43 protein-coding genes (2 of these 43 only partly in view) are annotated in these 57,671 nt (G+C 39.2%); 18 read left to right on the forward strand and 25 right to left on the reverse strand.

Features of this window, described 5'->3' with window-relative positions; translation table 11 throughout:
* A protein-coding gene (locus R3E32_22680; GenBank protein MEZ4887556.1) for a T9SS type A sorting domain-containing protein crosses the window boundary here: on the forward strand, positions 1–1,555 show its 3' portion. It extends 116 nt beyond the left edge of the window; 1,555 of the gene's 1,671 nt are visible here — the last part of the coding sequence; its start codon lies off the left edge, out of view; it ends in the stop codon at positions 1,553–1,555.
* Between the two features lie 167 nt (positions 1,556–1,722).
* Here R3E32_22680 and R3E32_22685 read toward each other — a convergent pair whose 3' ends face one another.
* The 7 genes from R3E32_22685 to R3E32_22715 form a co-directional block, all read right to left on the reverse strand.
* Positions 1,723–2,202 (reverse strand): hypothetical protein, encoded by a 480-nt coding sequence (locus R3E32_22685; GenBank protein ID MEZ4887557.1) that lies wholly within the window; start codon positions 2,200–2,202, stop codon positions 1,723–1,725.
* 71 nt (positions 2,203–2,273) lie between these two features.
* A complete protein-coding gene (locus R3E32_22690) occupies positions 2,274–3,830 on the reverse strand; it encodes a hypothetical protein (GenBank protein ID MEZ4887558.1) in 1,557 nt (518 codons plus the stop codon).
* 300 nt (positions 3,831–4,130) lie between these two features.
* On the reverse strand, positions 4,131–7,487 hold the full coding sequence (locus R3E32_22695) for a tubulin-like doman-containing protein (protein MEZ4887559.1): 3,357 nt from the start codon (positions 7,485–7,487) through the stop codon (positions 4,131–4,133).
* Positions 7,488–7,553: 66 nt separating this feature from the next.
* Positions 7,554–7,697 carry a hypothetical protein gene (locus R3E32_22700; protein ID MEZ4887560.1) on the reverse strand — a complete coding sequence of 48 codons (144 nt, stop codon included), beginning with the start codon at positions 7,695–7,697 and terminating at the stop codon, positions 7,554–7,556.
* An 87-nt stretch (positions 7,698–7,784) separates the two neighbouring features.
* Positions 7,785–9,041 carry a transposase gene (locus R3E32_22705; GenBank protein ID MEZ4887561.1) on the reverse strand — a complete coding sequence of 419 codons (1,257 nt, stop codon included), beginning with the start codon at positions 9,039–9,041 and terminating at the stop codon, positions 7,785–7,787.
* 50 nt (positions 9,042–9,091) lie between these two features.
* Positions 9,092–9,418, reverse strand: coding sequence for a hypothetical protein (locus R3E32_22710; GenBank protein MEZ4887562.1), 327 nt, complete (start codon positions 9,416–9,418; stop codon positions 9,092–9,094).
* A 14-nt stretch (positions 9,419–9,432) separates the two neighbouring features.
* On the reverse strand, positions 9,433–9,729 hold the full coding sequence (locus R3E32_22715; GenBank protein MEZ4887563.1) for a hypothetical protein: 297 nt from the start codon (positions 9,727–9,729) through the stop codon (positions 9,433–9,435).
* A gap of 707 nt (positions 9,730–10,436) precedes the next feature.
* Here R3E32_22715 and R3E32_22720 point away from each other — a divergent pair.
* The 3 genes from R3E32_22720 to R3E32_22730 are packed head-to-tail and all read left to right on the forward strand — an operon-like array spanning position 10,437 to position 12,775.
* Positions 10,437–10,589 carry a hypothetical protein gene (locus R3E32_22720; protein ID MEZ4887564.1) on the forward strand — a complete coding sequence of 51 codons (153 nt, stop codon included), beginning with the start codon at positions 10,437–10,439 and terminating at the stop codon, positions 10,587–10,589.
* Positions 10,556–11,377 carry a transposase gene (locus tag R3E32_22725; protein MEZ4887565.1) on the forward strand — a complete coding sequence of 274 codons (822 nt, stop codon included), beginning with the start codon at positions 10,556–10,558 and terminating at the stop codon, positions 11,375–11,377. The genes R3E32_22720 and R3E32_22725 overlap by 34 nt, the downstream gene beginning before the upstream one ends.
* A 21-nt stretch (positions 11,378–11,398) precedes the next feature.
* The gene (locus R3E32_22730) at positions 11,399–12,775 is read left to right on the forward strand and encodes a hypothetical protein (protein MEZ4887566.1); all 1,377 of its coding nucleotides are present in this window, start codon (positions 11,399–11,401) and stop codon (positions 12,773–12,775) included.
* Positions 12,776–13,151: 376 nt separating this feature from the next.
* Here the strand turns inward: R3E32_22730 and R3E32_22735 are convergent, their stop codons facing one another.
* The 5 genes from R3E32_22735 to R3E32_22755 all read right to left on the reverse strand — a co-directional run bounded on the left by R3E32_22735 (position 13,152) and on the right by R3E32_22755 (position 19,040).
* Entirely contained in the window at positions 13,152–14,630 is a 1,479-nt protein-coding gene (locus R3E32_22735) for an RICIN domain-containing protein (GenBank protein MEZ4887567.1), read from the reverse strand.
* 472 nt (positions 14,631–15,102) lie between these two features.
* Positions 15,103–15,540, reverse strand: coding sequence for a cyclic pyranopterin monophosphate synthase MoaC (gene moaC, locus R3E32_22740; protein ID MEZ4887568.1), 438 nt, complete (start codon positions 15,538–15,540; stop codon positions 15,103–15,105).
* A 51-nt stretch (positions 15,541–15,591) separates the two neighbouring features.
* Positions 15,592–16,035, reverse strand: a complete 444-nt coding sequence (locus R3E32_22745) for a molybdenum cofactor biosynthesis protein MoaE (protein ID MEZ4887569.1) — start codon at positions 16,033–16,035, stop codon at positions 15,592–15,594.
* Positions 16,036–16,359: 324 nt separating this feature from the next.
* Positions 16,360–16,872 (reverse strand): biotin transporter BioY, encoded by a 513-nt coding sequence (locus tag R3E32_22750; GenBank protein MEZ4887570.1) that lies wholly within the window; start codon positions 16,870–16,872, stop codon positions 16,360–16,362.
* A 110-nt stretch (positions 16,873–16,982) separates the two neighbouring features.
* Positions 16,983–19,040 carry a sodium:solute symporter family protein gene (locus R3E32_22755; protein ID MEZ4887571.1) on the reverse strand — a complete coding sequence of 686 codons (2,058 nt, stop codon included), beginning with the start codon at positions 19,038–19,040 and terminating at the stop codon, positions 16,983–16,985.
* 114 nt (positions 19,041–19,154) lie between these two features.
* On the opposite strand from R3E32_22755, the gene R3E32_22760 reads away from it, so the two are divergent.
* On the forward strand, positions 19,155–20,054 hold the full coding sequence (locus R3E32_22760) for a sugar phosphate nucleotidyltransferase (GenBank protein MEZ4887572.1): 900 nt from the start codon (positions 19,155–19,157) through the stop codon (positions 20,052–20,054).
* Positions 20,055–20,132: 78 nt separating this feature from the next.
* On the opposite strand, the gene R3E32_22765 is transcribed toward R3E32_22760, so the two are convergent.
* A complete protein-coding gene (locus R3E32_22765) occupies positions 20,133–20,858 on the reverse strand; it encodes an MbnP family protein (GenBank protein MEZ4887573.1) in 726 nt (241 codons plus the stop codon).
* 217 nt (positions 20,859–21,075) lie between these two features.
* Here R3E32_22765 and R3E32_22770 point away from each other — a divergent pair, with 217 nt between their 5' ends.
* Positions 21,076–21,711: a ThiF family adenylyltransferase gene (locus tag R3E32_22770; protein ID MEZ4887574.1), complete on the forward strand. Its 636-nt coding sequence runs from the start codon at positions 21,076–21,078 to the stop codon at positions 21,709–21,711.
* An 84-nt stretch (positions 21,712–21,795) separates the two neighbouring features.
* Here R3E32_22770 and R3E32_22775 read toward each other — a convergent pair whose 3' ends face one another.
* The 8 genes from R3E32_22775 to alaS form a co-directional block, all read right to left on the reverse strand.
* A complete protein-coding gene (locus R3E32_22775; GenBank protein MEZ4887575.1) occupies positions 21,796–22,647 on the reverse strand; it encodes a PD-(D/E)XK nuclease domain-containing protein in 852 nt (283 codons plus the stop codon).
* Positions 22,578–23,399, reverse strand: a complete 822-nt coding sequence (locus R3E32_22780) for an AAA family ATPase (protein ID MEZ4887576.1) — start codon at positions 23,397–23,399, stop codon at positions 22,578–22,580. The genes R3E32_22775 and R3E32_22780 overlap by 70 nt, the downstream gene beginning before the upstream one ends.
* 104 nt (positions 23,400–23,503) lie before the next feature.
* Positions 23,504–24,562, reverse strand: a complete 1,059-nt coding sequence (locus R3E32_22785) for a VWA domain-containing protein (protein ID MEZ4887577.1) — start codon at positions 24,560–24,562, stop codon at positions 23,504–23,506.
* Positions 24,563–24,723: 161 nt separating this feature from the next.
* Positions 24,724–26,736: a serine hydrolase gene (locus R3E32_22790; GenBank protein ID MEZ4887578.1), complete on the reverse strand. Its 2,013-nt coding sequence runs from the start codon at positions 26,734–26,736 to the stop codon at positions 24,724–24,726.
* Positions 26,737–26,953: 217 nt separating this feature from the next.
* Entirely contained in the window at positions 26,954–27,775 is an 822-nt protein-coding gene (locus R3E32_22795) for a DUF4249 domain-containing protein (protein MEZ4887579.1), read from the reverse strand.
* Positions 27,776–27,969: 194 nt separating this feature from the next.
* A complete protein-coding gene (locus tag R3E32_22800) occupies positions 27,970–30,330 on the reverse strand; it encodes a TonB-dependent receptor (protein ID MEZ4887580.1) in 2,361 nt (786 codons plus the stop codon).
* Positions 30,331–30,960: 630 nt separating this feature from the next.
* Positions 30,961–34,359, reverse strand: a complete 3,399-nt coding sequence (gene mfd / locus R3E32_22805; protein MEZ4887581.1) for a transcription-repair coupling factor — start codon at positions 34,357–34,359, stop codon at positions 30,961–30,963.
* A 270-nt stretch (positions 34,360–34,629) separates the two neighbouring features.
* Entirely contained in the window at positions 34,630–37,263 is a 2,634-nt protein-coding gene (gene alaS, locus R3E32_22810) for an alanine--tRNA ligase (GenBank protein ID MEZ4887582.1), read from the reverse strand.
* 184 nt (positions 37,264–37,447) lie between these two features.
* Here alaS and R3E32_22815 point away from each other — a divergent pair, with 184 nt between their 5' ends.
* On the forward strand, positions 37,448–38,419 hold the full coding sequence (locus R3E32_22815; protein MEZ4887583.1) for a M23 family metallopeptidase: 972 nt from the start codon (positions 37,448–37,450) through the stop codon (positions 38,417–38,419).
* A gap of 567 nt (positions 38,420–38,986) precedes the next feature.
* Positions 38,987–39,175 carry a hypothetical protein gene (locus R3E32_22820; GenBank protein ID MEZ4887584.1) on the forward strand — a complete coding sequence of 63 codons (189 nt, stop codon included), beginning with the start codon at positions 38,987–38,989 and terminating at the stop codon, positions 39,173–39,175.
* A 613-nt stretch (positions 39,176–39,788) separates the two neighbouring features.
* Here R3E32_22820 and R3E32_22825 read toward each other — a convergent pair.
* From R3E32_22825 to crtI, 3 genes are all read right to left on the reverse strand, one after another.
* Positions 39,789–40,109 carry a metalloregulator ArsR/SmtB family transcription factor gene (locus R3E32_22825; protein MEZ4887585.1) on the reverse strand — a complete coding sequence of 107 codons (321 nt, stop codon included), beginning with the start codon at positions 40,107–40,109 and terminating at the stop codon, positions 39,789–39,791.
* 79 nt (positions 40,110–40,188) lie between these two features.
* Positions 40,189–41,025, reverse strand: coding sequence for a phytoene/squalene synthase family protein (locus R3E32_22830; GenBank protein MEZ4887586.1), 837 nt, complete (start codon positions 41,023–41,025; stop codon positions 40,189–40,191).
* 7 nt (positions 41,026–41,032) lie between these two features.
* Complete coding sequence (gene crtI, locus R3E32_22835) at positions 41,033–42,511, reverse strand: phytoene desaturase family protein (GenBank protein ID MEZ4887587.1); 1,479 nt, start codon at positions 42,509–42,511, stop codon at positions 41,033–41,035.
* 193 nt (positions 42,512–42,704) lie between these two features.
* Here crtI and R3E32_22840 point away from each other — a divergent pair, with 193 nt between their 5' ends.
* From R3E32_22840 to R3E32_22875, 8 genes are all read left to right on the forward strand, one after another.
* Positions 42,705–43,130 carry a Fur family transcriptional regulator gene (locus R3E32_22840; protein MEZ4887588.1) on the forward strand — a complete coding sequence of 142 codons (426 nt, stop codon included), beginning with the start codon at positions 42,705–42,707 and terminating at the stop codon, positions 43,128–43,130.
* An 87-nt stretch (positions 43,131–43,217) separates the two neighbouring features.
* The gene (locus R3E32_22845; protein ID MEZ4887589.1) at positions 43,218–43,685 is read left to right on the forward strand and encodes a hypothetical protein; all 468 of its coding nucleotides are present in this window, start codon (positions 43,218–43,220) and stop codon (positions 43,683–43,685) included.
* 277 nt (positions 43,686–43,962) lie between these two features.
* Positions 43,963–46,164, forward strand: coding sequence for a heavy metal translocating P-type ATPase (locus R3E32_22850; protein MEZ4887590.1), 2,202 nt, complete (start codon positions 43,963–43,965; stop codon positions 46,162–46,164).
* A gap of 175 nt (positions 46,165–46,339) precedes the next feature.
* Positions 46,340–47,221, forward strand: coding sequence for a DUF4271 domain-containing protein (locus R3E32_22855; GenBank protein MEZ4887591.1), 882 nt, complete (start codon positions 46,340–46,342; stop codon positions 47,219–47,221).
* A 34-nt stretch (positions 47,222–47,255) separates the two neighbouring features.
* Positions 47,256–48,038 (forward strand): uroporphyrinogen-III synthase, encoded by a 783-nt coding sequence (locus R3E32_22860; protein MEZ4887592.1) that lies wholly within the window; start codon positions 47,256–47,258, stop codon positions 48,036–48,038.
* A 148-nt stretch (positions 48,039–48,186) separates the two neighbouring features.
* Positions 48,187–48,804, forward strand: coding sequence for a class I SAM-dependent methyltransferase (locus tag R3E32_22865; protein ID MEZ4887593.1), 618 nt, complete (start codon positions 48,187–48,189; stop codon positions 48,802–48,804).
* A gap of 106 nt (positions 48,805–48,910) precedes the next feature.
* The gene (locus R3E32_22870) at positions 48,911–51,718 is read left to right on the forward strand and encodes an NACHT domain-containing protein (protein MEZ4887594.1); all 2,808 of its coding nucleotides are present in this window, start codon (positions 48,911–48,913) and stop codon (positions 51,716–51,718) included.
* A gap of 22 nt (positions 51,719–51,740) precedes the next feature.
* Positions 51,741–52,703, forward strand: coding sequence for a hypothetical protein (locus R3E32_22875; protein MEZ4887595.1), 963 nt, complete (start codon positions 51,741–51,743; stop codon positions 52,701–52,703).
* Positions 52,704–52,838: 135 nt separating this feature from the next.
* Here R3E32_22875 and R3E32_22880 read toward each other — a convergent pair whose 3' ends face one another.
* Positions 52,839–54,131 (reverse strand): MATE family efflux transporter, encoded by a 1,293-nt coding sequence (locus tag R3E32_22880; protein MEZ4887596.1) that lies wholly within the window; start codon positions 54,129–54,131, stop codon positions 52,839–52,841.
* 23 nt (positions 54,132–54,154) lie between these two features.
* On the opposite strand from R3E32_22880, the gene R3E32_22885 reads away from it, so the two are divergent.
* Together R3E32_22885 and R3E32_22890 are read left to right on the forward strand one after the other, a co-directional pair.
* On the forward strand, positions 54,155–55,762 hold the full coding sequence (locus R3E32_22885; GenBank protein ID MEZ4887597.1) for an AAA family ATPase: 1,608 nt from the start codon (positions 54,155–54,157) through the stop codon (positions 55,760–55,762).
* Positions 55,763–55,886: 124 nt separating this feature from the next.
* Positions 55,887–57,671, forward strand: partial view of a VCBS repeat-containing protein gene (locus tag R3E32_22890; protein ID MEZ4887598.1) — the 5' portion only. The gene runs 1,635 nt beyond the window's last position; only the first 1,785 of its 3,420 coding nucleotides appear in the window; its start codon is at positions 55,887–55,889; its stop codon lies off the right edge, out of view.

Raw genomic sequence — 57,671 nt, forward strand, 5'->3', positions numbered from 1 at the left:
AAAAGAACAAACTGTCTGGTTGCAACGCCTACACCGCTTTGAACACCAACTCCAAAGCCTCGGTATTGCTGCTACCTTCTCGCTCACTCTTCTTGGGGCAGACCTACAAGCCCAAACTCCTGTACCCAATGGCAGCGAATTTCAAGTCAATACTTATACTGAAGACTATCAGTCTATTCCACGTGTAGCGATGGACAGTGATGGAGATTTTGTCGTTGTCTGGCATAGCGAATATCAAGATGGAAGTGAATATGGCATCTATGCACAGCGATACAACAGAGATGGAAGTCCCAATGGCAGCGAGTTTCAGGTCAATACGTACACGACTGGCTACCAAAATTACCCAAGTGTGGCAATGGATAGTGATGGCGATTTCGTTATTGCATGGCAGAGTGAATACCAAGACGGGAGTGATTATGGGATCTATGCACAGCGATACAACAGCGATGGAAGCCCAAATGGAGACGAGTTCCAAGTCAATACCTTCACCGAGGACTACCAGAATTTTCCAAGTGTAGGAATGGACAGTGATGGCGATTTTGTTATTTCGTGGAGTAGTTATTATCAAGACGGAAGTTATGATGGCATCTATGCACAGCGCTACAACAGTGATGGAAGCCCAAATGGGGGCGAGTTCCAAGTCAATACCTTCACCAATGATAATCAATCATTTCCAAAATTGGCTATGGACAACGATGGAGATTTTGTCATTTCTTGGTTCAGCTATGAGCAGGACGGAGATAGCCAGGGTATCTTTGCTCAACGTTACAACAATGACGGCAGTCGCAATGGAGACGAGTTTCAAGTTAATTCCTACACCACTGAAACTCAAATATTCCACAGCATAGACATGGACAGTGATGGCGATTTTGTTATTGCATGGCACAGTTATGAGCAAGATGGGGATTCTTATGGCATCTATGCACAGCGCTACAACAGTGATGGCAGCCCTAATGGTAATGAATTCCAAGTGAATAACTATACTACTTCCTATCAGGGTTATCCAAGTGTGGGTATGGACAGTGATGGCGATTTTGTCATTGCATGGTTGAGTGATGGGGATGAAAATAATTATGAAGTCTATGCTCAACACTACAACAGCGATGGCAGTCCTAATGGCAGCAATTTCCAAGTTAATACCTACACCGATGGTTATCAAGTCTTGCCAAGTGTAGGCATGGACAATGATGGGAATTTTGTTGTTGCGTGGCACAGTAATGAGCAAGATGGAGATTCTTATGGCATTTATGCACAGCGATACGGTGATTTTGGCGTAGGTATTGAAGATTCCTTTCTTGAAAAAAATCCCATCTCCTTTTATCCCAACCCCGCTACTTCCCACCTTTATTTTGACTTCAATAAAGAAACGATTTCCTTCAATTCTTCCATTGAAGTGCAGATTTACAATCCTCTTGGAAAGTTGGTTTTGACTTCAATGGTGGAGCGTGAAAACCCTGAATTGTCCATTGAAGGTTTGACGAGTGGAATGTATTTGGTGGAAATGCGAGTTGAAGGGGGATGGATTGGAAGTGAGAAGTTGATGATTGAAAAGTAACATTGCAGAGCGTAAGCAGAGAAATTCCATAGACGTTTTGAAAGGGCACTTTAAAGTGCCCCACTTTCACAAAAAAAGGCTTGAAGGAATCTCCCTTCAAGCCTTTTACAATTTGTCCTTTCTCTCTTCTCGCCTATAACTTCCTTCTTCCCAAACCTTATTACAGACTAATTAATGTGAAACAATAAGCCTACATTACCAGTTCCTTGTTTATATGCTTTATCTCCCCAAATATACCTATATTCAGTGAAAATAGAAAGCATTTCAAAAAGTGCTAAACTACCTCCCAATCCCAAATTGGCACCTAATTTAGTCTCGACCTCTCCACTGTCTCGATTCTCAATAAACGCTACATTCAGCCCTACAAGTGGATAATACAAGGGACTCTCAGGATGCAATTTCATATGTAAATCTGCACTAAATATCTTCAAATATTGAAATGCAACGTAGTTAGGAACAATAGTTGTAGAAGGAGCAATATGAAACTCTCCCCTTATAGATGTACCTAAGTCCTGATAATCATCATTAAAACTAAAAGCAAGACCTGCTCCTACACTATAATATACTTGAGCTGATGCAGTATTGGTATTTAAAGTTGATATGCAAAATATCCAAAATAAAATGATGAAAAATTTAACCTTTGTCATTGAAAATGGTTTTAAGAAAAAAAATATAAATAAGATAATAAATGTAATCTGTCATTCCGTGTGTTCTTATTTTAGTCAAAAGAAATAACTCCTATCTTAGACTTATTCATCCAACGAGTGTGAATCCAGTATTCATTACCTGAAACCTTTACCAATAGATTAGTCCATAGAGGATATTTTCCTTCTTTTGATTTCTGAGTATGAATTGTTCTTTTCTCTACTTCTCCATTTTCAGAAACCTTAAAAATTTTCACTTTCTTTTCCTTTTTCTTATCATAGTCATTAAACACAAAATACAATTCGTTGCCTTGAATCATACTTACATGCCCTAAATAATGGTACATTACATGACCACCTGCTTGACTAGTACTCTTAAACTTATCTAGTTTTTTCACCCATTCCATTTTGCCGACAGAATTAATTTTGGCAAGAATAATTGAGCCACTATAATAGGTATTGGTTTCACTTCGAAGACCCGATTGTTTAGTCATGTCAGGATTTGTAAAATCTCGAACAGTATTATAAGATTGTTCGCTTACAAGAAAAATGCTATTATCTTCCTTAACAATCATTTCCCTTAGTTTGTAAAATGCCAATCTTTCTGATTTATCTGCAGATTTTTTAGTTGAAAATTTAGAAAGAAAGTCAGTATCAAAAGGGTTAAAATTTACTTGAATTGGTATTTCAGAATCTAAATTTTTATCAATTATAGTGTGGAAAGTTCCAATAAAGCTGTGTTCTAATACTTTAGATTTTTTGCCTTCTACAGTTTCATCTTCTCTTTCTGCATAGAATCCTCCACATATAATATCATTACTCTCAGACAACTTAACAGCAATTTTATATGCAGAGAAATTTTTCATTCCCAACTCATATTTCTGTATATTTTCTCCTTTTGATGAGTATTTTCTGACAGACCAGTGATTGCTATCGTTTTCACTATAAGCAAGTCTATACAGGTTTCCATCATTATCTAATACAGAACTGTGTCCTTCATAATTTAAGGTTTTACTCCAAATTATTTCCATATTTTCGTCAAATACTAAAATATCCATTTCTGATTTATCTTTATCTTTAAATGGTTTTATATTCAGAATGGCTATCTTTTTCTCATTGGGAGATAGTATGTTTAAATATCCGCTTTTGAAATATCCTCTAGGTAGTTCAGTCCGTATCAACTCCCTTTTTTCTCCTATAAGCTCCAATGATTCTTTATCCATTTCTTGAACATAGAGTGTACTTTCACCTTTAAGGGTTTGTGAAGTAAAAATTAATAACCGTTCATTGAAAATTAGCACACTCTCAACAAATACTTCTGCTCTCCCTACCTTACTCTGAATTTCTTTAGAACTTTGAAAATTTCCCTGTTTGTCATAGATTTCAACATAATAGACTGATTCATTACGCCCCACACCCACTACTCCTAAATTTATTCCCTTAAAGGCATAACCTTTATTCAATAGATACACCTTGTTTCCTTCTTTTGCGATAAAACTTTTACCTTCAGTAAAACCTTTATTTACATCCCCCCAAGAAACATTCACACCTTCCATAATCTGTCTTTGCCCAAAAACTGAAGTAAAAGCAAACAAGCACAAAACAAAAAACACAATACAATTCCTTTTCATAGTATGTCTAAAATTTTAATTTGATTCTTTGCGAGGCAAATATAGTGCAAAAAATATTTCTACTACGCATTAAAAACTCATTTACTAAAAAAGAGACTGAATATTTACTTTTTTTACATCGCTTACTTCCATGTTGCATTGAATTTTCAAACCGAGTAGCATTGAAGGTTCATGATTTTTTCCAATAAAAAAAGCCCAAATTCAAAATTTTATTTTTGAATTTGAGCTTTGTATTTGAAGTTGAATTTTATAAGCATTACTCCACAAACCATTCAACAATAAAGCAATACAACAATAGAATCACCCCTTCTTCACCTCTTTCACCACATTCTCCCAAGCCTTAAACTGAATACCCATTTTATCCGCTTCTTGGTAGTATTGCGAATTGGCAATCAATTGGTCAATGAAAGCGTAAGCTTGTTGCTGTGCGAGGTGTCGGCGGTGACTGCCATAAGCTCGAACATAGTAGTCCACAATCCCTTGCAGCAACATTTTGAGCAATTCGTTACCTTTTTGCACCAAACTTGGGTCGCCAGGATTTCCTTCTGAATAACGCAAAAGCAAGTCGAAAATATTAATGGGCGTTTTTCGATCCACAGGAAAATAATAGATGTTTTGGGATTTATCGTGAAACAAATGTTCGTCAATTTTATCCCGTTTGAGCTTTAAATCGCTGTCCATCTGTTCTTCCAACCGCCTAATTACCTTGTCCACCACAATCGGATTGTGCAACAATGCCTCATGCAAAGAATGAACGTAGAAATCAGCAGGTGTTTCGCCTTCTTGAATCAATCGGCTGCCCGAATCATCATTGAACAACCAAGTCAAACGGCCATAATCGTCAATGTTTTGCAGATAACCCATCATAATTCCCCAAATCAAGGCACGGTTGATGTTCGTCATATCCTCTTGTACTCGGTAATCCGAAATTTCGGGCAGATAGGCAGGCAAATGCCACTTTTTGTCGAGGTGAGGCGTGACGGTGTTGCCCGTTTTGGTCAATTGACGGATACGTGCATTGTAGGCTTTGTAGTATTCTCCAGGAACGCCACCTGTGTTGTCGCCGCTGTAAAACTTCGGCAAGTCGTCAATTCGCAAGCCATAAAGCGTTCGGTTTCGGGTGATTTCATAAGCCGAAAAAGCGGTGTCCTCCACCAAGTCCGTACCGTCAAAGAGTTCATTGCGAGCCGTTCCCGATAGTTCTTTGATGCAATCTGGATGCACACCCCAAGCGTTCAACTCCGTTGCATTGTTGGAAGCAGGCACAAACGGACGGGCCAAATTATTGAGAATACGCACTTTGTCTTTGATGTAGGCTTCTACTTGGTCTTCTGGCACTCCGTCAAATTGTGCTTCTCTGCGAAGCGCACGTACACAGTTGAGGTTCAGACCATCCTCTTTTTTCATTTCTTTTTTGCACCACGCCAATACATCGCTGCGGAACATTTCTTCTACTTTTTCAGCTTGCTGTTCGGTGAGATAGTCCCCTTTGCGGCGTTTCACAAATCGGCTGTATTGACCTTTGTAAATCTGCTCCGAAATCTCTTTGGGCAGTTCATCACTGACCACATTCGTTCGGACGGTTTCCCACAATTTTTCCTTATTTTTTTCTGAACTCAACACATATCGAATTGTTGGGTCACTCGAATTGTCGTGTTTTTTGACGGTGATGTTCAGTTCGTTGTTGAGGCTATTGCGAACATCTCGAAGGTTTTTGAAGTACTTCTCCCAATCTTCCGACATCTCTTTGACCGCTTTTTGAAGGTCTCGAAACACCAATTCAACCAGTCTATCTTTGCGAAAGCGGGTCAAATTGTTGAAGTGACGGTTGGATTTGTCGATGTATTCGTTCACAAAATCTTTGAACTGATTGTTCATCAATTTTCCAAAAAATCCTTGACGGTTTGCCAAGTCCATGCGGTCGTCTGCGGATTCTACATAGTCTTCGGTTTCGTCGAGATCGTAGCTTTTTTTGTAGTGGTCAATCGCCTGCTCCAACTTCTCATTGACAGGAGACATCTCCTTGATTTGCAGCTCCAATAAGTTGTCAATGTGGTACAGCACATAACGAACCGATACAGGGTGAAGGGCTTCGGGTTGCTTCAGTATCCACGTATTCAATTTGTATTCATCACCGCTCAACATGTTTTCATGGTCGCCATCCTGCATGATGATTTCGTTCACCAAGTAGTTTTTGGTACTGTGAATAAATTTTCGGATGGTCTGTTCGTAGTAATACAATCCTTCTTCCCGATTGTTAACTTCATCTCTTGCCGTGTCTTTGTTCTGCAATCGGTTTTCGTCCAAACCCGATTCGGCTGCAAATTGGCTCAATTTTTCATCGTCGTTGATGACCGCTTCAATGCGGCGCATGATGGTTTCGATGAACAACTGTGCTTTGGGTGTTCCGATTTCGCCTCGTTTGTCGAGTGTGTGTGCCGAACGATACGCCAATTTGAAGAAAGGACGTGGATTTTGTTGGGTCGCAAAACGAAACAAAATATCTCTGTATCGGTCGCCAATTTGGGGTTTGTCTCTTGGGATACCGTTTCTCAAGTCAATTTCGTATTGTCTAAAATCGGCTTCAAATTGTTCGTCAATCTTCAACCAATCGTTTGAAAGACTATCCGTTGACCATCGAAGCGCAGTGTAATTGATGATGTCTTCATAAGGATAGACCAACGAAGAAACACCTGCTCCACAGTAGCGACTCATGCCATTTTGGGCAATGAGCGAAAGGATTTGATTGTCTTGTTTGGAGAATCGGTCGTTGCTCATTGGACTGAACAAATCTAAATAGGTCGAACGGGCTACTTGATTGATGTAGTTCGGGAAAAATTTGAGGTTGTTTTTCTCCGTATTCTCGAAGTCAAACATGAAGCAGAAATTGTAGGGCAGATTGCGTGAGGTAATCACATGGTCGAGTCGCCCTTGCGAATCTACTTGATTGGGTTTGTATTCGAGTTCGATGTTCGTCATGTTGTCCATGCCCGAACTGGCATTTTTGGTGATGGCGTTTAGTTCTTTGATGCTCGCATAGGCATTGGCTCGAATGTTGTCGACTTCATCACCTCGAATCACATTGGACAAAACCAAGGTGTCGGGCAACATAAATGCCCCTCGAATCAACACATTTTTACGGCGAAAATCGTACTCCAATACGTCTCGGAGATACATGGCAGTTTGTTGGAAAATACCTGCTCCTGTTCCTCCTACAATCGAACACACAATCATCACCCTTGCGCTGCTGCTCATTTCGCCACCTGTTTCGCTGAAAATGTGGTTGATGCTGCTGTGCAATTTGTTCAATTTGCCGCTTTCCATTGCAGCTCGATATGCCAAACGGGACACGACACGGATTTGACCTGCGCCATCGGTGAGCGATTTCCGCAAGACTTCGCTTTGCTCAAAGGGAAACCAATCTTTGACCGAATCATCCGCCATTCGCAAATATTCGGCTACTGTCCAGTTGGTACTTGTCTGAGTGACATGCTCTTTGGTGAGGTGCTTCAACTTGGAAAGGTCGTTCACATTGGTATCAAAGGCGTGAATAGCGACTCTTTTCCGCCGTTCTTCGGGAATCCAACTGTATATCGTATCAACGATGTAGGAGCCTAAACCGCCTAAACCAATCAAAATAGTAGGTACGTAAGACATATATTTTGGGGTTTTGTTTTTTTAGGTATAGGATACCTTCGAGATATCCTATACCTAATTTTAGAGTTATTTTTCTTTGTATTTATTTAAATCTACTTTTTCCAGCTTTATATATTCATCACTTAGATGGTTGAAGTCATTATCTGTCGTAATCAAAACCAAATCATAGACATTGCTGGTTGCTGCTATCCATAAATCATTTTTACCCATGTTTCGTGCTGAGAAATCGCTTTCCTTTGATGCTAGTTTTCCCTGACTATATGCATCTATTTCTCCATACTGTGACTGCTCCCACCACTAACCTAACGGTATAGTGGGGGCATCATAGGCATATAGCCCTAAACTCTCCAGTCCGAGAGTCAATATGTTTATGGCTGCATTGTGGTCACGGTTTGCAGTAAAACCACACTCATTGCAGCTATGTGTTCTAACTGATAAGGCTTTCTTTACTGTTGCGCCACAACCACTACACTTCTGACTTGTGTACTGTGGCGCAATAGCTACGACTACCTTTCCAAGTTCCTTAGCCTTATTTTCCAAGATTACACGAAAGGAGTACCAACCTGCATTTGCAATAGATTTACTAAGTCCCGATTTCGCTTTTCTGCCGTTGCGAGTAAAATTACCTTCTTCGTCTTGCTTAGGCTTGGCTTTGCGAATCATGTTTTTAATAGCCAAATCTTCAATAGCTATCAAATCATAGTGTTTTAACAACCAATTCGCTACTTGATGATGAAACTCTTGCCGTTGCATTTTGACACGGTAATGCGCTTTCTGAACCGCTTTAAGTAGTTTGTAATATCTTGCGCTTCGTTTCTTAGCCTTGGATAACTTGCGCTGCACCTTAGCCAAATGCTTTTCTCGTTTTCGGTAAAACTTGGGTAGTGGTTCTGATAAACCGCCACTGGTATAAACAAAATCATTCAAACCCATGTCTATTCCTACTGAATGTGTTAGCAAGTCCTGTTTAGGCACTTCTTTAACAGCTTTTTCAAACTGAAAGGTGAAACAGGTAAACCACTTGCATCCATCCTTGATGATGGACATGGTTTTCACGACTGCTCCTTTGGGGAGTTCTCGGTGCCGTTTTATTTTGACAAAGCCTATTTTTGGAACAGGGATATGGTTATTCGCTTTTTCTTTACCGATTTTGCGATTCATGGTAGAAAAGTAACTTGGCATATTTCTGCCGTAATCGGTATAGTTCAAGCTATTCCACTGTCCTTTTTTCTTGTATTTAGGAAATCCTGTATCGGTGTTTCCCTCTTTCTTGGATTTAAAAAATGTAATGAGTGCTTTGTGTAGTCTTCTATTGGCGTCTTGCAGCACCATGGAATAAACATTCTTAAACCACGGCTTTTCTTCCTTTAGTTTAGGCAGTAGGTTTTGTTGTTCAATCATCGAAGGAAAGGTTTTGCTATCCTTGTACTGCTTCATCATTCCGCCTAAATGCCAATTCCAAACATACCGACTCATATTCATGTGGTTAGTCATCCTACTTTCTTGTTTTTGGGTAGGATAAATTCGGTATTTGTATGTTTTGGTGATTAGCATAAGATGGTGTAAATTTACATAAAATAGATGTTATTAAAAAATACATCCAATCACAAGGTCAATAATGACGTAGCTAAATTCCTCCCTCCACTAACCTTCGGTATAGTGGGGGAATCCTTTAGCTGTTTTGTTGAAATTATTTCTTGGATATTGATGTCTATTATAGAAAATTTCGATAATAATTTTTCTAAAATCGCTATTTTTCTTGAACCATAATTTCTCTGCAATATTATCGACTCTAATTCTCCAACGGTAACAACTGAAATAAATAAATTATGCTGTTCGTCAAATAAATTATAATCTTGGTCAAGCAATTTTGTTAGGGGAGATTCTCTGGTGTAAATCAGAACAATATTAGTATCTAATAGGTAATTCATTATAATGCTATTTTCTATTTTGATAACAGTGCTAAAAGTTCTTCAATCGATTCTTCAAGCTCTAATTTATCCGCCAATTTTCTGAATTCTTTGTAGGATATGGGTTTATAATTTTGTTCTGACATGATTTGTTCTAATGAAACATTTGACCTAATTGGTTTTACTGCATCAAAAACATTCAGTTTGTTTTTATGAGTAATTTGTTGTTTGACTTTAATTGCTTGATTTTCAATTTTAGCCAAAGCTTCATCATTGTCAATCCCCATGATAATTTCAATGATGTTCATTTTTCTAACTTGGAGTGTGTTCATCAGCCTGTTTTTGTAGTCAAAGATAAAATTATTGTTGTATTTAACGGTATAATTGGGGGCAAACTTGTGATTGCTTGGTGAATTATTCCTTTGTAGCCTTAAACATAGCCTGTCCCGAGACCTCGGGAAATCTACTATTGAAAGGAATTTGCCGCACTGAACACAAGAAAACCAACATCAAGTGAGCTTATACAGCCTCGAACAGTAAGATTAATCGAAAGGAAGCTTGTATAGCATGGCTTACTGACCGTCCACTTCCTTCACACCAAGTGAGCTTCCTTTTTATTATGTGTTCTTGTTCAAAGCTTCTGCAATGAAACCCAAAACAACTTGCCTACTCAAATAAAATCCCCTATATTTCTACCTTCAATGCAAACGAACAATAATCTACTACTGAAAGGAATGTTCCAAACTGAACACAAGTAAACCAACATCAAGTGAGATTCTTTTTTATAGTAGATTCCTGTCGTACATTGCAGACGAAAAAAGTCATAAAAGATAAACATTGAACTAAAAAGCGATATATTGAAATAAGAACGAGGGCAAACCGATCTTCCTGTTGTCCTTTGAGACCGTCTTGAACGATTGTCCCTCGTTCTTTATATCCAATAAAATCGGACAGTTCGGTAGGCACTAAGCCTGAGTTACGACGCAGATTTCTTCGGATATATCTCATTCATAATTAGCTCACTTTAATTTTATTTTTTATGCATTATCTATTAATTATCGGTATTGATGTAAGTTACAAACTTTTGGACATCGCTTACAAAAAAGCAAACCAATGGGTTGATTGTCAGATAGAAAACTCTATTGAAGCAATCATCAAATTTTTGATAACAAAGAAACTGCCTTTGTATTAGAACCTACGGGTACTTATAGTGATAAGTTAGTCAAAACCTTAGAAAAATTAAATTTTTCAATGAAATTGATTAACCCTCAAAAAAGTAGTGCTTTCATGAAGGTTTTGGGAATTACGACCAAAGACGATAAACAAGCAGCAAGAGCCTTAGATATCATGGGTTCATCGCTTGAAATACCTGATTATCAGCCTTCTGATGAAAACATCAGAAAAAGAAAACAATTGCAAATGACACTCAACGCACTAGAAAAACAAGAAAGGCAACTGAAAAATCAAATGCATAGTGTAGAGCAATATCAAGACCCGCAAGATATTGTTTTAGAAGTCTTTAAAGATATGCTCAAATCAACGCAAGGTAATATAGAAAAAATAAAACAAGCATTAAATGACATGATTGATATCCAATTTGAAGACTTCAAAAAACTGGCTTGCTCCGTAGTTGGTATAGGAGAAAAGACTGCTCATTTACTCTATACTTATACCAATGGTTTTGAGACCTTTGACAATGCAAAGCAGCTTGTGAAATTCATCGGCACAGTGCCCTTGACACATCAATCGGGCAGCTCTGTTTTTCACAAAGGACGAATAACAAAAGCAGATCCAGCACAAATTCGGTCTGTGTTGTATAATGCCACCAAATCAGCTGTCCAATACAATGAGGATTGTAAGGAACTCTTCCATCGGCTTAGAGCCAAGGGCAAGCCTCACAAAGTCGCCAGAGTAGCAGTGATTAACAAGTTTAGGCTGTTCAAAAGTCTAAAAAAAATCCTCGTATTTTTGAGTCGCTAAACAATCAAAAAAACAAGGAATATGTCTAAAAGACACCATGAAGATAGTCTAAAAAACTGGAAAGTCAAAGCAATATCAAGACGAAAAGAAAATGATTATCTGAAAAAGAGAGAGAAGGAATTAATAGCGAGTCGAGATAAATGGAAATCGAAGTATCAAGCAGAAAAGTTGGCGCATAAAAACACGCTATTAGAAGGTAAAAAAGCCAAAGGTCATCACTATAGTTTAGTGATAGTAGTTTTTGTGATGGAGTTATATAAGTATGGGAGTATGAGCTTACGAAGTTGCCGCCATACAATAGCCTGTTTACATCTATGTTTATCCTTGCAAGGAAAAGTTCCTTGTCATAACAGTATTAGAAATTGGCTCTGTAAATGCGGTATATCTCGTGTGAACAACACCACTCTTCAAAATGATAAATATGTGATTTATGTAGATGAGAGTATCAGTTTTGGTAGTGAGAAAATATTATTGATATTAGGCGTAAATACGAATAAAATCCCCAAAAATCGAAGTTTATGTCATTCCGATATGGAAGTGCTTAGTGTGGAAATAGGACAAGAATGGAAAGGTGACAGGGTAGCCGAGTTATTAAAGAAGGCAACAGTGAATAAGACGGTACAATATGTAGTTAGTGATGAGGGTAATAACTTAAAAAAAGCCTATAAGCAATTAGATTACAGGCATATAGAAGACTGCACACATATATTTGCAAATAATTTAAAACGATTGTATAAATCAGATGAGGATTTCATACTGTTTAGCAAACTCATTGGTAAGTTACGCCAAAAATGGAATTTGAGTAAAGCCAATAGCGGGTATATGCCTCCATCCATGCGAGGGAAATTACGTTTTGCTAATATCTTTCCATGTGTCAATTGGGCGAAAAAGATGTTACAAAATTGGGAAGATTTACCCTTAAAAGTTCAAGAAGAGATTCTGTTTTTGAGAGAGAAAGAGGCATTTATTACAGGCTTAATACAGGTAGAAAAAATCTTTAAAACGGTATGCGAGAAATTGAAAAATCATGGGTTTGGGCAATCTCAAAAGAAAGAATTACTTGCTAATTTAACAGAAATTGAAACCCAAATATGGAATGGACTACAAACCAATGCAATTATTTTCATGGAAAATGTCAAAGCATATTTAGAGAAATTAGACACTAAAAGAAAGTGTTTAAATGAAGACTTTTTGCTTTGTAGTTCTGATATCATAGAAAGTTATTTTGGAAAGTTTAAATCTAAAATGAACCCAAATAGTAGAAGCGGATTAACTGAGTTTATTTTCACCATAGCCACTTTTGGAAAAACTTTTTCAATAGATGAGGCTCAAAACGCTTTGGAAAGTATAAAATGTAAGCAATTACAACAGTACAGAACAAAAGCGAAAGAGGCTTAAGTTAAGGCTAAAAAGTTAGAGAGCTTTTTAGCCTTGATTGAACAGCCTATAACAAGTTACTCCGACAGACTTTTGCCGTTGTAAAATCAGGTGTCCCTTTTGACAGGCAATATCACTTGAAATTCAAAGAACAGTCAGAAAAAAGTGATTAAATCCAAAAATAATCCGATTTTTTCTTGCTTTTTAATACAGTTCGTTCAAAGGCTGAACGGGGCGATAATTGTCGTGAACAATGCTGTGTATAGCACTGATTTGTACGGCAGAAGCTTCAACAGGTAGTTTGGTTTTCATTTTTTTTTTTGCGTAAAAACTTCCAAAACAGCCTTAGCTGTTTTGGAAGTTTTTTATTTTGAAGCCAATCAGGAATTGAAGGATTTTACTTCACAATCTGATAATGTTTGAAATACATGTCATCGTCTGTTGTTAAATCGTTGTCAAGCATAATGACATGCACTTGTCCCGAAATATTAGGCGTTCCTTTGCCCGTCATATCGCCAACTGTAATCCCCTCAGGTTCTTCAGCTGTAACCCCACCAGGATGGTATTCATAGCGAAATCTCCTATTAATTGAAGTTTCGGTATAATTAGGATCGTCAAAGTCAGAGCCTTGACTGAAAGACTTGGTGAATTTTCTGCCCGTAGCGTTGTGAAAAACCCATACTCCTCCATCTTTTGCAGGGGTATCGTCCTTTTCCTTTCCATTGACCAAAAATAAAAAATTCCCATCTTCTGAAAAATCACCTCCTTGCATGTACTCTTTTAGGTCTTGCTTACGGCTACCTGTTTCGTTGTAGAGGTTGTAATAATCTTTGAAGAGAATGACGACTTCATTGTTTTTCAGTCGATTGAAATCTACGGTGTAGCGGTGTATTTTTTTGCCAGTATTGCTGTGGTCAATGTGGTTGTTAGAACTGTAAAGCACCTTTGTTATAGGATGAATCGCACACCAGCCAGCTTGTTTCTGTCGGCTAAGTTTTGCTCCGCCAATGTATTGAAGAGTAGAGGCTTTGTAAACTAAAAGATAGGGAACTAGAGTTTTCTCACTAGCTTCAATGGGAACAAATAGGTACCCATCCATATAATCCAAATCACAAAAATGATCGTAACCTTGTTGAGCTAAAAAAGTAGGAATCATGACCCGAAAGATTTGTTTGCTGGAGTTAGGACCATTTACCTCTTCGTTGAGATTGTGGCTAAAGGGAAACTTCCACAGCTTTGTGAGTTGGGTGAAATACCAATTGTTGGAATCGTGGGTGACTCCCTGAAGGTTATCGCTCCAATTGTTGTCTCTATCGGATGGATAGTTGCCCAAGTAGTTGATTTCTTGGATGTCAGTTCTTGGAGGAGGTGGAGAAGTAGCCACTACTTTAAGTCGCCATTTTTGGGCATCCGATCTATTGAGTTTGTATTGCCAAACGGTTGCTCCACTTGATTGACTGCTACCTTTGACATCTAAATAATGACCACTGACCTTGGATTGAATGTAGTAATAACCGCTACCTGCGTTTTGAAGTCTCCATTTTTGAGCATTCGATCCATTTTTTGAGTATTGCCAAACAATTACTCCAGAGCTTGTGCTTCCGTCTTTGACATCTAAATACAAGCCGCTTACTTTGGATTGGATGTAGTAATAGCCACTTCCTGCTGCAATAAATTTCCATTTTTGAGCATCGGTATTGTTTTGTTTGTACTGCCAAATGGGTGTCTTGGGATCTCTGCTACTGCCTTTGACATCTAAATAATGACCACTAACTTTAGATTGAATCGCATAGTAGTAGTTGGTGTTTACCTGTGCTTCAACTGAAATCGAAGATATAGAGATAAGGAAGCAAAGGATTAATAAAAGGTTTTTCATCTGAAAATTTTTTAGAATTAAAAATCACTTTCTTAGATGAAATGGAAATTAGGTTTTGGAATTTTGGTGAAAAATAAAAAGTCATTGAGGGATTGAATTGAAGGAAATATATGGTTATTGAAGTCTGTCTTTCATAATATGCAAGAATTGAAAGTCGGTTTTTCGTACCCACTTCCCTTATTAAATTACACACTTAGAGGCGATAATATCCCTCTACAAAGGCCAGATAGTGAATGGAGTTTGGTAGTTTCGGCTATTGAGATAAAAATTTCTTGACCTGTCATTGACAATTGAAAACAATCAACAAGAGTTTGTATGGACTTCAAACATTTCAAAAAACAGCCAGATTTTCACTATTCATTTAGAAGATATACCGATTAATGCTCCCAGTTGCTGCTACTTAAAGTTGAATGATTGAAGTGGTTCAAAAAACAATTTTGCACCAATTTTTTATTCACAAAGATTGGATGGCTTAAACCTCTTCTTGCAGCAATATATCCGACTTACCGCCTCGCTTCTCCAATAGTCGAATAGTGCTGATTTCGATACCTTTGTCAATGGGTTTCAACATGTCGTAGAGCGTTAGCGCAATGATAGATGCCCCGTGCATTGCTTCTACTTCAACGCCTGTTTTATAAACCGTTTTGACTTCAATGCAGATAAAAATTTGAAGCCCTTCAATGCGGTAACTCACCTGCGTCCATTCAATCGGTAAAGGGTGACAATCGGGAATCAACTCACTCGTTTTCTTCACTCCAAACAATCCCGCAATGCGCCCAGCCTCCAAAACATCGCCTTTCGGAACCGTTTTGTTTTCAATCGCTTCAATCGTTTCTACCTTGCTCACCTTCACAATCGCTTCAGCTTTGGCATATCGAAGTGTCGGTTTTTTGTGTGTAATATCAACCATTTATAAAGTAAAAATTAAAATGAGAATGAAAATAAAAAAACGGGAATCCAGTCAAAGTCTTTCGTCTTTCTCCACATTGACCCAAAGATAGCTATCATCCTCATAAAACTCTTGCTTCCAAACAGGAGCTTTCTCCTTAATCAACTCCACCGTTTGCTCCAAAGCCTCAAACGCCGCCTTTCGGTGCTTCGATTGCACATAAACCAACATAGAAGCTTCCCCAATTTTGACCATCCCAACTGAATGTAAAATCACCAATTTCAAGATGCCATATTGCTGCAAAATGTCATCTTGAATTTCTTGGAAAACCTTGTTTGCCATTGGCGTATAGGCAGTATAGTCAATGCCTACAACTTTTTGGTTTTCCGATTTATCGGCTCGGATGATGCCCAAAAAAAAGGCCTCCGAACCGATGTCGAAACGTGTTCGTGCGCTGCTGATTTTTTGGAGGGTGTCGAGAGGGATAGGGCCTTCAAAGATGAATTTAGATGTCATAATGTGGGTTTAAGGTTTGAACAAGAATTGCTTACGAAAAAATTCTTGCATAACATGTTTAAAGCAAAGTCAAGTGCGGAAAATTCCTTTCAGTAGTCGATTCCCTGATTCATTTCATCGGAGCAGGCTATGTTCAAGGCTGTTCAACAAAGATATACTGAAAATAAGAATTAGTAAAGTTCCCTCCCACCAAAACAATCTCTCCGTTTCTCCACCTCTCCGTTCTAATTCTACGTCAAGTTCAGCCTAAGTTCTCCATATCTCTAGTTCAATTCACTTCAACTGTTGTCAAGGTCTTCAACCTTTGACAAAGTTTTCGTTCATTTATTCAAAAAACCGCCCCTTCAAATAATTCCCAATCGCAGCACCCAACACAATTTTGACCACCGCCCCTCCAATAAAAGGATACAAACCATATTCCAAAGCTTTGTGAAAACCAATGTGGTAAGCAAGATGCATCACCCCAAAAAACAAAATCACAGCCGTACCCAAAGTCATAATCCCCAAAGCCTTTTTGAAGGAAGAAGGAATGGTGTTTTCTGCTAAAAAACCGACCAAAAAAGCGGCAAATACAAAACCATACAAAAACCCACCGCTATTTCCCTTCAATTTTGCGATGCCCGAAGCACTTTCTGCAAAAACAGGAAAACCAACTGCTCCTGTAAACAAATACAGCAAAACCGCAATCATTCCCCAATTCCAACCCAACAAATACGCCACCAACAAGACCGCAAAACTTTGCCCTGTAATCGGAATATAGGGTAAGGGGATGGTGATTTGTGCAAATATCGCTATGAAAATGGCAGCGAGGAAAGTGGGGAGAAGTTTTTGAAGCATGGTTTTTTGGTTTTAATAGGAAAGAAGACTACGGAAGTCTTAAAGACTTCCGTAATCTCATGTGAAATCGTTCCTTTCTATCTATCAGTTCCTGTTCAAAATCAAAGCTATCAGTGATTCACCTTACCCCAAATTTTAAACAACAAAAACGCTCCAACAACTGCCACAACTGTCGAAATAACTGCACTCACTGTTTCGCCATAAATCCAATAACCCGTTCCGAAAAGCGTTGCATAGACTGTAAAACAGCCAATAATCATACCTCCAATTTCCAAGGGCAATTGACCTGTTTTTACCTCCGATTCCTTCAATGTTCCTGCTGCAACCGCTGCATTTACCACAGGTTTCCAGCCCGCTTTTGCAGGTTTAATAAGGCGGTAAAAACTCACCAATTTTTCCTTATCCGTTGGAGCCGTCAGAAAAGTAGCTGCTAACCAAGCAACAGTCGTAATAGCAATACCCGCCATGAGTTTTTGGTAGTCCAACAATCCCAAATCAACAAAGTGAAAAAAGAGGGCAACGATAAAAGACACCACCATTGCAGTCACCTCACTATACGCATTGATGCGCCACCAAAACCACCGAAGGATGTAAATCAAACCCGTTCCTGCACCGATTTGCAGCAAAATATTGAAGGCTTGCAAGGCATTGCTCAAAGCCAAAGCAAACAAAGCCGCAAAGAGCATCAGAACCACCGTAGAAATTCGCCCAATCATCACCAACTCTTTTTCAGAGGCTTCGGGCTTGTAAAACCGCTTGTAAAAATCATTGACCACATAAGAAGAACCCCAATTGAGGTGCGTCGAAATCGTGGACATGAAGGCTGCAATGAGCGATGCAACAACCAAACCCAACAAACCTGCTGGCAGAAATGGCAGCATAGCAGAATACGCCAAATCATTGCCGAGTTTGCTGACTTCAATGTTGGGGTTTGCCAATTGCAGATAGACAACTTCTTGATCGTTCAGTAGATTGGTCCAGGTACTTTTATCGGATTTGCCTTTGTTTCGCTCTTTGAAGATGTAGGCAAGTGACTTGATTTGTGGCTCAGTATCATTTTCGATAATGATTTTTTTGAGAGCTGAGTATTGATTTTTTTGAGTTGCATCACTTGATTGTTCGACTTGGTAATCAATAGCATCTAGTAATATATCCACATCTTCGGCTTTCACCCTTTCTGCCAAAAACTGCATTGCATTGTCTGCAACAGGTACCTGACTGTAGTTGTTGGTCAGTTCCATCGGGAAAACCACCAAAGAAGCCAAAGCAATCAAAATCCATGGCCACGGACGGAGTGCATAGTGGGCAACATTGAAGAGTAAAGTAGCTCCCATTGCATTGTTTTCGTCTTTGGCAGCCAACATTCGTTGGGCAATGTAACCGCCTCCACCAGGTTCTGCTCCCGGATACCAAACACTCCACCATTGAACCGCTAAGGGAATGATGAACAGAGGAAGCAACACATTCATATTGTTGAAGTCGGGCAATAGATTCAACTTACCGATGACATTTTCATGGCTCAGTAAACTGGTTAGTCCATTGATTTGGGGCAAGTTGACGACCACATAAGCTGCCCAAACTGCGCCAATCATTGCCATGCCAAACTGTACAAAATCGGTGATGATAACGCCTCTCAAACCGCCCAAAGCGGAATAAATTACCGTCACAACAGAGGCTATGAATAAGGTCTGCAAAGGAGTCAAGCCCAATAGCACACCTCCAATCTTAATGGCTGCCAGACAAACACTTGCCATAATCAAGACATTGAAGAAAACGCCCAAATAGATGGCTCTAAAACCTCGCAAAAAAGCCGCCATTTTGCCGCTGTATCGAAGTTCGTAGAATTCCAAATCGGTCATGATTTTGGAGCGTCGCCATAGTTTAGCATATACAAAAACGGTCAACATTCCTGTGAGCAAAAACGCCCACCAAACCCAGTTACCTGCAATGCCGTTTTTGCGAACAATGTCTGTTACCAAATTGGGCGTATCTGCTGAGAAAGTAGTGGCTACCATCGAGATACCCAACAGCCACCATGGCATGTTTCGCCCTGATAAGAAAAACTCCTTGGAGTCTTTGCCCGCTTGTTTGGTGACCCAAAGCCCTATGACCAAAGAAACGACAAAAAAGCCGCCTATAAATATCCAGTCCAGTCCAGTTAAATTCATGTTGTCTAAATGAAAATTGAAATCAAAAAAATGTTAGGGGAAAATTACAATTAATTTCTTCTAATTTCAATTTATATCCTTACTTTCCCAGTTTGATATTCCAAAATTAGACAGATGAAACCAACCTTATTGATTTTGGCGGCAGGCATGGGCAGCCGTTACGGAGGATTGAAGCAAATAGACGGTGTAGGACCTTCGGGTGAAACGATTATTGACTATTCTATTTACGATGCCATTCGGGCGGGATTTGGAAAAGTTGTTTTTGTGATTCGCCACAGTTTTGAAGAAGCTTTTAAGACGCAATTTGCGAAACGCTGGGAGGGCAAAATTGCGATTGACTATGCCTATCAGGAAGTCAATACACCCATTGAAGGGCTGGACGAAATGCCTGAGCGCAGCAAGCCGTGGGGAACAGCTCATGCGACTTTGGTGGCGGCGGATTTGATTCAAGAACCTTTTGCAGTCATCAATGCGGATGATTATTATGGTGCGGATTCTTTTCAGCAAATCGCTGATTTTCTCACTTCAATGGCTGCTTCTGACCACTATGCAATGGTGGGTTTTCAGTTGAAAAATACGATTTCACCTTACGGCACAGTGTCGAGGGGAATTTGTGAGGCAGATAAAAATGGATACTTGAAAACGGTTGTGGAGCGCACCAAAATTCAACGATTGGAGGATGGCAATATCTATTTTTTGGAAGGTGAACAGCCCGAATTGTTGGGGGAAAATGCAGTGGTTTCGATGAATTTTTGGGGCTTTCATCCCAATATTTTTGAAGAAATGCGAAAGCAGTTCATCGAATTTGCTAAAGAAAATGCAGATAATCCAAAGGCAGAATTTTACATTCCTTTGTCGGTGAATATCTTGATTCAAACGGGCAAAATCAAATTGTCTGTTTTGACGAGTACCGAACAGTGGTATGGTGTGACCTATCAAGAAGACCGTCCGACGGTGGTAGATGCGCTTCAAAAGTATGCGGATGAAGGAAAATATCCGCATACTTTGGGATAGAAAGGAATAGACTTCGGACGCTTTATTTTTCAAAAGTAAACCTCCGAAGTCTTTATTTTACTTCAAAATGTGTCCTTCTTATTCAAATGCGGCCACCAAATTTTTCTTCACCTTTTGCGCCAATGTAGGATTATCACCTGTTTGGGTTTGGTTCTCATTGATGATGTCAATCGGTGTAGTGGCATTGTCAAATATCTGGTCAATATTTAAGACAATTTTTACTTTGGTTTCCTCTTTGTCGTCAATTTCAATGCTGCGTGGAAGGGTAATTTCTTGGTAGTAAGGATTGGTTCCCAAATGGTATAAAAAAGCATCGGTCAAATCTGAGACATTGGAGTCTGCGCTTGCCCTGCCTTCAAATTTTACGAATTTGTACATCGTTGCCCATACCCAATACATGCCTCTGTCGCTGTGAAAGGGGCTGTCTTCTGCAACCGTTGTTGGATCGGTGAGATTGAGGTCGGGGTCTAAGCCCAATCCAAATTTGATAGCTGTATATTTCCCTTCTGGAATGTTGAATTTCAAGCTATTGGGGTCGGTATAGTTGTGCAGCACCACATCAACAAGTGGCTGTTCTGTGCCATCTTCTGAAATGAGGGCAATGTTGGAGAGGTAGAATAAAAGCGTTTCAAATTTGTATTGTTGATTGAGGCTGTTTAGATAGGCATTGCCCATCGAAAAAGATGCACCATCTACTTGTTCTTCAATTTGCAGAAAGGTGTTGAACTCCGCATCTTTTTTACAAGCATTGAAGGTAAATACAATGATGATTGCTAAGAATAAAATCTTTTTTAGTGTATTCATGAATTTAAACTAAAGTTTGTGTGTTAAACAATATGCGTTTTGATTGCAGCTAATTTTTACTTTGGTTATCAGTATTTTACTTCAATGACCAATGAACGAAAATCTATTAAAACTGCTAAAGCAAAGATATTGGATTGGTCGCATCTATTGTGTATCACTTGTTACATTTTTTGTTGAAACACAAAAATCTTTTCACTTAAAATAACGAATAAAAAGTATGTCTATTTTTTACCATGAAGAACTGTACCGTTCGGATGCGGTACTTCAAAAACTGAAGCGATTGAAGGTCACAATTTGTGGGGCAGGTGCTTTGGGTGGCAACATTGTCGAAAGTTTGGCTCGTTCGGGTTTTGGTCAATTGAAGGTGATTGACTTTGACCGCATCGAAGAACGAAACCTATCGACACAGCCTTTTCAAAAGTCGGATATTGGTGCCTTTAAAGCACAAATGATTGCCAACAATTTGTACCGTGCTGTTGGCGCAAGGGTGGAAGGGGTTATCAAGCGATTGGAGGAAAACAATGTTCACAAATTATTGAAAGATAGTGATTTGGTGGTGGATGTTTTTGACAATAGCATCAGTCGACAAGTGGTGACGGATTATTGCACCAATAAAAAAGTGCCGTGTTTGCATGTTGGTTTGGCGGGCGATTATGCGGAGGTGATTTGGAACGAGTTGTACCGTGTGCCTTCGGCTACGAATGACGATGTGTGTGACTATCCGTTGGCCCGCAACTTGGTGACTTTGGCGACTTCGGTGGCTTGTGAAGTGATTGTGGGTTTTGCCGCAAAGGGGGTGCAGGAGAGTTATACGATTACTTTGGGGGATTTTGCGGTGAAGCGGTTTGTTTGAAATTGGTTGTTCAAATTGAGATTGTATGTTTAATACAATTGATATTCATTGTGTTCAGTATTGTTTTGAAGCCTGATCGCAAAGTTACTTCAACCGCTTATCCCAAACCTCCCATTCAATTTTTTTAACCTCTCTTTTTGCCCTGTCAAAAGCTACACCCATCAAAATCACTTCTTTAGTTGTATTGAGGAAAGAATGAGCATATTTTTGCTCTTTTATTTGCTTCAGAGCAACTTCTGCATCCTCCAATTTGTATTCCATAATGTAGATATAGTCTGTGACTTCAATGACCGCATCCAAACGCCCTTTGTGTTTGATGATTTCACATTGGATTCGAATGCCTATGTATTGCAGCACCAAATAAATAATGGTTTGAAAGTATCCTTCCCAAGCCATAAACTCTTGAAGCTCTCTCTGTGCATCTTTTTTCTTTTTTTCGAAGGGAAATAAATGATGGGATATATCTGAAAACAAAACATTTAACTGTTCTTCAAACACTCGAATATTTCTGTTTTTGAGTGCTTTCTCCAATTGAATGGTTGCAGTATTGATCACACTTGGTGGCTTGAAAGTATAAACTTCAATGAGATTTTGAACAAAAGAACGTTGGACTTCTTGGTTTGGATAGTTTAGGGTGTAATAGACACTTGTATCTTCATATTGAACTTTTTTTATCGTAGAATATCCAGTTTGAAAAAGAAGTGGATAAACATCAATGCCATATCGAATGTCAAATTTATTGAAAAAACTGCTATCCACCTCTTTGTAAGCAATTGTATCACCAGAAACCCGATAATGACGCAAAATTTCGACTAAAAAAGCAGGCGTTCCTGTTTCAAACCAATAATTATCAAATATTCCCTCCTTCAAAAATTTGATGACTGAAAAAGGATTGTAAACAAATTGCTCACCATCCCATGAATAGCCATCATACATTTTTTGTATGTTCCCAATACTTTTTCGACAGGCTGCTTAAGCTTTTTGGCTACTTTCTGCAAATGTGCCTCAAAATAATGCCTCAATTCTTTGTGGGTAATTCCTGTTAGTGTGGCATAAGTAGGTTGGAGTGTCAAATCGTCTAAATTGTTTAAAACAGAAAATAAGGACACTTTTGAAAATTTGGCAATGCCTGTAATGAAGAGAATGCGTAACTTATCTCCTAAAAACTTTAACCCACCATAAAATTCTCTTAAAATTTCTCGGTGTTCATTTGCTTTAGATAAATCTGTTATGTAGTCGGTAATCGGCTTATCATATTCATCTATCAAAACCGCCACTTTTTCTGTTTTCGACAACCCTTCAATCAAATCACGAAAAGCATCCTTACAATTGTCAGAACGAATACTGAGATCATACTCATTTCCAATTTTTTGCAGCTCTTCTGTCAATGCCTGTTCCAGCCCTTTTGCTTGGTAAGCGATGATTGAAAAATCCAAGTGAATGACAGAATGTTTTTTCCATTCTATCTTGTTATAAATCCAGAAATCTTTGAATAAATCTTGATTCCCCAACAGAATTTGCTTCAATGTATCTACCAACAATGACTTACCAAAGCGGCGAGGACGAGATAGGAAATAGTAAGTACCTTCCGTTAATAATTTGTGAATCAAGGGAGTCTTATCAACATAGATTAAATCTTCGTCAATGAATTGCTTGAAATGTTGGTTGCCAATTGGGAGTTTTTTCATAACTGAAAGATACGAAATTTGCTCAAATGTCTTATAAATACACTGCTAATTTACTACAAAAGAGCAACAATCTAAACCACCTCACTATCCTTCAATTTTTTTCTCTACTGACACCCACTCGTAAAACCCGCAGCATCAAACGTAGTCGTCACCGAACCCTTCAAGTTGCCAGAAGTTGCTTCAATACGGAGTTCATTCATGCCACTGCCATCCCTTTTTGGGCTACAATACTCAAACAAATAGTAGCTATTTGCCTCACTCGAAATCAATTGAGCAATTTCATTAAAGATAGCTTCCAATTCCTCTTTGTCGGCTGCAAAGAAAGAACCATCACGACCGATTTGCTTCAATACCGTTTCGTCAATTTCTTCACCCAAACCAATCGTGAAAGTAGTCACATTGGAGATGTTGTTGTTTACAGCATTGAGTGCATCTTGCTTCGAATGTCGGGCAGCTTGATCCGTTCCGTCCGTGAATATCACCATCGAAACTGCTGAAATAATATCTTGTTGTTGGTAAGAAACCAGCACTTCCTGCGCCTTTACCACACCTTTGATAACTGCGCCATACAAGTCAGTAGAAGGGTCGCTGCTAATATTGGCAGTGATGCTTTCCACAGCCGCTTTGAGTTTTGCATTGCTGTGGGTAAAATCTTGCAACAAATGTAGTTTGTCCTCTCCATCAAACCACCGTATGCTCATTCTGTAGGCTTCACCCACATTCTCGGGTTGTACTTGGTCAATAAAACTTTTGGCGGCTTCCTTCAATTCGCTCAAACTTGTGGCAGTGACGCTTGCGCTCAAATCTAAAATCAGGATGGTATTGAAGGTAAATATCTGAGAATGAGGGCGAATTTTGGAGTTGGCTTCAAAACTCGATACCGCTCTTGCACAATCATCGTTTCTGCCTTTCTCCAAAATGACAAAATTGTCGCTGGTCAATTGTGGAATCGGTTTGTCGTTTTTGTCATCAACTTTGAAGAATACAGAAACACTCGAAGGAAGGCTAACGAACTGGTCTTGAATGGTCAATACCAAATCTTTAGAGTTGTCCAAAGGGCAAGTGATGGTATCGTCGTCTTTGCCGCCAACGAGGTTGCAGCCGCTTCCAAACATCAAAAAAGTGAATAGCAAGGCAATTGCAGAAAGGTTGAAAAATTTCATAAAGAGATGATTTGTTTTTTGTTAGACAAGTAGAATTGGACACACAAATCTCAAGTGATTTGTGTTAATCTTATATCCAACAGCTTGGAAAAATGTAATCAGTAGGTAAGCGGCGGCATTGGGTTTGTATAAAGACTTCGCAAGAGTGGGAAAGTTGCATCCTAATAACGCTCCAAATCAAACAATTCATATCCTTCGTTTCTCAATTCCTCCATTTTTTTGTAGAAAGGACAAAAACGCAGGTCTTGGTGAACGGCAAATTTACCGCCTCCTTCTCGCCAAACACCCGTCCAAAACTCCTCACCCTTTGAAGTATAAACCTCCACGTCAATCAATCTAAGCCCCTGCTTCGCCAATTCTTTTTGCTTTGCCTGAAATTCCTGTTTCGACAAATTGCGGTGTAGCGCATGTTCATCTTTTCCTTCAATAAATACGCCCACCCATTTTCGATTGCCATTTATGTTGGTGTATGTTTCTATGTCAATCAGTCGCAACCCTTCTGCTGTCAGGGATTTGTATTTTTTATTGAACACATCAACCATATCCAGTCCAATGCCTTTTAAGAGCGAATTGTCTTGTAAAAAAGCATACTTCTGCCTTCCTTCCATGAAAACACCAGCCCATTTTTGCGTTTCACCACTTTTTCGATAGGTTTCTACATCAATGAGGCGCAAACCTTTTGCCGCCATTTCCTCTACTTTTGCTGCAAAATCTTCCTCGTTCATGTCCTGCCACATCGCATATTTGCCCTCCTCTTTCACAAAAACGCCATCCCATTTTCGTTCATCTTCCTCCAAAAAGGTTTCAAAATCCATCAAGCGATAACCCTTTTCTGCCAAGTCTTTACACTCCATATCGAATTCTTCGCCAGTATAAGCCACACGCACTAGATAATCGCTGTTGCCGCTTTGCCAAACGCCTGTAAACTGATGTTTTGACGCACGACTTTTTTCATCGCAATTCCACTCATAAACATCTATGCTTTTGCTGATTCCCAACACTTTCAATATCTTATCTGCAATAATCCAAGGATTTGCCCACTCCGAATTGCACATCACCGCCACGCCAATCCCTTGATTTGGATAGCACAAATACAAAGTTTTTGTTTTGGTCTGCGAACCACTGTGCCACACCCGCAAGTTGACCCCCGAACCATTCACGCCAAAACCATATCCATAATCGGCTACACTGCCGTCCTTATCAGGTTTGTCTTGTTTGGTCCACATCTTGTCGTAAGTCGCTGACTTCAATATCTTTCGGTTGACCACACCCTGCATAAATTTGGTGAGGTCGCCAATCGTAGAATGAAAACCACCTGCGGGCAGTTTCCAAGTGATGTTGTCATCGTTTCGTAGTTCAATTTCGCCCATGTCGTTTTTGAAGTAGCCTTTTACTTCGTTGGCCGAATTTCCAAAATGGTAATCGGGCTGCAATGTTGTCATACCTAAAGGGCTGGCAATGTATTCGCTTACCATATCTATATAGCCTTTTTGATAGGCATCTTTCCCCGCTTTTTCGACGACTGCTCCCGCCAAATTGAAGCCAAAGGTCGAGTATAAGTATTGTGTGCCAGGCGTAGATTGAAGGGGGGCATCTGCAAAAATGTTGACTGATAAATAAGAATTGTAGGGTTGATTGTCGGAATAGGCTATCTGCAATCGGTTCCAATTGGGGTAACTTTTGTCCATTTCGTCATAATGTCCAATACCGCTTTGATTTTGAAGCAAATAGTTCATGGTGACTCCTTTTTCAGGAAAATTCTCTACATACGAATGAACATCTTTGTCCAAATCCAATTTGTCGTTTTCCCACAATTTCATGGCTGCAATCGAGGTAAGCGATTTCGCCATTGAAGCCCACCGAAATTTGCTGTCTAAATCCACCTTTTTTTGGGCTGCTCGGTCTTCATATCCAAACCCCTTCAAATAAGCAATTTGTCCATTGTTCACCACGCCAATCGCTAATCCAATCAGTTCTTGTTTGACGATTTCTTCGTTTACAATTTGCTCTATTTGTTGGCTTTCGGAGGCAGGCAAAGCTTGTTGGACTTGTGCTGAGGAGCTTTGAAGCAGAAATAAACGGCTAAAGAGTATCATCCAACACAGTGAATGGAATAGTTTTTTTTTATTGTCGTTTTTTGTTTTTGCAGTCCGACAAAAGTGTAGCGTTTCCATGAATAAGGGAGTTTGAAGGTTAATGGTGTTGTACCAAAATGGAATGAATGGTTTGTTTATTTCATTGGAGAGAGTGATTGCACTGGTATTGCAATATAGCATTTTTTTGGGGAAAATGGGAAATTAACTAAGCCTCGAAATCACTCTAACCAAATCTTTTTCTGCAATATTTTTCCATTATCGCTCTGCAATTGAAGGATATAGATACGACTGTTTACTATGGCGTTATTGTAATCGTCTTCTCAACCACCGATGCCGCACTAAAATGCCCTATCGCACCATTGCTGATATTGCTCGGAATATTGGCAGGTGGACCGTCAAAAGGGCCTCCTCGCCAAACCGTTTCCAGCATGACGGCCTCAAAAAAGTCCAAGGTTTCTTCTGGAATTGCCCGCATTTGCAGTGTCACTGTGTCGCCCATTGCAAAATACACATTGTCCATTTCGATGCCGTTGATGTAATTGCCGTCCACAAAGTCATCTCGTTCAAAAGCGGCATTTTTCAAGGTATCGGTTTTGTCGACTCCATTGACAAAGGTTTTCCACATATAAAAATCGCCTTTTCCTTGCGGCTCCTGTACATACATGAGGAGGTAGTAAATATCGGTTTCCTCGGGTTCATCTTCTGCCAAATCTTCATCCATTTCGTATTGAAGTGAATCTATTTCAACAATGCGTTTCATGGTCGAAATGGCTTCGTAGTATTCGCCATTGTAGTCAATTTGAAGCGTATAGGTTTTGCCGATTTCTCCTTTCACCGTTGGGGCAGTTTGGTAAATGCCTGCTGTGGTTTCGGTCAAATCAAAGGTTTGTGTGCCATCTGTGATGCTGACCTTTGCGCCAATGGCTCGTGGTGCTTCTTGGTTGGCGAAATAGTCGCTTGTGAGCGTCAATTCAATGGTTTGTGCTTCGGCTTGATTCGTAAACCAGCCTTCAACTACCAGTCGCTGAAAGTCTTGGTTGTTGAGGTCAAGCTGTATATCTTCGGTGCAACTTGTGGTTAGCATATAAGCCAATAGGATGAAAAAGAATATTCTCATTTTTTTGTGTTAATGTGTTAATGTATTGGTGTTTTTTTGTGTTGAGGTGTTGAGGTCTTTCATCTTTCGTCCAAATTCTAAACCAGTCCTTCAACAAGATTCCTTCGGAGTGATAGGTAAAAAAAACTCTGTGCCTCCGTTTCTCTGTGTTCAATCAAAAAAATTCTCCCTCTATGCCTCCGTGTTCATCCTTCTCAAAATTTGAAGTTTCTCGTCACCGATGGAATGATTCCAAACAGATACAATTTCTCTGCCTTTGTGACCGTAGGATTTTCGGTATCTTGGACAAAATTGATAGAGAAAGCATTTTTGCGGAAGTAGGTGTTGTAAACCGAAAAGACCCATTCATTGGTGAGCTTTCGATTGGGATTTTTCTTCGATTTGGGGCGAAGTGTAGCAGACAAATCCAAGCGATGGTAAGCGGGCAATCTTGCAGCGTTGCGGTCAGAATAGACGGGTGTAACCATGTTGCCATATTCAAAACGACCCGTTGGCATGGTCACTGCAGCGCCTGTCGAATAGGTCCAATTGCTTCCAAACGTCCATTTGTCGTTCAAATCGTAAGTGGCAAACAACGAAACATCGTGGGTTCGGTCGTAGCGGTTGGGATAGGTTTTTCCGTTGTTGATTTCTGGAATTTTGCGCTCTGTTCTCGACAAAGTATAGCTCAACATTCCCTGCAATTTGCCCTCCTGTTTTCTGACCATGAACTCCAAACCATAGGCATACCCTTCTCCAATCCTCAGTTCTCCTTCCAAATATTCATTCAGCAACAACTGTGCGTGGTCTTTGAAGTCAATTTGGTTGTCCATGTTTTTGTAGTAGGCTTCAATAGAGGTTTCAAACATGTTGTTTTTGAAGTTGCGGAAGTAGCCTACTGCAATTTGGTCGGCACGTTGTGGGTCGACATTGGTACTACTTGGAAACCAAATGTCTAAGGGGGATGCTGAAGTGGAATTGGAGGCCAAATGAACGTATTGAACAGTACGGTTGTAGCTCAATTTGACCGAACTTTCATCGTTTAGGCTGTATTTGAGCGATAATCGAGGTTCGATTCCCGTGTGGGTTTTATAGATTTCTCCTTTGTTGTAATGCGTTGAATCCATGACGGTGTAATTGTCGGGATTGCTTTTGTCGTAGGTATAAACGGTGGCTTTTCCCACATTCTGAAATGCCGAAAATCGCAGTCCATAGGTTGCCTTCAATCGGGGAGTGATTTTGTGGTCATTGCTGATATAAGCGGCGTGTTCCCAAGCATAGATTTCAGGCAGCTTGATGTCGTTGAAAATACCTCCATCTGTTGGAGTGACGCTGCGGGCATGACCTGGCGAAAATTGGTAGTAGGTAGAATGTACGCCAAACTTCAAGGTATTGTCTGGATTGAGGAAATAATTGAAGTCCACCTTGCCTGTTTGGTTGGTGATGTCAGATGTCCATTCAAAGGCATCAACGCCAGCAGGATCGCCCAGGAGATAATCAAAATTACTGTAAATCAGTGAAGTATTCATAAATAATCGGTTATTGAAGGTGTGGTTCCATCGAAGTGTGCCTGTACCATTTCCCCATTGCATTTTGAATTCGTCACTGAATTTGAAGACATCTCGCCCAAAATATCCAGACAAGAAGATGCGGTCTTTTTCGCTGATGCGGTAGTTTCCTTTGAGGTTGAGGTCGTAAAAGTAGAGTTTGTTTTCCTTCAATTCAGGGTCACTGGACAGTCCCAAAAATAAGTCGGCATACGTTCGACGACCTGAAACTAAAAATGACCCTCGCCCCTTTGCAATCGGAGCTTCGAGCGTCAATCGACTCGAAATCGTTCCGACTCCACCAGATGCGGTGAACTTTTTGGAGTTGCCTTCTTTCATCCGAATGTCTAAAACTGATGACAAACGCCCTCCGTATTGGGCAGGGATGCCGCCTTTGTAGAGCTGCATGTCTTTGATAGCATCGGGATTGAAGACCGAAAAGAAACCCATGAGGTGAGAGGCGTTGTAAACGGGGGCTTCGTCCAATAAAATGAGGTTTTGGTCGACATTGCCGCCTCTGACGTACAAACCTGATGTGCCTTCCCCCGCTGATTGTACGCCTGGCAACAATTGAAGGGCTTTGATAATGTCAACTTCACCAAACAGTGCAGGCAGTTTTTTGATGGATTCGATTTTCATATTGACCGAACTCATTTCGGTGGATTCTATGTTTTTGTCTTTCCTTTCGGAGGTGACGGTAAATTCTTCCAACTCTTCTCCTTTCATAGAAAGTTCTATGTTTTTGACGACTGCTCCTTCTAAATCAATAGTTTGAATGATGCTTTCGTAACCGATATAGGAGAACACAATTTCGTAAGTGCCTCTCGGTATGGTCAGTGAGTAGAAGCCATAAACGTTGGTAACGCCACCTGTTCCCAATTCCTTGACATAGATGTTCACGCCAATGAGTTCTTCGCCTGAGGCGGCATCGGTAATGTGTCCACTTAGGGTGGTTTTTTGAGGATTTTGCTGCCCAAAAGTTGGCGCAGCGAGTGAGCATAGGAGCAAAAATAAAAGTACTTTTTTCATTAGATAGTGTATGGTTTTGGGTTGAGCAAAGGATAGCCATGTACTGAAATACTTGATTTTAAAGCAGTCAATATTCGTGGTAATCCTGCAATGTGTTTAAGTCTGTTTAATAATTGCAGAAACGCAAGTTTTCGTCAATGCGTTTCTTTTGACGTGTAAAAGTTGGTGGTTTTAAGAAAGCTTAACCTTTTTCTGCAATGACAATATTTATGGGCTGAACCACTATTGCAGCGATGGTTTTTGTGTTTTTGAAGTTTATTTGTTGGTAATGACAGGAGAATGTTGGAAGGTTGCAGTTGAGCAAGCGGATTTTCTTTGGCGGTTAGCAAAAATGATTCATTGCTCTATTTTCGTACAGACATATTCTGCACTTTACTTCAAGCATTTGTTATTGAAGTATTTCTGAATTATCTGAAGAAGCGTCATTTTCATCATCAATACTATCAATTAGCAAAGAAGTAAGCGCAATTCTTTCTGTTGGGTAGAGCATCAAGGTTTCGTATGTCAGTGTTTATAAGCTCGTACATAAGACAAAGCCAATAGAATCTATGGAATCGAAGATAGATTCATAGGACAAGAAGGTAGCCTTAAAAGAGAGGAATTTCAACTTTAATAGTGCAAAAAATCAACCTAAGCCACCGTCACTCCACCTGCAAATTCCTCAACCTCCAACAATCGGCTGTATGCTTGTTTCACCGTATGAATGTGGTCAAAAACGAGCAGAAAATATTGATTACTCTGTTTGAAGTACGCCCGTTTTCCTTGATTTTGAGCATATTTGAGAATGCCCGAAAAAGTAGGAGACTGGTAGTAAGGAGAAGATTGATTGGCAACAAAATAACCTCGCAACTTGCGATTTTTGAAAATAATACGTTCAAAACCAAGGCGTTTTGCCACCCATCGAAGCTGAACCGCTTGCAGCAATTCTTTGACGGGGTTGGGCAATTTACCAAATCTATCCAGCAGATTTTTCTCAAATTGCTTCAATTTTTCCTCCGTTTCGATGTTGTCCAATTCGGTGTAAAGCTGCAAACGCTCGTCCACGCTGTTTACATAATCATCGGGAATCAAAATCTCTAAATCCGTATCAATCTGACAATCTTGAACAAACTCCTTTTTTTCGATAATTTCGTCTTGAAAAATCTCTTTAAAGTCTGTTTCCTTCAATTCTTGAATGGCTTCCTGCAAGATTTTTTGGTAGGTATTGAAGCCAATATCTGCAATAAAACCACTTTGTTCACCCCCCAACAAATTACCTGAACCACGAATATCCAAATCCCGCATCGCTATTTTGATACCACTACCCAAATCCGCAAATTCTTCAATGGCTTGCAAGCGTTTGCGAGAATCGTTGGGAAGGGCGTAAATCGGTGGTGAAATGAGGTAGCAAAAAGCCTTTCGATTGGAACGCCCAACACGCCCCCGCAATTGATGTAAATCACTCAATCCGAACCAGTGAGCATTGTTGATAATGATGGTATTGGCATTAGAAATATCTAACCCTGCCTCTACAATATTGGTCGACACCAAGACATCAAACTTTCCGTCAATGAAATCCATTAGTCTATCTTCCAGCATCTTATTATCCATCTGACCATGTGCCATACCTACATTCGCATCAGGACAAAGGTTTTTGATCATCACCGCCACATCTTTCAAATCTTTCACCCGATTGTGGATAAAAAATACCTGCCCTCCACGATAGACTTCATAGTTGATAGCTTCTCGAATTTTTTCATTTTCAAAGCGTATCACCTCCGTTTCCACAGGTTGACGGTTGGGGGGGGGAGTGCGGATGACCGACAAATCCCTTGCGTTCATCAGCGAAAATTGCAGTGTTCTTGGGATAGGCGTTGCAGTCAATATCAACGTGTCCACATTGACCTTCAGGCTTCTCAATTTCTCCTTTGCAGCCACGCCAAATTTTTGTTCTTCATCAATAATCAACAAGCCCAAATCTTTGAATTTGACAGTTTTGCCGAGCAAAGCGTGTGTGCCAATGATAATGTCAATTTGTCCATTGGCGAGTTTCTCTAAGGTATCTTTTTTTTGTTTAGAAGTTTTGAAGCGATTGAGAAAGTCCACATTGGTAGGAAAATCTCTAAGCCGTTCTTTGAAGGTATGGTAGTGCTGCAAGGCCAAAATTGTGGTTGGTACCAAAATCGCCACTTGTTTGCTGTCTGCCACCGCTTTAGCTGCTGCCCGCACTGCAATTTCAGTTTTACCAAAACCCACGTCTCCGCAAACCAAACGATCCATTGGATGGCCTTTTTCCATATCCGCCTTCACATCCTGCGTAGCGGTCAATTGGTCGGGCGTATCTTCATAAATAAAAGAGGCCTCCAACTCTGTTTGCATATAGGTATCGGGTGAAAACGAAAAACCTGGACTCGCCTTTCGTTTGGCATACAATTTAATCAAATCGGCTGCAATATCTTTGATTTTGGTCTTTGCCTTGCGCTTCACCGCTGCCCAAGCATCCGAACCCAATTTGTTGATTTTGGGCTTCGTTCCATCCCGACCCACATATTTCGCTACTTTGTGCAAAGAGTTGATATTCACATACAAAATATCTTTGTCTTTGTACAAAATTCGCATCACCTCCTGCATCTGACCATTCACTTCAATTTTTTTCAAGCCCGTATATTCGCCCACTCCGTGGTCAATATGTGTCACATAGTCGTGCGGCTTCAATTCCTGCAAGAGCTTCACACTCATTGCTTTCTTCTTAGAATAACCCTCTTTGATTTGGTATTTGTAGAAGCGTTCAAAAATTTGGTGGTCGGTATAACACGCAATTTTTAGGTCGAGGTCTAAGAAACCGTTGTAAATACTTTGGGTGATGTAGTGAACTTTCACATCCTCCCCAATGTCCTCAAAAATACTTTCAAACCGTTGAATTTGACGGGACTGTTCGGAAAAAATGATGCTTACAATGCCTTCTGCATCATTGTTTTGAAGGTCTTTTATGAGCAGGTTAAAATTTTTGCGGAAAGCAGGCTGGGGGTAGGCTTTGTATTCAAAAGTTTCTACCTCATTTCCTTTTCTGCCCAAATATGCTTGTCGCCCAAATTCTATAATCGAGAAATCGAGCAAATCATGCAGCAATTGTTTGGAGTGCACAAAACTGCTTACCTCCGCACTCCCAAAAATCATGCTTTCTTCGCTGCCTGTTACCCCTCTTTCCTTCAATTCAGTAGCAATTTCAAGGGCTTTGTCATAGCATTTTTGGTTGATTCCCAGTACCCCCTCCATGTCTTTTACCCAGATCGTGGTATTGTCGGGTAGGAGCTTGAAGAAAGAAGTTTTGTCGTCGCCATCAAACTGCGTTTGAATGTTGGGAACGATGGTGACATGGTTTACCTTTTTGGTGGACAACTGTGAAAGTGGGTCGAAAACACGAATGGATTCTATTTCTTCACCAAACAATTCCACACGGTAGGGGAGGTCGTTGCCAAAGGAGAAAATATCTGCGATGTCGCCCCGCACTGAAAACTGCCCCGGCTCATACACAAAATCGGTATGCACAAAACCACAATCTACTAACAACTCAATAATGAAATTCACTGCCATTACTTCACCTACCTTGAGGTGAATGATTTTTGCATCCAAAGCTTTGTGGCTCACCAATTTTTCAAACAATGCTTGGGGATATGTCACCAACAATTCGCCTGTGGTTTCACTTGCCAAAAGCCGCCCCAAAGTTTCGGTGCGGAGCAGCACATTGTTCTTGTTGATTTCCTCAAATTTGCCGGGTTTTTTGAAGGAGTCGGGAAAAAATAGGATGTCTTTTTTGTCGAGAAGGTTTTTGAGGTCGTTTTGAAAGTACGCCGCTTCTTCCTTGTCTTGCAGTATAAAAACATGGTTTTGAGGAGCTTGCTTGTAGATTGCTGCCGCTACAATGCTGTCCATCGAACCTACCAGTCCCTTCAAATGTAACCTTGCATTGGCCAATATCTGTATGGAGGAAAGAATCTGTTCGGTGCGTTTGTCACGCATGTAATACTGCAATAGTTTTTCTAAATTCATGTCTTTTATAGAGGGAATTGCTTGATTGTAACGACCAAATGGGTGTTGATTTGCTTGGCAAAGTTAGTGATAAAATGGGAAAAGATGTTTAGTTTGGTTTAACGATTGGAGGGGGGAAAGGTTTGCAATGCTATTCATTTAAAACACAATTATCCGCCATTACTATTTGCTGCAAATTCGAACAATTGTCTTATATCCAAATAAAAAAGGTTCTTACACTTTAACGCATAAGAACCTTTTTTAGAGGCATAATTTTTTCAATAAGTCAAATCAAAACCCCTCAATCATCCCCTTCGCCTCCTCAATTGCAGCTTCAATACCACCAGCATCCTTACCGCCAGCCGAAGCATAAAATGCCTGACCACCACCGCCACCTTTGATATGTTTGGCAAGCTGTCGAATGATTTTACCCGCATTTTTGTTGGGATTTTCCTCCGTTGAAGCATCGTCAAAAGCTATGGTTAGATTTGCTTTTCCGTCAATGTTTGCACCCAAAACGAGGAACAAGTTAGATACCTCTTTGCGGAGGTTGAAAGCAATGTGTTTCACCATATCCGCCGTATCCACATCAATGCGTTGCCCGATGAAATTCACCCCATTGATAACTTCAATTTTGTCCATCAATTCATTTTTGATGTCATTCGCTTGAATCTGCTGCATACGCTCGATTTCCTTCTTCAATTGTGCATTTTCGTTCGCCAAACTTTGCACTACGTCCGCCAAATCTTTCGGTTTTTTGAACATTGCATTGATCGTATCAAACGCATCTAATTGACTGCTAATCGTTTCAAAAGCCTTCACACCCGTAATGCCCACCAATCGGCGCACACCCGCCGCCACCGACGTTTCCTCAACGATTTTGCAGAAGCCAATCTCACCCGTTGCAGCAACGTGTGTACCGCCACACAGTTCCACCGAATAATCTCTATCGAAGATAATTACCCGCACCTCATCGCCGTATTTTTCACCAAACAAAGCCATTGCTCCCATGTCCGTTGCTTCTTGAATCGGTATATTTCGCAGTTCCTCCAAAGCAATATTCTGACGGATTTTTTCATTCACAATGCGCTCAATCTGTTGAGTTTCCTCCTTCGTCACCTTTTCGTAGTGAGCAAAATCAAAGCGCAAATATTCGTCATTCACCAACTGTCCTTTCTGCAAAGCATGGTTGCCCAGAACTTTGTGCAATGCTGCATGAATGAGGTGAACAGCCGTGTGGTTGTTTGCCGTTTTACTGCGTTTGTCCTGACTCACAACTGCTTGCACAGGCATGGTGATGTCTTCGGGTAGTTTTTTGACGAAATGAACAATCAAGTTATTTTCTTTTTTGGTATCGAAAACAGTGATTTTTTCATCGCCAAATTGCAGATAACCCGTATCGCCCACCTGTCCGCCACTTTCGGCATAAAAAGGCGTTTCATCCAAAATGATTTGGAAGTAAGATTTCTTCTTTTCCTTTACCTCACGGTATTTCACCACCTGCGAAATCGTTTGAAGTGTATCGTAACCCACAAATTCATTTTCTACTCCTTCCATCAATTCTGTCCAATCGCCTGTTTCCACTTTTGTAGCCTGTCGAGCCCTTTCTTTTTGGGCATCCATTTCTTCCTTGAAGCCCACTTCATCTACTGTAAGTCCTTTTTCGGTCGCCAACAATCGGGTCAAATCTATAGGGAAACCAAAGGTGTCCAACAGTCTAAAGGCATCCTCACCTTTAATAGTAGAAGACAAGGCTTGTGCCAACTCTTCTTCAATTTTGGCAAAACGTTGAAGTCCAGTCTCCAATGTTCGCAAGAAAGCCTTTTCTTCCTGCAAAATGATTTTTTCGACATATCCCTGCTGTTGCTTCAATTCGGGAAACAATTCTCCAAACTGCTCGACCAATACTTCGACCAAACGGTACAAAATCGGTTCTTTCCAATCCAAAAAGCTGAAAGCATAGCGCACACCACGACGAAGAATGCGACGAATCACATATCCTGCACCCGTATTAGACGGCATCTGACCGTCGACAATCGTAAAAGTGATGGCTCTGATGTGGTCTGCAATCACCCGAAGCGCAATGTCAGAAGGTTCACTTTTGCCGTAGGGAACGCCTGTGATTTCGCTGATTTTGGCGATAATTGGGGTAAAAACATCCGTTTCGTAGTTGGATTGTTTGCCCTGAATGACCATACAAAGGCGTTCAAAACCCATACCTGTATCTACGTGACTGTCAGGCAACTGCTCTAAGGTGCTATCTGCTTTTCGATTGAATTGTATGAATACCAAATTCCAAATCTCTACGACTTGCGGGTGGTCTGCATTCACCAAACTTTTGCCATCCTTCAATGCACGATCGGCATCAGAACGAATATCCACATGAATTTCGGAGCAAGGTCCACAAGGCCCTGTATCTCCCATTTCCCAAAAATTATCTTTTTTAGAAGCTTTTAGTATGCGGTCTTCTGCAATGTATTTTTTCCAAATATTGTAGGCATCGGCATCTTCAGGCACATTGTCGGCATGGTCTCCTTCAAAAACGGTGACATACAAACGGTCTTTGGGAATTTGATAGATTTCGGTCAACAATTCCCACGCCCATGCGATGGCTTCTTCTTTGAAATAATTACCAAAAGACCAATTTCCCAACATCTCAAACATGGTGTGGTGATAGGTGTCCACACCCACTTCTTCGAGGTCGTTGTGCTTACCTGAAACACGCAGACATTTCTGAGTATCAGCAATTCGTGGGTTATCAGGCTTTAGGTTTCCCAAGAAAAAATCTTTGAACTGATTCATACCCGCATTGGTAAACATGAGGGTAGGATCATTTTTAACAACAATCGGTGCTGATTTTACAATTTTATGACTTTTGCCTTCAAAGAAATTCAAAAAAGTGTCTCTTATCTCCTTGGATGTCATGCGAGTATTCGTTTTTTAATTTAAAATTAAATGTTCAATTAAAAGTTAATAAGCGTTAGATAACGAAAAGAAATGATATTAGCTTGCCTAGCTTCTATGACTAAAGTTTTTATATTGCCAATTGTTTACTATTTTTGCACTCAAATCTTTTAAAAGAGGTGGCGAAATTACATAATCTCACGCTATGAAAAAAGTAAAATACCAATACAATAAACATACACTTCGGTATGAAAAGATTGAAGCCAGTTGGCAATCAATCGCAATCCGAGTTTTCGGTGTGCTTTGTGCGATGACGGTGTTTGGCGTTTTTTGTGGTATGCTTGCATCAAAATTCTTTCCTTCTCCCAAAGAGCGACAGCTTAATTTAGATGTTGAAAAACTGGAGATTGAAGTAGAAAATTTTCGGAGACAAGTGCAAGATCAAGAAGATGTTTTAGCTGCATTGCAGGAAAGAGACGAAAGTATTTACCGTACTATTTTTGAAGCAGAACCCATACCAATGGCAGTGCGTGAAGCTGGTTTTGGTGGTGGTAATCGCTACAAAGACTTGGACAATTTGCCGAATACTGAATTGATGAAAAGTACGGCTCAGCGCATCGAAAAAATCCGCAAACAACTTTATATACAATCTAAATCCTACGACGAAATTGCAAAACTCGTCAAGAACAAAGAAGATATGTTTGCTTCTATTCCTGCAATTCAACCTGTTTCCAATACAGAATTGAGGAGAATTGCATCGGGTTTTGGGATGCGAATGCACCCTATCTATAAGACCCGCAAGATGCACACTGGAATGGATTTTTCTGCTCCGATAGGCACTTCGGTTTATGCAACGGGTAAAGGGAAGGTCGTGAAGGTGAAAAAATTGCAAAAAGGATATGGCTATCACGTAGTGATTGACCACGGCTTCAACTACGAAACCTTGTATGGACACCTCAGCAAAATCAATGTCCGCACTGGACAACGTATCAACCGAGGTGATATCATTGGCTTGGTTGGTAACACAGGTACTTCTACTGCGCCGCACCTACACTATGAGGTGCTTAAAAATGGCAAACGCATCAATCCTATCAACTTTTTCTACAATGATTTGAGTCCAGAAGAATTTGACAAAGTTTTGGAAATTTCTGGTAAACACATGCAGTCGTTTGACTAAGGGATATTGTAAGCAATATTGAAAAAATAATACGGTACATCCATTTGCAATGTCCTTTTAGAGCTGGAAGTCACAACAGGCATGGGTTTCTTTCAAATGTTTCGTCAAAATATTCTGCCAAAAACATTTCCGCCAATACCTGTGTATCGAAATAAGGGCTACACGGCTAACGCTGGAGGGTAAACGGCAGACGGTTTTGAAATCGCATGAAACGCTATAGATTGCAAACTGTTGTTTAGCAGCATTGTCCAATCTTAGAAGGGTAGCCGAAATAAGGGCTTAAAGTGTGGTTTCTAATCATCTGTTCTTTCTAAACAAGACAAAATTCATAAGCATACATTTTCATATCTCTAAATCATCGATACTAAGAAAACGGAAGTTTTCAAATTTAGAGTAAAATATATTGACCTTTTTATAAACCGAGAATAGCTGTACTTAGCTCAATTTTATATAAATTATGTTGAAAGCATAAAAAATGTTTTGGGCATACTTTGGCATGAATATTGGCTAATATTAAGCAATAGCTTAATTTATTTTTTCCAACATTTCTCATTAAAATTATTGGTCATGATTGCACTTCAAAACTCCAAAGTTACGCCTCTCAATATTCAACAAATGTCTTCATTTATGGGAGGTAGGCGAGAAATTCAAGATAGTTACAGTTCAGCTTATGCAACTATGTATGATTTGAAGAAAGATGGGTATAATCCATCTATGCATAAACTAACTGATGGACGCTATTGTATTGAATGGTAGATTTTACAATTAACTTTCCAACAAAATCAAAGGGCTTATCTTTTATCAAGATAAGCCCTTTTGCTTTTTGCCTATTTTCAAAAAAAAATTAGAACAAGACCTCTCTTGCTCTAAACCCTAAAAAACCTTTAATCATTACACTCAACTCGGCTTTTGGACGGAGGTTTTGGGGAAGAGTCACATTTTTTTGTAATACTACCCGAAGTTTAAATTGTTTTTTTCAAGGAATTGAAAAACAGTTTGCTGAACAATTAATTTTATGCTATTTGACAAGTCACAATTGTTATTGAAGTGGATTATTAGCGTAATGTGATTAAAAAATGGCTCACTTTAGGACATAAAAAAAGGTAGGACAAGCTATAAATAGCTAATGACCTACCCTCAAAAATCTTTAAATCACTACACTCAACTCGACATATAAGACGCAACTCATTTATTGAAGTCACTACTTATAATCACTTTTTTTCAAAAAAGTAGAAAAAATATGTCAAATTGAATAAGTCATTGAAGATTAGATGTTTGAATTTTTTATTGAATTGGTTTTTGTGTTCGGGCTGCAAAGTTAAAAGAAAACGTTTTTATTACGAATTTGTTGATAAATTTTTTATTTTTTTTAGCCCATGTTACAATTACAACGCTCTAAACAGCTGAATATTTTGGTGATTTCTGTTTCTTTGATCATATAATACACACTTTTGCCTTCTCTTTTTGCCTTTAACATTCCTTTCAATTTCATGCTTGCAAGGTGATGAGAAGTAAGTGACTGTTCTGTTCCCAATTTATCACAAATTTCTCCAACTGACAGTTTTTTGTATTGATCCAGAACTTTTACCACACCCAAACGAATAGGATGGGCTACGGTTTTAAGAATAAAAGCCATGCGTTCGAGTTTCTTCACTTCAATGCACGTCGTATCTGTATTTATTTGTGTCACAGTGTTTGGTTTAGTATTTTACTTATTGTTAGTTCAACACACGGCATAGAAATTATGTTCAGAAAAAACGAGATTTTACTTACATCGCATTGGCATAATTCCTGAGAGCAGATTTGAACAAGATAAAAGCTTTGGTTGGGTTCGGAATACGAAGCCTTTCTTGTTTGATAACCTCGGGAGGCGTATTTTTTATTTTCACAAACAACGCTTTGTAATAACGATAAGCCAGATATACACCAAATCTTGCACTTTTGGGTAGGGCTAAAATGCCTTTGTAAGCCGCTTCAAAATCTGCTTCAATGTCTGCTTCGATGCTTTTTTTGGCACTTACTTGAAAGTTAGTGAAATCTACATTTGGAAAATAAACCCGACCGAGGTTTTGAAAATCATTTCGCATATCTCTCAAAAAGTTCACCTTCTGAAAAGCAGAACCCAATCTTTGGGCAGAGTCCTTCAATTGATTATATTGGATTTCATTCCCTTCACAAAATACCCTCAGACACATCAAACCTACTACTTCCGCTGAACCATATATATAGTGGTTGTAATCAATTGAGGTATAATCGGATTGATTTAAATCCATCTCCATACTATTGAAGAATGCTTCAATGAGTTCTTTTTCAATATAGTATTGATTGACGATAATTTGATACGCATGAATTACAGGATTGGTACTGATACCTCTTTCAATTGCCGTATAAGTATCTGCCTTAAATTCTTGAAGTAGTGTTGCCTTATCATAGTCATGGAACGTATCTACAATTTCGTCGGCATAACGTACAAAGGCATAGATACCATAAATAGCATCATGCAATTTGCTGTCGAGTGCTTTAATACCCAGCGTAAAAGAAGTGCTGTAGGCCTGTGTAATCAAGCGGCTGCATTGAAAGGTAGTATCATGATATAGAGTCAGCATAATGGGATTATTTTTTTCCAAATTCTTTGAATACTTCGTTGGCAACAACTCTCCCTGATATGATTGAGGGAGGAACTCCAGGTCCAGGAACGGTGAGCTGACCTGTATAATACAGATTGTCAACTTTTTTGCTTTTTAAAGAAGGCTTAAATATAGCCGTTTGTCGAAGCGTATTGGCCAAGCCATAAGCATTGCCTTTGTAAGCGTTGTAACGTTCTTTAAAATCTTTGTGGGCAAAGCTACGTTTATAAACAACATGAGGGCGAATAGGTTGCCCCGTTAGTTCCTCCAGTCGTTTCATGATACGTTCATAGTAATCGTTACGAATGGATTCATTGTCTTCTAAATCAGGAGCTACGGGTATCAGCACAAACAAGTTTTCACACCCCTTTGGCGCAACAGTTTTATCTGTGACCGAAGGAGCGCAAACATAAAACAAAGGTTGGGTGGGCCACTTCGGGCTTTCGTAAATCTCTTTACCAAAAAGCTCAAATGACTGGTCAAAAAACAAGTTGTGGTGTGTTAGGTTCTTCAATCGCTTATTGATGCCTAAGTAAAAAATCAAAGAAGAAGGCGCCAATACCCGTTTGTCCCAATAAGTTTCGGTGTAGGTTCTAAAGCTGGGGGCAATCAATTGCTGCTCTACATGGTGGTAGTCTGCTGCTGCAACTACTATATCTGTGTGAAATGTGTGTGAATCGGTAACTACTTTTTGAGCAGTTCTTTTTTCGATGTCTATACGAGTGACATTTTGGTTGTATAAAATTTTCACCCCCAAACTTTCCGCTACTTTCACCATTGCTTCAATGATTTTGTACATGCCGCCCATTGGATACCAAGTGCCCAGAACCAAATCGGCATAATTCATCAAACTATACAATGCAGGGGTATTTTCGGGAAGCGCACCCAGAAAATAAACAGGAAACTCCAAGATTTTCCTGATTTTATCGTTTTTGAAGAGTTGGTGAACTTGCTTGCGAACTGAGCTGAACAATTGCATTTTGAAGAGTCCTGTGAGAAGGCGCATATCTGCAAATTCAAATACAGAACGAGACGGCTTATAAACCAAATCATTGACGCCTACTTCGTATTTGTATTTGGCTTCTTCCAAAAATTTTTTCAGATTCGTACTACTGCCTGGCTCTAAATATTCAAAAAGTTGGTAGAGTTGTTCTTGATTTGCAGGAATTTGAAGCGTATCGTTTTTGTTGAAAAAAACAGTATAAGCAGGGTCTAATTGTATTAAGTTATAGAAATCAGATGTTTGACATTCGAATTGTTGAAAGAAATCTTCAAAAACGTTGGGCATCCAATACCAACTTGGCCCCATATCGAAAGTAAATCCTTGTGCCTCAAATTGAGATGCACGCCCCCCTGCTGACTCATTTTTTTCTAAAATGGTCACTTCGAAACCCTTTTGCGCCAGAGAACATGCAGCAGATAGTCCTGCAAAACCCGAACCAATGATAATTACTTTTTTACTCATACTGAAAGACAACAGTAGTGTGGAGTTTTTGTTGAATAATATTACAAAAAAATTAAACAAAAATACAGTCAAAACTCATTCGCCTATATTTTGTTTAAATGATAGTATTTAAATTTACGCTTTTTTTTTAGAATTGGATTGTCTATTGATTGTTTATAGTAGCGTTTTGTAAACCATAAAAGGATTTTTTTTGATGCAAGGGATAAAAATTTTGAAGGAAAACGGGCTTCGATTAACCAATTGCCGCAGTGCAATCATTGAGATATTTTGTGCTGCCAATGCTGCAATAGGTCATGCGGAATTGGAAGATGCTTTGCTCGAAGATGAATTTGATAGAGTAACTATTTACCGTACCATCAATACTTTTTTAGATAAAGGAATCATTCACAAGGTAATGGATGGATCTGGTATTGGTAAGTTTGCGCTTTGTTCTGCCAAATGTGATTCCCACCAACACCACGATGATCACATACATTTCAACTGTTTGGCATGTGGAAACACGACCTGCATGGAAGATTTATTGATTCCGAACATTCATCTACCAGAGGGATATAAAGTACAAGAAGCGAATTTACTCTTAAAAGGAATCTGCGCCAATTGCCAAGAGATTACCAACTAATTTTTTTCTTGTTAATTGAGGCGAATGTTTTACTTTTGACGACTATTTAAAAAGTAGCTTCTATTTATATTCAACAATCCCATAAATATGAAATACCTTGCATCTATCTTTCTGTGCGTTCTGTTTTTTGCAGTTACCACTGGTTGTCAATCAGACACATCTACCAAAACTTCAAAAGTTGCTTCCGCACCAGCTAAGGTGGACTCATCAGTATTTAAAAACCTCGCCAATATTTTGAGTCAATGCCAAAAAGTAGAATACGTTTTATACGATTATGGTATCACCTTCGAAACAGAAAGCACAAACGAAATGCAGCGCTTCTTCAATTTCATCCAATTAGAAATTGCCAATACCAAAAATTGTCCTACAAATTACGATGGGGGAGTAGTATTCAAAGACTTAGAAGGTGACATCAAGATGGCAATGGAACTGAATATTGTTCCTGAATGTAAACAAGTGGTTTTCAGTATTGACGGCAAAACCTACCACCAAGTTTTCAGCGACAAAGGCATAGAACTCTTCAAAGAAATCATCCGAATGAGGCAAGGAGGATAAGCTAGTTATTAGATAGATTAGTGACTGGCGATTAGTTTTGGTTCATATAGGTTTTTAGTGAAAGTACAAAGATTTCCGAAGTTTCCTTTTAAACAAAACATTGATTTTCAAATATTATACGCCTATGAGAATAAACTACAAATGTGGTAATTATTTTAGTGAAAATCATTGATTACAAACCACCAAATTTTGCAACTTTTTTGAGGAAAAGCATACGTCCATTTTGTGATATAATTTGTTTTATGTTGGTCTTTTAGTAATGAGCAAAATATTTTACATGACAATCATTAATGAAACAAAACCAACACAGCAAGAAATCAAACTTCACATTGAAGGAATGAGCTGCACCAACTGTGCGTTGGGAATTTCTAAATACTTAGAAAAGAAAGGGTTTGAAGAAGTGAAGGTTAATTTTTCGACAGGCATTGCACAAGTAAGTATTTTAGAAAATGCTCAGATTGAAGAAGCAAAGGAGAATATTGAAAAACTGGGCTATACAGTAGTTTCCATTGAAGGAAAAGATGGTATTTCAAATTCTATTCAAGTTTTGAATGATGCCACAGACCTATCTTCAACAGCGAATTTTTTTACTTCTTTTGCAGCATTGTTCAACACCCGAAATTTATTCATCACCAGTGCTGTATTGAGTTTACCCTTGTTTTTGGGTATGTTTCTTCCTTTTGCCTTTTTACATAATCCTTACGTTCAGTTGGCATTAGCCACACCTGTATTCCTCATTGGCTGCGTTTATTTTGGGCGAAGTGCTTTTTACTCCATCCTTTCAGGTGTTCCAAACATGGATGTTTTGGTGATATTGGGTGCAACTGCTGCGTTTGGTTTTAGTTTGGTGAGTATATTTAGCCAGACACTTGGAAAAGGACTTTATTTTGAGACATCTGCGATTATCATCACCTTTGTTTTGCTCGGTAAATATATGGAAAACAGAGCCGTACAGCAGACAACAACTGCCATCAAAGAACTAACCAATCTACAAAAGGTCAAGGCAAAACGAATCATAGACATGGATGGTGAGGAAGTGATTGAACAAATTGAAGCAGATAAACTTCAAAAAGGGGACAAAGTATTGGTCAATACAGGCGACAATGTGCCTGCTGATGGCAAAATATTTTGGGGGGAAGCAGCCATAGATGAATCCATGATTTCGGGCGAAAGTTTGCCGATTGAAAAAATGATGGCAGACAAGGTAATCGGCGGTACTGTTTTGCAGCAAGGAAGCATAAAAGTAGAAGTCACAGCAGCAGGTAATCAAAGCACTTTGGCACAAATCATTGAGTTAGTGAAAGCAGCACAGGCAGATCAACCTCCTATTCAGCGATTGGCAGACCGAGTAAGTGCCGTATTTGTGCCAGTAGTTATTGCGCTTGCTTCGCTTACCTTTTTGGTTGCCTATTTCGGTTTTCAACTATCTTTTTCCGTTGCGCTGATGAACAGCATTGCCGTTTTGGTGGTTGCTTGCCCGTGCGCAATGGGCTTGGCAACGCCTACTGCAATGATGGTTGGAATGGGAGAAGTAGCCAAAAGTGGTATATTGATAAAAGGAGGGAGTACGATTGAAAAATTGGCGAACCTGCAACAAATGGTATTCGATAAAACGGGAACACTCACTACGGGACACTTCAAAATCAAACAGTTCGACAATCTAAGCGATAAGGAAGACAATGCATTAAAAGCGATTGTCCTAAGCCTCGAAAAACATTCTTCTCACCCAATCGCCTTATCCTTGACCGAAGCATTGAATGATGCACCCAAAAAACTGCTCATCAACATTCAAGAGGCAAAAGGACTGGGCATGAGTGGACAAGATTTGGACGGTAATCGCTACGAATTGGGTGCATATAGAATGGCAAAGGAAACCACAAAAGACAATACACACCAGCTTTACTTATTGGAAAACAAAAAATTAGTTGCTACCATAGACATAGAAGATGAGCTAAAAGAAGAGGCGAAATCAGTTATTGAAGACTTGCTAAAAATGGGTATTCAGCCTATTCTATTGAGTGGGGATAGAGCACCTAAGGTGGATGAAGTAGCAGCTAAACTGGGGATTAGCGAAGTATATGCTGAAAAATTGCCTCAAGAAAAACTGGAGATTGTGGGCAAGCTATCAAAGGAATCAAATGTAGCAATGATTGGGGATGGCATCAATGATGCACCTGCATTGGCAAAAGTGAGTGTAGGTATTTCGATGAGCAGTGCCACTCAAATAGCTATTCAATCGGCACAAGTAGTTTTGTTGAAAGGCAATCTAAATTTGCTAACCAAAACCATATATATCAGTCAGAAAATATTGAAGACCATCAAACAAAATCTTTTTTGGGCTTTTTTCTACAATGTGATGATGATTCCACTTGCTGCAATGGGTTGGTTGAATCCCATGTTAGCAGCGATGGCCATGTCTTTGTCGAGTATTATGGTGGTGGGCAACTCTCTTCGATTGAAGAGGATGCAAAATTCTTAGATATATAGGAAGGGGAAATACCTTATGACCAAAGTGCTTAGAGTCCCAATTCTATGAATAATAGAAAAATAAGATTGAGGTATTGCTTTCCAAGACCCTTTAAAAAAGGATGAATTATTACTTTTTTACCAGTCATTGTGACTAAAGTTGGTTTCGATTTTGTTATTTTTGCAGAGTGCGGGTATTTTATATAATAATCGGTATTTTCTTTTTCGGAACACGACTCCAAGAACAGGTAGATACATTACCTCCTGATACTATTCTTTTAGAAGACTCAAGTAGGGTCATAAAAGATAGTACACAAACTTTATTACCTTCCATTTACGATACCTTATTACGTATTACGCTTGCCGACTTGCCCCTCGATAGTGTAGAACAGGTGTATGATATCCAGCCGCTTAGAAAAAAAGAAAACAAACAATTTCCATTTTACTCCTTGTTATTTATCGTGGGAATATTTGGTTATGTACGCTTCAATTTTTTCTCCTATTTGAATGCTGTAAAACAATCTTTCTTCAATATCAATTTGATGCAGCAATTTTTTGAAGAACACGTTTACAGTGTTTCACCTGCCAGTTTTTTCCTCAATTTGAACACTATTTTAACTTATAGCCTATTGACTTTTTTGTCACTACGCTACTTTGGTAAAATGCAGCATCTGGATGATATAAGCTTGGCAGTCATTATTTTAATTGCGGTTTCGGTACTTGGACTATTTCGATATTGGGCTTATCGAATTATAGCATATATTTTGCCAATAGAAAAAACACTGCTTTTCTATTTGTTCAATATAAGAATTGTCAATTATGTACTAGGTGTTGTATTGATTCCTTTGTTGTTGATTTTTGCTTTTGCAGATAACATATATATGCAAGGAACGATTTGGGTGATATTTATCGTGTTTATGTCTTTTACCATGTATCGTTGTTACAGAGGCTTATTGATAGGAGAAGAGGTAATGATATTGAATAAATTTCATTTTTTTGTTTACCTTTGCACCTTCGAAATAGCACCTATACTTATTCTATATAAAATAATCAAGATATTACTTATTTAAAGGTAATTTTAATTAAATATATTTGCCTAAAATTATGAGTGCATCAATGGATGGAGATACGCTACGCAACAAGGTTAGTTCCATACTTATTTCGCAACCTGAACCAAAGTCGGATAAATCCCCTTACTACAGCCTAGCTGAAAAGTATGGGATTCAGGTTGATTTTCGCCCTTTTATTGAGGTAGAAGGGATCAGTGGAAAGGAGTTTAGAAAGTACAGAGTGAATCCTACGGAGTACACCTCGGTCATTTTCACAAGTCGAAATGCCATCAGTCATTTTTTCAAATTGTGTGATGAAACAAGGAACAAAATGTCTCAAGAAACAAAATACTTCTGTGCATCAGAGGCGATTGCCTTGTATTTGCAGAAATTTATTTTGTATCGGAAACGAAAAGTGTTCTTTCCCAAGACAGGTAGGCAGATGGCACTGAAAGACATCTTGAAAAAACACCGTGCGAAAGAGAATTTTTTACTCCCTTGCTCCGAAAACCGAAAAGACGACCTTCCTACTTTTTTGAAGGATAACACATTTAAGTATGCTGAAATTCCTATTTACCGAACAGTTGCCAGTGATTTGTCAGATTTGGAAGATATTTACTACGATATGATTGTGTTTTTCAGTCCTTTAGGAGTGAAATCTCTTTATACCAACTTCCCTGACTTCAAGCAGAACAAGACAAGAATCGCCGCCTTTGGTCCTACTACTGCCAAAACGGTGGAGGATTATGAACTTCGATTGGATGTGAAAGCACCCGCTCCTGGTATATCGTCTATGACGATGGCAATCGAAAAGTACTTGAAAGAAGCTGGTCAGTAAGGACTACACTGAATATTAAATGAAATGACGTTGAATAGAATAGCCTGCAATGGAGAACATTGCGGGCTATTTTTTTGCTAAAAATCAAAGAAAAAGCATTAGATTGGTTTCGTACTTTTTTCCATATCTTCAAACTACTAAAACTCTTATGAACCCCTACAACAAATACATTCTCCCCAAAATGATTGATTGGGCTTGTCAATTGAAGCCCAATATGCGTCAAAGAGAAAAAATCATTCCTTTGGCAGTAGGGAATGTCTTGGAAATTGGCGTGGGTTCAGGCTTAAACCTTCCTTACTACAATGGCAATGCCGTAAAACACCTCACCGCCATTGACCCCTCCATAGAAACTTGGAATCGAAACACGGTTGATTTACAAACCCTTCCTTTCAATGTTGAGTTCTCCCAAGCCTTTGCAGAGGACATTCCTGCTGATAGCAATAGTTTTGACACCGTGGTTTTCACCTACACCCTTTGCTCCATTCCCAATATGCACCAAGCTTTTGAGGAAATCACAAGAGTCTTGAAAACCAATGGTAAAGTCGTATTTTGTGAGCATGGGAAAGCTCCTGATAAGGCGGTGGAAAAATGGCAAAATAGAATCAATCCACTTTGGAAGCACATCGGTGGAGGCTGCAATTTGAACCGAGATATTCCTTTGGCTTTTGCAGACAATGGTTTCAGAATGAATAAATTAGAGAGTATGTATTTGCCTGGTTGGAAGGTGGTGGGTTTCAATTATTGGGGAGTGGCGGAGGTTGGGTGAGGTGATTTGTTGAGTAAAAAATACAAAAAGTACTAGCTTGGTTTTCATAATTTCTTGCATACCAACAGATTTTTAAGGATATTGAACTTCAAAAGCCATTGACCACATGAAGCTACTCTACCTTTATACCCTCTCCATATTTGCGATGTTCCTATTTTACGGAATCGCCCGCTTGTTTTTCGATTCCAGAAAAAGCTACCGACAATCTCGCAATTACATCTTTGGAAAAGCCCTTACGGCGATTCTCGTTTTCTACACGATTCGATTTGGTATAGGCGACCAACTGCTGCAATTGGCAATTCAAACCTTGCGCAATATGGGCTGGACGAGTTTGGCAGTGCCTCCACCGAGCGAAGGCTGGACAAATATTTTGGCTGATGCGACTTTTTTATTGGCTGTTTTGGGAATTGTAGGCTTTTATGCTTGGAGTGATTTGCGCCGTTTCAATTTGATGGAAGGAAGGGCAGAGAATTATGAAAAAGAAGTGGTCAAAATTCAATTTCCGAAAGAACCCGAACCTATCAATCCTGTTTTTCATGAACGTATCAAGGACTTGTTTGAGATGAAATACCAATCAGACAACTTACAACTGCAATATGATAGCAAAACAAACATGCTCTATGGTACTTACCAAAGCGGCTTTCACCATTTCTTGAAAGTGATTTATTGCCATGAAAGTGTGAAAGGGGAACATATCGAGACTTATGTAGTAGAATACATGTACAATCAAATAAAATTACAGATTCAAAACATGGCTTCTACCGAAGATATACTTTTGGAGGCCTATTATGTGTTGGACAAAGGTTTTTTTGAGGAATATGATGTGAAGAAGATAAGGACTCTGACGGAAGACGACCTATTGAACCAATTAATAGACTTCAAACCCTACCTCAAAAAACTGATATACGCCTACGAAAACGACCGCCTGTTCTCTATACGCCAAAAGGAATCCGAAAAACCCACCCTCGCGCAAACCTTTGTTCCGCCGACCTATCTACTAGGCAAGGACAAAGAAAACAGCCACGAAAACATGGATGAATACATAGACAATTGGCTCACACAAGACAGCCAAAAACACTTGGTCTTGTTGGGCGACTATGGGATGGGCAAAACCTCCTTTATGAAACACTATGCCGCAAAGTTGGCAGTAGATATTTTGAAGGACGGCAAAATGAGGCGTTTTCCCGTATTGATTTCGCTGACCAATACTTCCCTGCGACATGGGGGAATAGACAAATCTATTGGCGATTTTTTATCCAAAAACATTGGGGTAAAAGTTGAGGTATTCAATGAGTTGGTGCGAAGGGGAAAAGTGGTCTTTTTGTTGGATGGTTTTGATGAAATGGGCTATTTGGGAACGCTCGACCAACGCATCAAACAACTCAACGAAATTTGGCAACTGCCCCAAAAAAACAACAAAGTGGTTATTTCGGGTCGCCCTTCTTATTTCTTCAAAGAGGAGGAACTCAAAGAAGCCTTCAATGTGAAAGAAGACGAAACTTATAATGCCCCGACCGAAAACCCCTATTTTGAAAGACTGACCTTGCAGCCGCTTGAAATAGAAGCGATTGAAGCCTCTATTCAAAAATACTATGATATAGAAACTGCAAAAAAATATATGGCTTTCATCCAAAGCAACCGCAGTATTTTGGATTTGTGTCGTCGCCCACAATTGATGCACTTGGTCAGGGATATGTTGCCTGAACTCTTGAAAAACCACGAACAGAAAAAGCTGAGTGCGAGTGAATTGATGAAATTGTATCTGAATCGTTGGATAGAAAGACAAATCAGTAAAGACATTGTCAGTGTCATCGAACAGAAAACGACCAAAGAAAAATTTGTCTTGGATTTTTTCACGGATTTGGCTGCCCTCTACTATGAAAAAGAAGTAGAACAACTGCCTGCCGAAACGATTTTGGAGCTACTGAAGGAAAAAATGCAAGTGCTGCAATTGGAGCGCATAGAAGAAATAGAAGGACTACAAAACGAAATGTTAAATGGTTTTTTGATTGAAAGACGAAGTGATGAATTCAAGTTTGTCCACAAGTCCTTCAAGGAATATTTAGTGGCTCAGAAAATACTGCAATTGATTGAAGAAAAGGACTTTAAGCATCCTTTGATTGTGGAGAAGGATTGGACTTTAGAGATTATTGATTTTGTTTATTATAAAATGGAGGGTAAAGAAGTTAAGGGGAGGATTCCTTTACTATTGCAACTGACGAAAATTGTAGAGGTTAGATTGTTATTAAAACCTTATCAAAGGTGGGCAGAAATAAAATTAAGTTTAAAAAATTATATATTTAGATTTGCAGCTATGATGTTCTTTTCAGAAAATATTCTGAATCATTTAACAGGGTTTAAAAATATGTTTTTTATACAAGGTGAGAAACGTTTTGGGTTTAAAATACAGCCTTTTTTCATATTATTTATTTTTTATCCCATATGTTTTGGTGCTTTTTTTGGCGAATTTTTTGGAGTCATTATAATAACATTTAGATATACACAGGTACCTATTTTTGATATATTGACTTTATTTGTTTTTTCAATTAGCTTTTTATTAAGTTCATCTCTATACCGATTATTAGGATTAGGTAGTATTAATGGTTTTATTAATGGTTTTCTTTTTGGAGTAATAAGTGGAATAGCTATGGGAAGAATATTTCATTTTCCCATAATGTTGCAGATAGTACAAAGTTTATTTTTTGGAATCGGCTTTGCAATTATTTCAGCATACGGATTGGAGCGAAAGATAAGATTTTCATCAGATTATAAACCTAATAATTTTTTGTTAACTAAAAACCTAAACTTCCTTGCCAAAGCATGGCACATTGCGATTCTCAAAGGTCAGTTCAAAAAAGAGGATTACCCCGAAATAGTTTATTATTTGGAACATCATTTTGGGAAGAAGCTTTAATCATTCAAGCAATCAAAAACAAATGGCAAAAAACACAGACCATCACATTGACCACGATACCCGTTGGAAAGAAGTCATTGAGGAACTCTTTGAACATTTTGTGTTGTTGTTCTTCCCAAATCTATATCCTTTGGTTGATTTCAACCAAAAGCCTGATTTTTTGAAGCAAGAGTTATACAAAATTATTGCTGTTCCAGATAAGAAGGGCAAGAAAATCAACGATGCGTTGGTGAAAGTTCAACTCAAAGATGGTACAAATCAGTGGATTTTAATTCACATTGAAGTACAGGGAACGCATGAAACCGATTTTTCAGAACGCATGTTTACCTATTACTACCGAATTTATGACAAGTTCAAAATCAAGGAAATAACAGCGATTGCCATTTTCATTGGAGAGGATATTCCAAAGGATTACAATCACTTTCGAAATGAATATTTTGGAACAGAAGTCACTTACAAGTACAATACCTACATTGTCAAAAAGAAGAAGGAAAAAGAGTTGATGCAGTCCAAAAATCCTTTCTCCATTGCAGTTTTGGCGGCATTGCATATTTTGAAGACCAAGCAAAATTTGGACGATAGGTTGAAATTGAAGGTGGCTTTGGTGAAATTTATTAGGGAGCGAGCCGAAGAAAGCAACTTTTCTGAAAAGATAGTTGTTCCATTGGTACAGTTTGTGATTAATTTGATGGTCTTAGACCCCAAACGAGAATCCCAATTTCAAGACATTTTTTACAAACCATTTCAAAAACAAGGAAAAATGACCATGACAGAATACGATAAGCAAATCATTGACGGAATGAATTTGGCTTACTATGGCGAAACAAGAGAACAAAGAGATGAGAGATTGGTAAAGGAAAAATCCTTACAAATGGCATTGAAGCTTTATTATGAACGCAATTGGAAAGTTATCGAAATTGCTTTGTTTTTAGGCTTGGAGAAAGACGAGGTAAAGAGAGTTATTGAAGAATACAGTCAATCATAGAAGGTAAATAAGCTTGTTTTTCCATTCAAACACAATGGATAAGAAAGCACAAATTCACAAGGACATTAAAGGAGTCGGGAGACTCTAGACAAGGATGTTGTTTAAGTCAAGAGACTTGAACAGGCTACTAAGAATTTACTCCAACTCAACCCCTTTCCACCAATAATACCCCGTTTGAATGACCCCTCTCACCACCATCAAAATCAACAAAGACAACCAAAGCAAATCGTTAGAAGAACCCATATCAAAGGCATAAAAAACGGCGAGGTAAAAAGCAAGCGAGAGCAACATGGCATTTTTCATGCTTTTGGAAGCAGTCAAACCAATGAACACGCCATCCCAAATAAAACAAGGCGTACTCAATAAGGGAAAAATCACCATCCAAAACAAAAAGGGAAGCGCAGCATTGAAAACATCGGCTTGATTGGTGAAAAATTGTAGAATATAGCTGCCCTGCAATCCATACACTACGCTGAACAACAATGCAAAAGCCATTCCCCAAGCAAAATTCAGTAGAATCGCTTTGTCGAGTTTGTCGGAATCGTTTGCGCCCTTGTATTTGCCGACCAAACTCTCCGAAGCAAAGGCAAAACCATCTACGGCATACGCCATCCAATTCACAAATTGCAGCAAGATTACATTGACCGCCAAGACCATATCGCCCCCTTTCGCAGACTGACTGTAGAAGAAACCAAAGGCAAAGGTGAGGCACAAAGTACGGATGAAAATATCGCTGTTGATGTTCAAAAAAGCTTTGAAAGCTTTGATTTCCAATATGGCTTTTCGAGAAAGGTGTGTCCACAAATTGCGGTAGCGAAAAGCAAACAAAGCACCTGCCAACAATAAACCCACATATTGAGCAATGACCGTTCCCCAAGCGACTCCTTCAATGTCCATACCATAAGAATAAATGAGTAGGTAGCTCACCACAATATTGACCCAATTGATAGCAATGGTTAAAACCATCGGATAGACCGCATTTTGCATTCCAAAAAACCAGCCCATCATAGCGAACAAGCCCAAAGTAGCAGGAGCATCCCAGATGCGGATATAAAAATAGCGTTCTACCAAAGCCAGTTGTTCCCCTTCAATGTTCATCAACGGGAAAGCAAGCGCAGTAAAGGGAACTTGCAGCAAAAAAATGACGACTGCCCCAATCAATCCCACCAACATCGCTCTGCCCAAAGTTTGCATCATTTCAGAAGAGTCGGCTTTTCCGTAGGCTTGTGCGGTGATGCCCGTTGTACCCATTCGTAGAAAGCCAAAACTCCAATACAAAAAGTTGAAAACCATTGCCCCAATACCAACTGCTCCAATATGTACTTCCGAAAAACGCCCCATCAATGCCGTATCGATGCTACTCAAAAGCGGTACCGAGACATTGCTGATGATGTTGGGAATGGCGAGGCGGAGGATTTCTTTGTTCATGGATTATTTGTTATCTTCGAGATATGACACTAAAAAGATTACCTATAGGAGAGTCGGATTTTCCAGGCATCATTAAAAAGAATGCGCTGTATGTTGATAAAACGCAGCAAATTTATAGAATAATTACAGAAAGTAAGCCGAATTTCCTTTCCCGTCCTCGCCGTTTTGGAAAATCACTATTGGTTTCAACGATGGAACAAATCTTTTTGGGTAATAAAGAATTGTTCAAGGGATTGTGGATTTACAACAAAATAGATTGGGAGCCACGTCCTGTCATTCGTTTGTCTATGACCGAGATAGACTACAAAAATCAAGATTTGGAAACAGCTCTTTCCAGATACTTAGACAAGTTGGCAGCGAAAAACGGAGTAGAGTTAAAAGACGAAACTTCCAAAGAAAAATTTGCTGAATTAATCATAGCACTTTCTACTGAGCAGAATGTGGTGATTTTGATTGATGAATACGACAAACCGATTATCGACTTTATTGAAGACTTCAAAAAAGCAGAAACCAATCGAGATACTCTAAGAAATTTTTATGGAGCATTGAAGGATGGAGTAGTTGATTCGTATGTTCATTTTTTGTTCATCACAGGTATCAGCAAATTCTCCAAAACTTCTATTTTTTCAGAACTGAACAATCTCAGAGATTTAACCATAGACCCCTTAGCTTTGGATTTATGTGGCGTGACACAAGTGGAATTGGAGCGAGATTTTGCTCCTTATATTGTAGAGGTTGCCGCTAATTTGGGTTTGAAGGAAAAAACTTTATTGAAGGAATTGAAGCGGTGGTACAATGGTTATTCATGGGATGGAAAGACGTTTGTTTACACCCCTTTCTCCTTGTTAAATTTCTTTTCAAAAGGAGAGTTTGGCAATTTTTGGTTTGCAAGTGGAACGCCAACGCTGTTATTGAAGGTTATCAAAAAGCAAAAAATAGATGTAGAGAAAGTAGATACTGCCAAATGGAGTTCTCGTTCTTTTGACAAATTTACGCTCAAGCACTTGGACTTGAAACACTTGCTTTTCCAAACGGGTTATTTGACCATCAAAAAGAAAACATTAAATAAAGGTCGCCCTACTTATACTTTGGGCTATCCAAACCAAGAAGTCGAAGAATCTTTTACCCAAAATTTGATTGAACTCAAATCGCATCTTCCCGATAGCACAGTAGATGAAGCCTTAATATTTATTGAAGAAGCATTGAAGGAAAACGATATGGATGCTTTTATAGAGCAACTCAAAATCCTATTTTCCGATATTGCTTACCAACTCCACCCCAAAATCAACAAAAAAGAGCCGACTACTGAAGACAAAGCCAATTTATTCAAGGCATGGCAAGGTTGTTTTCATAGCATCATTTATCTGGTTATTAGGTTTTTAGGAATTCACATTGATGTGGAAATGAGCAAACACAAAGGGCGAATTGATGCCAAGATTGAAGTGGAAGATTATCTTTACATCATGGAATTCAAATTGGACGCTTCTGTAGAAAAAGCCATTGACCAAATCAAAACTCAAAAATATGCAGATGCTTTTAAGAATACTTCAAAGCAGGTAGTTTTGGTAGGAATTGTTTTTGACAGCAAGGAATGTAATGTGAAGGATTGGGAAATGGAGGTGTTGAAGTAAAATTAAAATGTCTTAGGGCTTCTCCAAATCAATAATTCTCTCCTTTCCTACTTGGATACAAATAATTTTTACCAAAGAAGTTGTATTTTTGATTCTCAATTTCGAAAAAAAACACCTTCACAATATGTCAAGGCATACCCTATTCTTTTTTACATTTTATTGCTTGTTACTAAGTTCTTGCAATACAGACGAATCAACCAATACTGACAATACTACTACAAACATTGAAGTAGAGGAAAAGACAAACTCTTCAAATTCTGCCAAGCTTTTTACCTTCCTTTCGTCTGAAAAAACGGGTATCCAATTCAGCAATGAAATACAACAGAGCCAAGACATCAATATTATTTACTACGATTACCTCTTCAATGGAGGAGGAGTAGCCGTAGGCGACTTCAACAATGACGGGCTGCAAGATGCCTATTTTACAGGTAATTTTGTGCCGAACAAATTGTACTTAAACAAAGGCAATTTTCAGTTTGAAGACATCACCGAGCGAGCCAAAGTAGATGGATGGTATGTGCTTCCTGATGGCAAAAAACGCAGCACTTGGTCGAGTGGCGCAACAGTGGTTGACATCAACAATGATGGCTGGTTGGATATTTATGTATGTAAATCAGGCCCTTATAACAATGACGATGCCAAACGCAATTTGCTGTTTGTCAACAATGGTGACGCAAACGAGGGCATCAGTTTCACCGAAAGTGCGAAAGAATACGGGATTGACGATACAGGTCATTCTACACAAGCCACTTTTTTCGATTACGACAAGGATGGAGACTTGGATTTATATGTCTTGAATCACGCTGTGTATTTCACCAACATCAGTATGGGAGAAGCCTTTCAGCGAACGGAGCAAGACAAAGCCGAATTGCAGAAAGTGAGTAGTCATTTTTATGAAAACCAAGGCAATGGTAAATTTAGAGAAGCAACAGGAGAAGCCGGCTTGTTGCGGTATGGTTATGGTTTGGGAGTTGTAGCAAGTGACTTAAACAACGATGGCTGGACAGATTTGTATGTATCGTGTGATTTTTCTACCCCCGATTACCTGTTCATCAACAACAAAAACGGTACGTTTCGAGATGCGATCAAAGAAATGACAGGTCACATCTCGTATTACGGAATGGGCTGCGACATTGCAGACATCAACAACGACACCTATCCCGAAATCAGCGTAGTCGATATGACCGCCGAAGATCGCTATCGCTCCAAAACCCTGATGCCTTCGATGAACAGCAACCTTTTTTGGGCATTGATTAACGACCACCATTTGCATTATCAATACATGTTCAATACTTTTCAATTGAACAACGGCAATGGAACGTTTAGTGAAATTTCGCAATTGGCGGGACTGCACAAATCCGATTGGAGTTGGGCGAATCTTATGGCTGATTTTGACAATGATGGCTACAAAGACATATTGATTACCAATGGCTTCAAACAAGATACCAAAGACAACGACTTTTTGATGCAAATTCGGGATCGCAAACAAGCGTTGGGCGTAAAGCAAATTCCGAAAGAAGAAGTCATGGATTGGGTGGTTAAAATGGAGTCGCACAAAACCAAAAACTTCATTTACAAAAACAATGGCGATCTCACCTTCTCCAAAAAAATAAGCGAATGGGGCTTGGACAAAGAAAGTTTTTCCAATGGAGCAGCCTACGTAGATTTGGACAATGATGGAGATTTGGATTTGTTGGTCAACAACATAGACGAACCTGCTTTTGTGCTGCAAAACAATGCTGTTGAACAACAAAAAGGCAATTATTTGCGGATAAAATTGGAAGGAGCAAAAGGCAATGAAATGGGACTCAATGCCAAAGTAACCGTCACCGTCAATGGGCAACAGCAGTTTATCGAACAGACTTTGACGCGAGGTTATGAGTCGGCTTGTGACAATGTTTTGCACTTT

The sequence above is a fragment of the Chitinophagales bacterium genome, assembly GCA_041392475.1.
Classification (GTDB): domain Bacteria; phylum Bacteroidota; class Bacteroidia; order Chitinophagales; family UBA2359; genus JAUHXA01.

Coding starts and splice junctions, on each gene's coding strand:
- R3E32_22685 (MEZ4887557.1), bottom strand. CDS start 2,202: ATGACAAAGGTTAAATTTTTCATCATTTTATTTTGGATATTTTGCATA.
- R3E32_22690 (MEZ4887558.1), bottom strand. CDS start 3,830: ATGAAAAGGAATTGTATTGTGTTTTTTGTTTTGTGCTTGTTTGCTTTT.
- R3E32_22695 (MEZ4887559.1), bottom strand. CDS start 7,487: ATGTCTTACGTACCTACTATTTTGATTGGTTTAGGCGGTTTAGGCTCC.
- R3E32_22700 (MEZ4887560.1), bottom strand. CDS start 7,697: ATGGGTAAAAATGATTTATGGATAGCAGCAACCAGCAATGTCTATGAT.
- R3E32_22705 (MEZ4887561.1), bottom strand. CDS start 9,041: ATGCTAATCACCAAAACATACAAATACCGAATTTATCCTACCCAAAAA.
- R3E32_22710 (MEZ4887562.1), bottom strand. CDS start 9,418: ATGAATTACCTATTAGATACTAATATTGTTCTGATTTACACCAGAGAA.
- R3E32_22715 (MEZ4887563.1), bottom strand. CDS start 9,729: ATGAACACACTCCAAGTTAGAAAAATGAACATCATTGAAATTATCATG.
- R3E32_22720 (MEZ4887564.1), top strand. CDS start 10,437: ATGCATTATCTATTAATTATCGGTATTGATGTAAGTTACAAACTTTTG.
- R3E32_22730 (MEZ4887566.1), top strand. CDS start 11,399: ATGTCTAAAAGACACCATGAAGATAGTCTAAAAAACTGGAAAGTCAAA.
- R3E32_22735 (MEZ4887567.1), bottom strand. CDS start 14,630: ATGAAAAACCTTTTATTAATCCTTTGCTTCCTTATCTCTATATCTTCG.
- moaC (MEZ4887568.1), bottom strand. CDS start 15,540: ATGGTTGATATTACACACAAAAAACCGACACTTCGATATGCCAAAGCT.
- R3E32_22745 (MEZ4887569.1), bottom strand. CDS start 16,035: ATGACATCTAAATTCATCTTTGAAGGCCCTATCCCTCTCGACACCCTC.
- R3E32_22750 (MEZ4887570.1), bottom strand. CDS start 16,872: ATGCTTCAAAAACTTCTCCCCACTTTCCTCGCTGCCATTTTCATAGCG.
- R3E32_22755 (MEZ4887571.1), bottom strand. CDS start 19,040: ATGAATTTAACTGGACTGGACTGGATATTTATAGGCGGCTTTTTTGTC.
- R3E32_22760 (MEZ4887572.1), top strand. CDS start 19,155: ATGAAACCAACCTTATTGATTTTGGCGGCAGGCATGGGCAGCCGTTAC.
- R3E32_22765 (MEZ4887573.1), bottom strand. CDS start 20,858: ATGAATACACTAAAAAAGATTTTATTCTTAGCAATCATCATTGTATTT.
- R3E32_22770 (MEZ4887574.1), top strand. CDS start 21,076: ATGTCTATTTTTTACCATGAAGAACTGTACCGTTCGGATGCGGTACTT.
- R3E32_22775 (MEZ4887575.1), bottom strand. CDS start 22,647: ATGTATGATGGCTATTCATGGGATGGTGAGCAATTTGTTTACAATCCT.
- R3E32_22780 (MEZ4887576.1), bottom strand. CDS start 23,399: ATGAAAAAACTCCCAATTGGCAACCAACATTTCAAGCAATTCATTGAC.
- R3E32_22785 (MEZ4887577.1), bottom strand. CDS start 24,562: ATGAAATTTTTCAACCTTTCTGCAATTGCCTTGCTATTCACTTTTTTG.
- R3E32_22790 (MEZ4887578.1), bottom strand. CDS start 26,736: ATGGAAACGCTACACTTTTGTCGGACTGCAAAAACAAAAAACGACAAT.
- R3E32_22795 (MEZ4887579.1), bottom strand. CDS start 27,775: ATGAGAATATTCTTTTTCATCCTATTGGCTTATATGCTAACCACAAGT.
- R3E32_22800 (MEZ4887580.1), bottom strand. CDS start 30,330: ATGAAAAAAGTACTTTTATTTTTGCTCCTATGCTCACTCGCTGCGCCA.
- mfd (MEZ4887581.1), bottom strand. CDS start 34,359: ATGAATTTAGAAAAACTATTGCAGTATTACATGCGTGACAAACGCACC.
- alaS (MEZ4887582.1), bottom strand. CDS start 37,263: ATGACATCCAAGGAGATAAGAGACACTTTTTTGAATTTCTTTGAAGGC.
- R3E32_22815 (MEZ4887583.1), top strand. CDS start 37,448: ATGAAAAAAGTAAAATACCAATACAATAAACATACACTTCGGTATGAA.
- R3E32_22820 (MEZ4887584.1), top strand. CDS start 38,987: ATGATTGCACTTCAAAACTCCAAAGTTACGCCTCTCAATATTCAACAA.
- R3E32_22830 (MEZ4887586.1), bottom strand. CDS start 41,025: ATGCTGACTCTATATCATGATACTACCTTTCAATGCAGCCGCTTGATT.
- crtI (MEZ4887587.1), bottom strand. CDS start 42,511: ATGAGTAAAAAAGTAATTATCATTGGTTCGGGTTTTGCAGGACTATCT.
- R3E32_22840 (MEZ4887588.1), top strand. CDS start 42,705: ATGCAAGGGATAAAAATTTTGAAGGAAAACGGGCTTCGATTAACCAAT.
- R3E32_22845 (MEZ4887589.1), top strand. CDS start 43,218: ATGAAATACCTTGCATCTATCTTTCTGTGCGTTCTGTTTTTTGCAGTT.
- R3E32_22850 (MEZ4887590.1), top strand. CDS start 43,963: ATGACAATCATTAATGAAACAAAACCAACACAGCAAGAAATCAAACTT.
- R3E32_22860 (MEZ4887592.1), top strand. CDS start 47,256: ATGAGTGCATCAATGGATGGAGATACGCTACGCAACAAGGTTAGTTCC.
- R3E32_22865 (MEZ4887593.1), top strand. CDS start 48,187: ATGAACCCCTACAACAAATACATTCTCCCCAAAATGATTGATTGGGCT.
- R3E32_22870 (MEZ4887594.1), top strand. CDS start 48,911: ATGAAGCTACTCTACCTTTATACCCTCTCCATATTTGCGATGTTCCTA.
- R3E32_22875 (MEZ4887595.1), top strand. CDS start 51,741: ATGGCAAAAAACACAGACCATCACATTGACCACGATACCCGTTGGAAA.
- R3E32_22880 (MEZ4887596.1), bottom strand. CDS start 54,131: ATGAACAAAGAAATCCTCCGCCTCGCCATTCCCAACATCATCAGCAAT.
- R3E32_22885 (MEZ4887597.1), top strand. CDS start 54,155: ATGACACTAAAAAGATTACCTATAGGAGAGTCGGATTTTCCAGGCATC.